This window comes from Massilia sp. BGA-UO-ETr-WB1 (assembly GCF_059567845.1).
The window spans coordinates 970365-1028035 of sequence record NZ_JCAQOT010000027.1 but is presented as its reverse complement, the minus strand read 5'-3'; the positions used below and the strand labels follow the sequence as shown (position 1 = coordinate 1028035).

46 protein-coding genes and 1 pseudogene (2 of these 47 cut by a window edge) are annotated in these 57671 nt (G+C 68.1%); 28 read left to right on the top strand and 19 right to left on the bottom strand.

Annotation, left to right across the window (positions count from 1 at the left end; genetic code table 11):
- The 3 genes in view from AC56DV_RS31330 to AC56DV_RS31320 are tightly spaced (at most 17 nt apart) and all read left to right on the top strand, a layout consistent with a single transcriptional unit that may run on beyond the window.
- Positions 1-321, top strand: partial view of a glycoside hydrolase family 28 protein gene (locus AC56DV_RS31330; RefSeq protein ID WP_496318104.1) — the final stretch only. The gene continues 1140 nt to the left of window position 1, outside the view; only the last 321 of its 1461 coding nucleotides appear in the window; its start codon lies beyond the left edge, outside the window; it ends in the stop codon at positions 319-321.
- A complete protein-coding gene (locus AC56DV_RS31325; RefSeq protein WP_496318103.1) occupies positions 321-1508 on the top strand; it encodes a glycoside hydrolase family 88/105 protein in 1188 nt (395 codons plus the stop codon). The genes AC56DV_RS31330 and AC56DV_RS31325 overlap by 1 nt, the downstream gene beginning before the upstream one ends.
- Before the next feature lie 17 nt (positions 1509-1525).
- Positions 1526-1819 carry an L-rhamnose mutarotase gene (locus AC56DV_RS31320; RefSeq protein ID WP_496318102.1) on the top strand — a complete coding sequence of 98 codons (294 nt, stop codon included), beginning with the start codon at positions 1526-1528 and terminating at the stop codon, positions 1817-1819.
- A 2-nt stretch (positions 1820-1821) separates the two neighbouring features.
- Here the strand turns inward: AC56DV_RS31320 and AC56DV_RS31315 are convergent, their stop codons facing one another.
- Entirely contained in the window at positions 1822-2724 is a 903-nt protein-coding gene (locus tag AC56DV_RS31315) for an alpha/beta hydrolase (RefSeq protein WP_496318101.1), read from the bottom strand.
- 67 nt (positions 2725-2791) lie between these two features.
- Here AC56DV_RS31315 and AC56DV_RS31310 point away from each other — a divergent pair, with 67 nt between their 5' ends.
- A complete protein-coding gene (locus AC56DV_RS31310) occupies positions 2792-3391 on the top strand; it encodes a 3-keto-disaccharide hydrolase (protein WP_496318100.1) in 600 nt (199 codons plus the stop codon).
- A gap of 5 nt (positions 3392-3396) precedes the next feature.
- Here the strand turns inward: AC56DV_RS31310 and AC56DV_RS31305 are convergent, their stop codons facing one another.
- Positions 3397-4728, bottom strand: coding sequence for a TolB-like translocation protein (locus AC56DV_RS31305; RefSeq protein ID WP_496318099.1), 1332 nt, complete (start codon positions 4726-4728; stop codon positions 3397-3399).
- 142 nt (positions 4729-4870) lie between these two features.
- Between AC56DV_RS31305 and AC56DV_RS31300 the strand changes: the two genes are divergently transcribed.
- From AC56DV_RS31300 to AC56DV_RS31290, 3 genes are read left to right on the top strand one after another with little or no spacing between them, the layout of a single operon-like run.
- The gene (locus tag AC56DV_RS31300; protein WP_496318098.1) at positions 4871-6580 is read left to right on the top strand and encodes a rhamnogalacturonan acetylesterase; all 1710 of its coding nucleotides are present in this window, start codon (positions 4871-4873) and stop codon (positions 6578-6580) included.
- Entirely contained in the window at positions 6577-7287 is a 711-nt protein-coding gene (locus tag AC56DV_RS31295; protein ID WP_496318097.1) for a DUF6250 domain-containing protein, read from the top strand. Before AC56DV_RS31300 ends, AC56DV_RS31295 begins: the two co-directional genes overlap by 4 nt.
- Before the next feature lie 4 nt (positions 7288-7291).
- Complete coding sequence (locus AC56DV_RS31290) at positions 7292-7777, top strand: nuclear transport factor 2 family protein (protein ID WP_496318096.1); 486 nt, start codon at positions 7292-7294, stop codon at positions 7775-7777.
- Positions 7778-7828: 51 nt separating this feature from the next.
- Here AC56DV_RS31290 and AC56DV_RS31285 read toward each other — a convergent pair whose 3' ends face one another.
- From AC56DV_RS31285 to AC56DV_RS31270, 4 genes are read right to left on the bottom strand one after another with little or no spacing between them, the layout of a single operon-like run.
- Positions 7829-10123: a TonB-dependent receptor domain-containing protein gene (locus AC56DV_RS31285; RefSeq protein WP_496318095.1), complete on the bottom strand. Its 2295-nt coding sequence runs from the start codon at positions 10121-10123 to the stop codon at positions 7829-7831.
- A 1-nt stretch (position 10124) separates the two neighbouring features.
- Entirely contained in the window at positions 10125-10826 is a 702-nt protein-coding gene (locus AC56DV_RS31280) for a GDSL-type esterase/lipase family protein (protein WP_496318094.1), read from the bottom strand.
- Positions 10827-10863: 37 nt separating this feature from the next.
- Positions 10864-13026 (bottom strand): GDSL-type esterase/lipase family protein, encoded by a 2163-nt coding sequence (locus AC56DV_RS31275; RefSeq protein WP_496318093.1) that lies wholly within the window; start codon positions 13024-13026, stop codon positions 10864-10866.
- A 15-nt stretch (positions 13027-13041) separates the two neighbouring features.
- Entirely contained in the window at positions 13042-15786 is a 2745-nt protein-coding gene (locus AC56DV_RS31270; protein ID WP_496318092.1) for an exo-rhamnogalacturonan lyase family protein, read from the bottom strand.
- Between the two features lie 250 nt (positions 15787-16036).
- On the opposite strand from AC56DV_RS31270, the gene AC56DV_RS31265 reads away from it, so the two are divergent.
- The gene (locus AC56DV_RS31265; protein WP_496318091.1) at positions 16037-17569 is read left to right on the top strand and encodes an alpha-L-fucosidase; all 1533 of its coding nucleotides are present in this window, start codon (positions 16037-16039) and stop codon (positions 17567-17569) included.
- Positions 17570-17586: 17 nt separating this feature from the next.
- On the opposite strand, the gene AC56DV_RS31260 is transcribed toward AC56DV_RS31265, so the two are convergent.
- From AC56DV_RS31260 to AC56DV_RS31250, 3 genes are read right to left on the bottom strand one after another with little or no spacing between them, the layout of a single operon-like run.
- On the bottom strand, positions 17587-18030 hold the full coding sequence (locus AC56DV_RS31260; protein ID WP_496318090.1) for a universal stress protein: 444 nt from the start codon (positions 18028-18030) through the stop codon (positions 17587-17589).
- Positions 18031-18077: 47 nt separating this feature from the next.
- Entirely contained in the window at positions 18078-20615 is a 2538-nt protein-coding gene (locus AC56DV_RS31255) for a cation-translocating P-type ATPase (protein WP_496318089.1), read from the bottom strand.
- Between the two features lie 3 nt (positions 20616-20618).
- Positions 20619-21110, bottom strand: coding sequence for a pyridoxamine 5'-phosphate oxidase family protein (locus AC56DV_RS31250; protein WP_496318088.1), 492 nt, complete (start codon positions 21108-21110; stop codon positions 20619-20621).
- 198 nt (positions 21111-21308) lie between these two features.
- Between AC56DV_RS31250 and fnr the strand changes: the two genes are divergently transcribed.
- A complete protein-coding gene (gene fnr, locus AC56DV_RS31245; RefSeq protein WP_496318087.1) occupies positions 21309-22070 on the top strand; it encodes a fumarate/nitrate reduction transcriptional regulator Fnr in 762 nt (253 codons plus the stop codon).
- 36 nt (positions 22071-22106) lie between these two features.
- On the opposite strand, the gene AC56DV_RS31240 is transcribed toward fnr, so the two are convergent.
- On the bottom strand, positions 22107-22943 hold the full coding sequence (locus AC56DV_RS31240; RefSeq protein ID WP_496318086.1) for a universal stress protein: 837 nt from the start codon (positions 22941-22943) through the stop codon (positions 22107-22109).
- Between the two features lie 32 nt (positions 22944-22975).
- Positions 22976-23359: a TraR/DksA family transcriptional regulator gene (locus tag AC56DV_RS31235; protein ID WP_496318085.1), complete on the bottom strand. Its 384-nt coding sequence runs from the start codon at positions 23357-23359 to the stop codon at positions 22976-22978.
- Positions 23360-23529: 170 nt separating this feature from the next.
- On the opposite strand from AC56DV_RS31235, the gene AC56DV_RS31230 reads away from it, so the two are divergent.
- The 5 genes from AC56DV_RS31230 to AC56DV_RS31210 all read left to right on the top strand — a co-directional run bounded on the left by AC56DV_RS31230 (position 23530) and on the right by AC56DV_RS31210 (position 29607).
- The gene (locus AC56DV_RS31230) at positions 23530-25011 is read left to right on the top strand and encodes a sensor histidine kinase (protein ID WP_496318084.1); all 1482 of its coding nucleotides are present in this window, start codon (positions 23530-23532) and stop codon (positions 25009-25011) included.
- The gene (locus tag AC56DV_RS31225; RefSeq protein WP_496318083.1) at positions 25008-25421 is read left to right on the top strand and encodes a response regulator; all 414 of its coding nucleotides are present in this window, start codon (positions 25008-25010) and stop codon (positions 25419-25421) included. Before AC56DV_RS31230 ends, AC56DV_RS31225 begins: the two co-directional genes overlap by 4 nt.
- Positions 25422-25424: 3 nt before the next feature.
- On the top strand, positions 25425-26924 hold the full coding sequence (locus tag AC56DV_RS31220; protein ID WP_496318082.1) for a hybrid sensor histidine kinase/response regulator: 1500 nt from the start codon (positions 25425-25427) through the stop codon (positions 26922-26924).
- Complete coding sequence (locus AC56DV_RS31215) at positions 26917-27555, top strand: response regulator (RefSeq protein WP_496318081.1); 639 nt, start codon at positions 26917-26919, stop codon at positions 27553-27555. The genes AC56DV_RS31220 and AC56DV_RS31215 overlap by 8 nt, the downstream gene beginning before the upstream one ends.
- 114 nt (positions 27556-27669) lie before the next feature.
- Complete coding sequence (locus AC56DV_RS31210) at positions 27670-29607, top strand: diguanylate cyclase domain-containing protein (RefSeq protein ID WP_496318080.1); 1938 nt, start codon at positions 27670-27672, stop codon at positions 29605-29607.
- A gap of 72 nt (positions 29608-29679) precedes the next feature.
- Here AC56DV_RS31210 and AC56DV_RS31205 read toward each other — a convergent pair whose 3' ends face one another.
- Positions 29680-30438 (bottom strand): helix-turn-helix domain-containing protein, encoded by a 759-nt coding sequence (locus AC56DV_RS31205; protein ID WP_496318079.1) that lies wholly within the window; start codon positions 30436-30438, stop codon positions 29680-29682.
- Positions 30439-30638: 200 nt separating this feature from the next.
- On the opposite strand from AC56DV_RS31205, the gene AC56DV_RS31200 reads away from it, so the two are divergent.
- Both AC56DV_RS31200 and AC56DV_RS31195 read left to right on the top strand, forming a co-directional pair.
- On the top strand, positions 30639-32732 hold the full coding sequence (locus AC56DV_RS31200) for a putative bifunctional diguanylate cyclase/phosphodiesterase (protein ID WP_496318078.1): 2094 nt from the start codon (positions 30639-30641) through the stop codon (positions 32730-32732).
- A gap of 69 nt (positions 32733-32801) precedes the next feature.
- Entirely contained in the window at positions 32802-35423 is a 2622-nt protein-coding gene (locus AC56DV_RS31195; protein ID WP_496318077.1) for an EAL domain-containing protein, read from the top strand.
- On the opposite strand, the gene AC56DV_RS31190 is transcribed toward AC56DV_RS31195, so the two are convergent.
- The 3 genes from AC56DV_RS31190 to AC56DV_RS31180 form a co-directional block, all read right to left on the bottom strand.
- On the bottom strand, positions 35348-36187 hold the full coding sequence (locus tag AC56DV_RS31190; RefSeq protein ID WP_496318076.1) for a response regulator: 840 nt from the start codon (positions 36185-36187) through the stop codon (positions 35348-35350). The genes AC56DV_RS31195 and AC56DV_RS31190 overlap by 76 nt on opposite strands.
- Positions 36180-37934, bottom strand: a complete 1755-nt coding sequence (locus AC56DV_RS31185; RefSeq protein ID WP_496318511.1) for a hybrid sensor histidine kinase/response regulator — start codon at positions 37932-37934, stop codon at positions 36180-36182. Before AC56DV_RS31185 ends, AC56DV_RS31190 begins: the two co-directional genes overlap by 8 nt.
- A 191-nt stretch (positions 37935-38125) precedes the next feature.
- Positions 38126-38851 carry a Crp/Fnr family transcriptional regulator gene (locus AC56DV_RS31180; RefSeq protein ID WP_496318075.1) on the bottom strand — a complete coding sequence of 242 codons (726 nt, stop codon included), beginning with the start codon at positions 38849-38851 and terminating at the stop codon, positions 38126-38128.
- 398 nt (positions 38852-39249) lie between these two features.
- Between AC56DV_RS31180 and AC56DV_RS31175 the strand changes: the two genes are divergently transcribed.
- From AC56DV_RS31175 to AC56DV_RS31140, 8 genes are all read left to right on the top strand, one after another.
- Positions 39250-39792, top strand: coding sequence for a TRAP transporter small permease subunit (locus AC56DV_RS31175; RefSeq protein WP_496318074.1), 543 nt, complete (start codon positions 39250-39252; stop codon positions 39790-39792).
- Complete coding sequence (locus tag AC56DV_RS31170; protein WP_496318073.1) at positions 39789-41564, top strand: TRAP transporter large permease; 1776 nt, start codon at positions 39789-39791, stop codon at positions 41562-41564. Before AC56DV_RS31175 ends, AC56DV_RS31170 begins: the two co-directional genes overlap by 4 nt.
- A gap of 10 nt (positions 41565-41574) precedes the next feature.
- Positions 41575-43242, top strand: a complete 1668-nt coding sequence (locus AC56DV_RS31165; RefSeq protein WP_496318072.1) for an FAD-dependent oxidoreductase — start codon at positions 41575-41577, stop codon at positions 43240-43242.
- 188 nt (positions 43243-43430) lie between these two features.
- On the top strand, positions 43431-44579 hold the full coding sequence (locus tag AC56DV_RS31160; protein WP_496318071.1) for a response regulator: 1149 nt from the start codon (positions 43431-43433) through the stop codon (positions 44577-44579).
- Between the two features lie 6 nt (positions 44580-44585).
- On the top strand, positions 44586-48290 hold the full coding sequence (locus AC56DV_RS31155) for a PAS domain-containing hybrid sensor histidine kinase/response regulator (RefSeq protein WP_496318070.1): 3705 nt from the start codon (positions 44586-44588) through the stop codon (positions 48288-48290).
- Positions 48291-48382: 92 nt separating this feature from the next.
- Entirely contained in the window at positions 48383-48937 is a 555-nt protein-coding gene (locus AC56DV_RS31150; RefSeq protein WP_496318069.1) for a hypothetical protein, read from the top strand.
- Entirely contained in the window at positions 48934-49458 is a 525-nt protein-coding gene (locus tag AC56DV_RS31145) for a DUF4123 domain-containing protein (RefSeq protein ID WP_496318068.1), read from the top strand. Before AC56DV_RS31150 ends, AC56DV_RS31145 begins: the two co-directional genes overlap by 4 nt.
- A 64-nt stretch (positions 49459-49522) precedes the next feature.
- Positions 49523-50269 carry a DNA-binding protein gene (locus AC56DV_RS31140; protein ID WP_496318067.1) on the top strand — a complete coding sequence of 249 codons (747 nt, stop codon included), beginning with the start codon at positions 49523-49525 and terminating at the stop codon, positions 50267-50269.
- A 47-nt stretch (positions 50270-50316) separates the two neighbouring features.
- On the opposite strand, the gene AC56DV_RS31135 is transcribed toward AC56DV_RS31140, so the two are convergent.
- Together AC56DV_RS31135 and AC56DV_RS31130 are read right to left on the bottom strand one after the other, a co-directional pair.
- A complete protein-coding gene (locus tag AC56DV_RS31135) occupies positions 50317-51027 on the bottom strand; it encodes a DUF6901 family protein (RefSeq protein ID WP_496318066.1) in 711 nt (236 codons plus the stop codon).
- Between the two features lie 63 nt (positions 51028-51090).
- Entirely contained in the window at positions 51091-54303 is a 3213-nt protein-coding gene (locus tag AC56DV_RS31130; protein WP_496318065.1) for a di-heme oxidoredictase family protein, read from the bottom strand.
- Positions 54304-54559: 256 nt separating this feature from the next.
- Here AC56DV_RS31130 and AC56DV_RS31125 point away from each other — a divergent pair, with 256 nt between their 5' ends.
- From AC56DV_RS31125 to cysC, 4 genes and pseudogenes are all read left to right on the top strand, one after another.
- Positions 54560-54895, top strand: coding sequence for an ArsR/SmtB family transcription factor (locus AC56DV_RS31125; protein ID WP_496318064.1), 336 nt, complete (start codon positions 54560-54562; stop codon positions 54893-54895).
- Positions 54852-55304: pseudogene (locus tag AC56DV_RS31120) on the top strand (SRPBCC domain-containing protein); the annotation flags it as partial. The gene AC56DV_RS31125 and the pseudogene AC56DV_RS31120, both read left to right, overlap by 44 nt.
- Positions 55305-55352: 48 nt before the next feature.
- The gene (locus AC56DV_RS31115) at positions 55353-56009 is read left to right on the top strand and encodes a glutathione S-transferase family protein (RefSeq protein ID WP_496318510.1); all 657 of its coding nucleotides are present in this window, start codon (positions 55353-55355) and stop codon (positions 56007-56009) included.
- Positions 56010-56018: 9 nt separating this feature from the next.
- On the top strand, positions 56019-56621 hold the full coding sequence (gene cysC / locus AC56DV_RS31110) for an adenylyl-sulfate kinase (RefSeq protein ID WP_496318063.1): 603 nt from the start codon (positions 56019-56021) through the stop codon (positions 56619-56621).
- A gap of 10 nt (positions 56622-56631) precedes the next feature.
- Here the strand turns inward: cysC and AC56DV_RS31105 are convergent, their stop codons facing one another.
- The gene (locus AC56DV_RS31105; RefSeq protein ID WP_496318062.1) at positions 56632-57465 is read right to left on the bottom strand and encodes an arginase family protein; all 834 of its coding nucleotides are present in this window, start codon (positions 57463-57465) and stop codon (positions 56632-56634) included.
- Positions 57462-57671, bottom strand: partial view of a sulfotransferase gene (locus tag AC56DV_RS31100; RefSeq protein ID WP_496318061.1) — the end only. Its footprint extends 1068 nt past the window's final position; only the last 210 of its 1278 coding nucleotides appear in the window; the start codon falls outside the window, past its right edge — the gene reads right to left on this strand; the stop codon is at positions 57462-57464. Before AC56DV_RS31100 ends, AC56DV_RS31105 begins: the two co-directional genes overlap by 4 nt.

The following is a 57671-nucleotide window of genomic DNA, read 5'->3' as shown; positions in this document are numbered from 1 at the left end:
CGCGCCTACTTCCACGACGTGAGCATCTGGAACATCAAGGCCACCGGCGCCACCACGGCGTTCGAGGTGAGCGGCTACAAGGAAGTGCCGCTGGAACGCTTCAGCCTGAAGAACATCGATATCCAGGCCAGGCAGGGTGGCCATATCTATGACGTGAAGGATTGGCAGTTCACCGACGTGAAACTGGCGCTGACCGCGCCGGTGGAGCTGGAAGACGCCGCCGCCGTGCGCGGCCTGCCTGCCGGCGCCACCGTGGTGCGCCAGGCGCGCAAAGTGGAAGACCCATCCAAGAAGAGCTTTGAAGAACAGGACAAGACCTGATGGCTAAGAAGACCGCACTTTTCATCTCCCTGGGGCTAGCATTTGGCATTGCATCCGCGCAGCAGAACTACCCGCTGCCCACGCCGGCCCAGCAGGCCATCGTGGACAAGGACACCAGCCGCAAGTTCGGCGACGCGCCCGCCGACGGCGGCCCCCTGGCCACCGACCTGTCGCCCGCGCTGCAGCCTTCCGCCATCGACAAGGCGCTGCGAAAGGTAGCCGACTGGCAGCTGGAGCGCACCATGCGCCACCTGGACAAGATCTGGACCTCGGCCGTGCTGTTCACCGGCTTCATGGCCGCCAGCGAAGCCACCGGCGACCCGAAATACCGCAACGCCATGCTGACCATGGCCAAGGGTTTCAACTGGGAGCTGCGCACGCCGTACCCGAACGCGGACGACATCAGCGTGGCGCAGACCTACCTTGAGCTGTACGCTCTGGACCCGTCGCCCGAAAAGCTGGCGGCAACCCGCACCCAGCTGGACATCCTGATCAGCCTGACAACGCTGAAGCCCGGCGACGACCGCCTGCCATGGTGGTGGTGCGACGCGCTCTTCATGGCGCCCCCGGTATGGCTGAAGATGTACAAGGTCACCGGCGAACGCAAATACCTGGATTACGTGCACGAGCAATGGCAGAAGACTTACGACCTGCTGTACGACAAGCAGGAGCACCTGTACGCGCGCGACGCGAGCTACATCGGCAAGACTGAGCCAAACGGCAAGAAGATCTTCTGGTCGCGCGGCGAAGGCTGGGTGCTGGGCGGGCTGGCGCGCAGCATCGACTACATTCCTGCGGACGATCCGAAACGGCCGTTCTACATCCAGCAGCTGCGTGAAATGTCGGCGGCGGTGGCGAAAATCCAGGGACCGGACGGCCTATGGCACGCCGGCCTGCTGGATCCTGCCACCTATCCGCTGCCCGAGATTTCGGGCTCGGCGCTGTTCGTGTATGGCATGGCCTATGGCGTAAACCAGGGCTACCTGGACGGCAAGACCTACCGCCCGGTGATCGAGCGCGCATGGGCCGGCATCCTGAAGAGCGTGTACGCGGACGGTCGCCTGGGCGGCATCCAGCAGACAGGTGCGGAACCGGCGTTCTACCGGCCCGCGTCCAGTTTTAACTACGGCGTGGGCGGCTTCCTGCTGGCTGCGGCCGAACTGAAGAAGATGGCGGCAAAAAAATGACGATACGCGCGTTCCGCATGAAACTGAAACCGGGCACGGTGGAGGAGTACCGCCGCCGGCATGACGAGTTGTGGCCCGACCTGGCCAGCGCACTGCGCGAGGCCGGCATTTACGACTATTCGATCTTCCTCGACGAGGAGACGCTGCACTTGTTCGCCGTGCTGAAGCTGCGGCCGGACAATAAGATCGCCGAGTTGCCGCAGAAGGAAGTGATGCGGCGCTGGTGGGATTACATGGCCGACCTGATGGAAGTGGAACCCGGCAACCGGCCGCGCGAATGGCCGCTGGAGCAGATGTTCCACTTCGCCTGACGTTATTTCTTCGCCAGCAGTCCGCGTGCGCGCAGCCATTCTTCGGCGCGGCGCGGCCACTCGGACGAGGTGCCCAGGCCGTCCTTCATGCCCATGCCATGCCCGCCGCGTTCAAACAGATACATCTCGGCCGGCACGCGGACCCGGGTCAGCGCCTGGTAGAACAGGATGCTGTTCTCAACCGGCACCGACTGGTCTTCCTGCGTGTGGATCAGCAGCGTGGGCGGCGTGGCGGCGGTGACCTGCTTTTCCAGCGACATCTGCGTCACCAGTTCGGCCGTGGGCGTTTTCCCGAGCAGCGCCTGGCGCGACCCCATGTGCGCCGCCGGCGGTTCCATGGTGATCACCGGGTACATCAGCATCAGGAAGTCCGGCCGTCCGCTGGTGCCATCGAGCGCGGCGCCAGTGCGGCCCGCGGGCAAGTCGAACAGCGTGCCTGCGCTGGCTGCGAGATGCCCGCCGGCCGAGCTGCCCATCACGCCGATGCGCGCCGGGTCGATGCCGAATTCCTTGGCGCGCGAGCGCACCAGGCGCACGGCGCGCAGCACGTCCTGCAGCGGCGCGGGGTGGCCGAATTCCTGCATGCGGTACTTGAGCACAAAGGTGGTCACACCCAGGCCGGACAGCCAGTTCGCGTACTGCGTGCCTTCGCGGTCGGCTGATAGCCGCACATAACCGCCGCCGGGGCAGATGATGACGGCGGTGCCGTTGGGGCGGTCCACCGCCGGGCCGACCAGCGTGAGCGTAGGCTCGCTGACGTTGGAGATGCGGCCTTCCTTGAGCTGCTCCGCGCCGATGCCTGCGCGGGCGCCGGGCACGCCTTCGGGCCAGAGGGGAATCACGGGATTGGCGCTGGCCAGCGCGGCGATACAGCTGATCATCGTGACGAGTATGAGTTTTTTCATGATGTTGGAAAGGATAACAGAGATGAGTAATCGTAAAACGAGGTTGCGGGCAATCTGCGGAGTGGCCATGCTGATAGCTGGCCAGGCTGCTGCGGCGGACCTTTTCAACGGCAAGGACTTCTCGGGCTGGGAGCTGCAAACCACGCCGGACACGCCGCTGGCAAGTGTCTTCACCATGCTGCCGGATGGCGTTGTGGCGTCCACCGGCCAGCCGTCGGGCTTCCTGGCCACCACGGCCAGCTACCGCAACTACCGTCTGCACGTCGAGTGGCGCTGGAGCGGCAAGCCGGGCAACGGCGGCGTACTGCTGCACATCAGCCCCGGCCCCATGGACCGCGTATGGCCGGTGAGCCTGCAGGTGCAGACCAAGAATGGCAGCACTGGCGACCTGTTGCCGATGGCCGGCTACGGTTTCGCCGAGCCGCCCACCAGTGCGGCCGGCGCCTCGCCCGTCATCAAGGCCCGCACGGCTGCGGACAGCGAACTGCCGGCGGGCCAGTGGAACAGCGCCGACATCGTCAGCCGCGACGGCACGGTGGAAGTAAGCGTCAACGGCGTGGCGCAGAACAAGGTGACCGGGGCCACGCCGGCTTTCGGCCGCATAGGCTTCCAGCTGGAAGGCGCGCCGTACGAGCTGCGCCGCGTAACGCTGACCCAGCTCGACTAAGCGGCTTACTTCCGCTTCAGCCATTCCTCCGGCACCGGCACGATGACGATGTTCATCGAGCGGCCGTCCTCGGACAGCATGGCCGACTGGATCTCGATCTTGGTGCCGTCCGCATTGAAAGTAGGGTGCGGATGGTCGGCGGCGGTGTCCTTGTGGCCGGTGGTCAGCATGATCATCTCGCGCGTCTTGCGGTCGATCAGGTAGACGCTGCGGCTGAAGTCATCGCCCACCGCCCAGCGGCCGTCCGACGAACCGTGCACGTGCCACAACCCGCTGCCCGACGGCGTTTGCCCGGCGATGGTCATTTCGCGGGTGCGCATGTTGACGATGGCCAGGCCGGTCGGCTTCTCGCGCGTGCCGGACGGGCCCCAAGCCGCATCCTGGCCCGGATTCGCGCCGCCCACGCCGGTGGCCGGCGCGGCCACGCCGCCCGCGCCATCTGGAATCTTGCGGTGGCCCATGATGGCCATCGCCACCTCGTCCTTGGAGATGACCGCCTCGTGCGTCACCCATTCATACGGCGCCTCCGGGTACAACGGCCGCAAGCCGCTGCCGTCTGCCTTGACGGTCCACGTGCGCTGCGGCGACTTGCCGCCGGTCTCCCAGCAGAACACGATCTCACCCGGGTTCCACAAATTGGCCTGGATATGGCCGATCTGGAACGGCACCGACACCACGTGCTTGATTTCGCCTGTCTTGACGTTCATGCGCGCGATGCCGTTCGGGCCGGCGCCCATGCCGCGGGGACCGAATGGCTGCTCGGGCTTCACGCCCGGCGCCAGGTACTTCGCGGATTCCTCCTTACCCACGCGGAAGTAGGCCCATTCTTCGTCCGCGTCCAGCGCCATGTCGCCGCCGGCCTCCATGCCCAGCGGCGTGGTGCCTGCAACGCGCTGGTAGGTGGCCGCAGGCTTGAGCGTGCCGGCAGCGCTGTCGGCGAACAGGCGCGCCAGGTCCACTTCCACGATCTGCAGGCGGCCCTTGGTGCTGTCCGGGCGCATGAAGTACAGCTTCATGCTCTTGCGCGCCAGGTTCAGCATGCCGGTGTAGCCGCCTTCGCTCACCTGGACGATGTCGCCTGTTTTCTCGTTCACCGCCAGCGCCTCGCCTTCCGCCAGGCGCGACCTGAACACCACCCACTGGCCGTCGGAGGTCCACTGCGGGTGGGTGGGATAAATTTTCGAGTCCCCATGCGGCTTGCTGGTCAGGAAGGTGAGCATGGTGCCGGTGACGGGATCTTTCACCACCTTGCGCTCGGACGGGAAGCGCTTGCCGATCTGCGCGTGCGCGGTGCCGCTGAAGGCGCATGCCATCAGGATCGCGGCGACGGCTGGCATGAGGAATCTGGTTTTCATTGGTAACTGATTTCAGGTTGCGGGAATTCGATTGTGTGCGCATTTTAGCGGCGCGATTGCTCATCTTCCTGATTCTTTGCAAGCCAGGCGCGGACTGTGAAATTCATCGCATAGAATTGTGACCATGAACAAAATCCTGAAGGCGCTGGGCCACGCCGCATCCACCCTGGTCTGCTGCATCGCAATATCGTCGTCGGCGTTGGCTCAGAGCGCCTTGCCGGCCGCCGTCAACACCGACCCGGCGCAAGCGCGCCCGCAGCTGCCGGAACCGGCCAACGCCGCATTGCCGTCCCTGATCCTGATAGGCGACTCCACGGTGCGCAATGGCCGCGACGACGGCCAGGGCAAGGGCGAGGAAGGCCAGTGGGGCTGGGGCAATCCGATCGCCGCCTATTTCGACCCCGCCAAGATCAACGTGGTGAACCGCGCCATCGGCGGCTTGAGCAGCCGCACCTACATCAGCGGCGGCCACTGGGAGCGCACGCTGCCCTTTATCAAAGCCGGCGACGTGGTCGTCATGCAGTTCGGGCACAACGATTCCAGCGCCATCAACGACACCAGCCGCGCGCGCGGCACCATCAAGGGCGTGGGAGAGGAAAGCCAGGAAATCGACAACCTGCTCACCGGGAAGCATGAAACGGTGCGCAGCTATGGCTGGTATCTGCGCCGCTACATCGCCGAGATCCGCGCAAAGGGCGCAACGCCCGTCATCTGCTCGCCGATTCCGCGCAAGATGTGGGACGCGGAGGGCAAGATCGGCCGTGGCAAGGGCGATTATGCCGGCTGGGCCGCCGAAGTGGCGCGCCAGGAACGCGTTGGCTTCATCGACCTGAATGAAATGGCGGCGCGCAAGTACGATGAACTGGGCCGGGACGCGGTGATGAAGCTGTTCCCGCTGGTGACGCCTGACGAGCGCGTACACACCAATTGGGCCGGCGCGGAACTCAACGCGCGGCTGGTGGTGGCCGGGTTGAAAGCGCTGCGGCTGCCGGTGGTGCAGTCGGCCTTCAGCGCCAAGGCGGCGGATATCGCCCCCGCCGAGGACGAGCGGCCGGTGGTGGACGGCGCCAAGGTGCGCGCCGATGTGCCGCGCGATCCGGCGCTGCCGAATGTCTTCATCGTCGGCGACTCGACCGTGCGCAGCGGCGGCTCGAACGGCATGTTCGGCTGGGGCGAACGCATCGCGCCGTACTTCGACACCAGCAAAGTCAATGTCGTCAACCATGCCATCGGCGGGCGCAGCAGCCGCACTTTTCTGACCGAAGGCCGCTGGGACAAGGTCATGGCGCAGATGAAGGCGGGAGACGTGGTGCTGATCCAGTTCGGCCATAACGACGGCGGCCGCATCGGCGATCCGGCCATGAAGGGCAGGGCGTCCGGCAAGGGCACCGGCCCGGAAACCGTGGAAGACACCAGGGCGGACGGCAGCAAGGAACAGGTACATACTTTTGGCTGGTATATGGCGAAGTATGTGGCCGACGCCAGGGCGAAGGGCGCGTCGGTGGTCCTGCTGTCGCCCGTGCCGCACAAGGACGTTTGGGAGCAGGGCCGCGACTTTGCCACCTTCGCGCAGTGGGACGCCGAGGTGGCTGCGGCGGGCGGCGCGCAGTTTGCGGACCTGACCATGGTGGTCAGCGACGGCTACCGGCAGATCGGCGCCGCGGCGGTCGCGGGCCTGTTCTCGGACGCCCGTACCCACACCAACGACGCGGGCGCGCAGTTCAACGCCCGCAGCGTGATCGCGGCGCTGAACGGCCTGCCGCGCAACCCGGCCGCGCCCTACCTGTCCGCGCAGGGCAGGGCCGTGCCGCCCGCCGGCAAGGCGCCGCAATGACCGTGCGCTCCGCCGCAGCCGCAATGCTGGCGACACTGGCCGCGCTGGCCGCGCCGGTTTCAGGCGCCGCGCAGGAATGCACCAACTGGGGCAAGCCCGGCGCGCTGCTGCATGCGGACGGTTTCGATCAAGGCCTGGCCCAATGGGTGCCCGAGTACCGCGCCGCCCCCGGTTCCACCATCGCCGCAGCGCAGGGCAAGCTGACCATCGATGTGGCGGGCGACGCCACCGTATGGTTCAAGCCCAGCCTGTCCGGCGACATCCAGATCAGTTACCGCCGCAAGATGCTGGTGGGTGGCGGCGCCAATGACCGCCTGTCCGACCTGAACCAGTTCTGGATGGCGAGCGATCCGCGCAACGCCAATCTGTTCACCCGCGACGGCACCTTTGCCCAGTACGACGCGTTGAGCTTGTACTACATGGGCATGGGCGGCAACAGCAACACCACCACCCGCTTCCGCAAGTACGACGGCAAGGGCCAGCGCGTGCTGCTCGGCGACTTGGCCGACAGCGAGCACCTGCTGCTGCCCAACCGCGAGTACCAGATCGACATTTCGGTCTACCGGGGTTGCACGCGCATCTTGGTCGACGGCGAAGCGTACTTCACCTACCGCGATCCAGAACCGCTGCGCTCGGGGCACTTCGGCTTCCGCACCACGCACTCGCGGCAGGAAATCACCGATTTCAAAGTCCACCGGCTAGAATAGCTCAATGAAATCCGCATTACTGCTGTCATTGCTCGCTGCATTGCCCCTGGCCGCGCTAGCCGCCCCGTGCCTGCCTGTTGCGGACCTGGTCGCCCGCGACTCGCAGTACGAAGAGGCGATGCGCATCGGCGATGCTGCGTTCCTGGAGAACCTGCTGGCCGACGATTTCGTCTGGGTGCACAACCTGGTCTCGTCCATTGACGACAAGGCGGCCATGGTGGCGCGGGCGAAGAATCCAGCCAGCATACCGAAAGCCCGCACCACCAGCGGCGTGCAGGCGCAAGTGCTCGGCGATACCGTGGTACTGCGCGGGCAGAGCACGGTGGATGCCTGGAACGCAGACGGCAAGACCTGGCGCAGCAATCGCTATCAGTTCATGCGCACTTACGTGAACACCGCCGCCGGCTGCAAGCTGCTGGCGGTGCAGACCATGAAGGTGTGGTCCAGCGAAACGGACAAGGCGGCATTGAAGCCGGCTGCCACGCAGTAAGGCGGCGCAGCCGCATCAGCGCGAGCAGGCGCCACAGGGCGGGCGGACGCCTCAGCGCTGGCCGCCGCTGCCGCGCTGCCCCTGACCTTGCCCCGGTCCCTGTCGCATACCTTGACCTTGACCGCCGCCCGGCCGCGCGCCGGTTCCCGGCGTGAACCCGCCCAGCCGATACGACAAGCCCAGGTAAGCGATCCGCCCGTCCGAGCGGCGTATGCTGGTTTCCTTCAGCGTGGCCGTGTCGGTGATGGTTTCGATCTGGTTCGAGTTGAACGCGTCCGTCAAGTTCAGCACCAGGCTCAGTTTCGGCGTAATCGCGTGGCGCAGGCTGAAATTGACCGTGGTGTTGGGCTGCCGCACGCCTTGGCCGAATAGCTGGCGGCCCTGCGTTTGCACCATGGCCTGCAGCTGGTCTTCCGGCGTGGCCTGGTAGTTCATCCGCAGGCGTCCACTCAGCGACGAGGCGGTGCGCGTGCTGGCGAACCCGTACAAATCCTCCGTCAATTGCTCCGTGTGCCCCAGGTTGCCGCTGGCGCTCATCGAGAGGCCGGGCGCGATCTTGCCTTGCACCGTGAATTCCAGCCCGCTGGCGTTGTTGCGGCCGCCGTTGACGGGCGTCGTCAGCAGCACGGTGTCGCTGATGAAGTAGCGGCGGATCAGGATCGAGTCGCGGTCCTTGCGGTGGTAGGCGCGCAGGTTGGTCTCCATGCCGGCAATGCGGCTCTCGTAGCCGATCTCGAAGGAGTCCGTCTTGGTCGGATTCAGCTGCGGATTGCCGGCCGAGACGTTCAACTCGTCGCGGTAAATGACGAAGGGATTGAGCTCATTGCCGTTCGGCCGGCGCAGACGGTGCGCATAGCTGAAGCGCAGATTGGTGTCGTCGGACCATTTGTAGGTGGCGTAAGCGCTGGGGATGTAGCTGATATAACTGTTCGACGCGTTTACATGCGTGGTCAGCTGCTCGATATCCAGCTCGGTATGCTCAACCCGCAGGCCGCCCAGCACGCCCCATTTCTCGTTCAGGCGCACCTGGTAGGAACCGTACAGCGCCAAATTCTTCTCGTCCATGCGGAAGCGGTTGCTGCGCTGGGTGTTCACGTAGGGCAGCTGCGAGACGGGATCGACGCTGGTGTACAGGGTGTCGAATTCGCTGCGGTTGTCCGCCACCTTGTAGCCCAGCTTGAGCATGGCGCGGTCTATGGGCAGCTCGTAGTCGCCGGTTAGGTCGACGATACGGTTGTTGCTGGTATTGTCCTGGAAGCTTTTCTGGTCCAGCGCGCCGCGCGGCGCAACGGCGTAGATGTTCTGGTAGGCGTTGTTGATGGTGTTGTCGGCCGAGGTGACGCGCAGGTCCATCTTCATGGTTTCGCCATCGGCCTTGCCCTTGTGCTCCCAGCGCGCGCCGAGGCCGTAGTTGCGGGCGTCGCCGCCGCGCTGGGTGCTGCGGGTGTAGTCGCTGTCGATAATGCCTTCAGCGGCCCCAGCGTAGCGCAGGTAGCGGTCCTGCGAACGCTGTGCGTTGTCGCGGCCCTGGTAGGACAGGCTGGCGGCCAGGGTGTCCTTGGCGCCAATGTTGTAGGTGAGCGAGGCATTGGCGCCGACGTTGTCGTTCAGGCCGGAGGAGCTGGCGAACTGGGTGCTGTGCACCATCGCGCCGGTGACAGGATCGATGCGGTCGCGCACCGTGCCGCCGCTGCTGGCGCGGCCGTCGTGGCGGATATTCAGGCCGCCCTGGATGCCGAACGCGCCCGAGTTGTAGGTGCCGGAGAGGGCCGAGTTGTAGCGGCCCTCGCTGCCCGCGTTGGCGTTAATGACGCCGAAGCCGCCGGGCCGGCGCGTGCGGCGCATCACCAGGTTGATGATAGGGCCGCCGCCGGCGTCGTTGCCGAACTGCGCGCCGGGGTTGTTGATGACTTCCACCGACTCGATGTCTTCGGCCGGGATTGCGTTCAGCGAGGCGCCCCGGCTATCGCCCTGCAGCACGGCGGACGGTTTGCCGTCGATCAGGATCTGCACGTTGGGGCTGCCGCGCAACGTGACCGAGCCATCCGGGTCGACCGCCACCGAAGGCACGCTGTTCAGCGCGTCCGCCGCCGAGCCATTGCTGGCGCCGACGTCGGATTTCACGTCGTAGACCTGGCGGTCGATGCGGTTGGTGGGACGCTCGGCGGATACCACTACGCTGGCCACGTCCGGGCTATCGGCGCTGCCGGGCGTGGCGGGTGGCTCCGGCGGTTTGGCCGGCGCCGCCTTTTTGATTGTGACGGTTGGCGGCGGCGCCGTCTGGGCGTGTGCGAGCTGGGCGGACGCGATTGCCAGGCAAGCCGCCACGGCGCGCGTTTTGGCCATGCTATTTCTGTATCGTTGCAAGCAGGGCCTCCAGTTCATCGGCCCACATGTTGTAGCCGGCGGTCGTGAGGTGCAGCTTGTCGCCGCTCAGGCCTTTCCAGTTGTCGCCTTCGGGCGTGAAACGCGCGGCCAGGTTCAGATACCAGATGGACTTCCCGTCGGCCATCGGCGCGATCAGCTTGTTCACCTCCGCCATGCGCTGATCCGCGCGCGCATTCGGCAGGATGCTGACCACAACCACCTTCACGCCGGCGAACTTCTTCTGCGTGGCAGCCACCACGGCCTTGATGCCGCTGGCGATGTCTTCCGGCTCGTTGTTGACGTTGTTGGTGCCGATCATGATGACCGCGACCTTCGGCTTCAGGAAGGACAGATCGAAGTTGTCCAGGCGCCACAGGACGTGCTGGGTCCTGTCCGCGCCCAGGCCGAAGTCGAAGGCGCGGCTGTCAAACCGCGTGTTCCAGACCGGCGCTCCCGCGCCCCAGCGGAATTGCTCGGTGATCGAGTCGCCGATGAAGATGATGTCGGCCTGGCGGCCTTTGCGCAGGGCGAGGTAGTCGGCGAAGTAGGTCTGGTAAGGCACGCGCGCCAGGTAGTTCTGGTCGCTGGCGGTGGTGGTGGCCGGATCCAGCGCGGCGGCGGGCAGCGACAGGCCCAGGTTCAGGGTGGCGGCCGTGGCCAGCGCGAGCAGCAGTCGTTTCATGGTTGTCTCCAGAGTGGGTATCTTATTCGTGTGCGCGTTATTGCGCGCGCAGCTGTTCGACCAGTGCAGCGGGGACGGCAATGGCTGTGCCATGCCGCATGCGCACCGGCGTGCCCTCGTCCGGGAAGCTCATTTTGGCCGTCACGTCTTCCCATGTAACCAGGTCGCGCGAGCGCATGGCGCCGTAGTGCTTGGTGCGGTAGGCGTCATAGTAAAGGATCACGTCCGCGCCGGCCTGGATGGCGGTCGGGCCTTCCACCCACATGCCTTGCGGCGTAATGGGAGCACTGAGCTTGCCGAACGGGCCGTTCAGCGAGGGCGCGTCGGCCACCTGCAGGTATTTGCGCGGCGGCTTCACGGTTTCGTCCTTGATCAGCAGGTGGTTCTTGCCGTTGGCGCGCACGAAAGTCGCGTCGATCACGCTGAAGCCCGGGTCGTAGAACAGCCGGGTCGGCGTGAAGGTCTTGAAGTCCCTGGTGGTGGTGGAGTACAGGCGGTGGTTGTACTTCTCCTCGGACGAGCCGGCCGTTTCCGTGAACTTGCCCGGCACGGTGGACGCCCAGAAGATCAGGAACTCGCCGCGCTGCTCGTCGTAGACGATTTCCGGCGCCCACGCATTGAGCACGCCTTTTTCGTGCGCCATCACCGGCAGCTCCTGCTGTTCGGACCAGTTGACCAGGTCTTTCGATGAGGCGTAGCCGATGTTGTTCTCTTTCCAGCCGGAGGTCCAGACCATGTGGTAGGTGCCGTCCGGGCCGCGCACGATGCACGGGTCGCGCATCAGCTTCGATATGCCAACCTTGGGCGTCAGGTAGCTGCGGCCGCCGCCCAGCTTGTCCCAGCGGTAGCCGTCCGCGCTGGCGGCCAGGTGCAGGCCGTCTTCGCCGTTCTTGGTGAAGTAGGCGAAGATGTAGGCATTGGCTTCCGCGCCGGCATTGGCCTCGTCGCCCAGCGGGCGCTCATTGCTGAATTTCGGGCTGGGCGGCACCGCGAATTTGGCCACCGGGTCCGGTTTGGACGGATCGAAGCTGCCGTATCCGTCGGCGATAAAGGACGCGGCGGGCACGCCGGCCTGGCGCATGCCGGTCAGCACCGCCTGCGCCAGCTCGTAGGCGCCGTAGTTGTTGTGGTGCGTGTTGTCGGTGCGGCCGGGCTGCGGCTCCGCGAAGGCGGCCTTGGACGCCTCGGTGCCGAGCGCCTCGTACAGCGGCTTGCTCATGGCATTGAGGTCGATGAAGGCCACGCCCAGCTCCTGCGCCGACTGGCGGGCGGCGGTGGCGTAGTCGATCAGCGATGGAACCACTTTGCCGTTGGCGTCGAAGGCGCGGCGCTCCATCGACGAAATGATGACCGGCACGCCGCCGCGCGCGCGCACGCCGTCCACGTGCTGTTTGATCTCGTCCTTGTAGGTGGTGAACGGGCCGCTTTTGCCGTCCTTGATCTGCTTCTGGTCGTTGTGCCCGAACTGCATCATGACCGTGTCTCCCGGGCGCATGGCGCTCAGCACCTTGTCCAGGCGCCGGCGGGCCAGCGAATCGCGGTAGGTTTCGCCGGATTGGGCGTGGTTGGCGACGGCCACGCCCGGTTTCAGGAAACGCGGCAGCATCTGGCCCCAGCTGGCGTACGGCTCGCCGGGCTGGTCGGAAACGGTGGAGTCGCCCAACAGGAAAATGGTGGGCGTTTGCACCGGAGCGATGTCGATGGCGCGCACGGCGGGGTTGGCGCCGTTGAACTCCAGCGTCAGGCGGCGGTCCCAGTTCCAGGCTTCCTGCACGGTTTCGCGCGGCGCCTTGAGCTTGACGGCGCCCGCCGCCAGGCCAGCGGCGGCCGGAATGTGCGGCGTGCGGATGTTGACGGTGAAGGTGCGCACTTCCGTCTTGCCGGGTGCGGTGCGCACGTTCTCCAGCATCAGGCGGCGCAGTTCGGTTTTGATGGTGGTGCTGGCTTCCTGCGCGCCGCCCAGCGTGACGGTGACGTTGTAATTGCCTTCGGGGAGATCGACCGAGAAGAAGGACGGCTGGCCGGCCACGGCGCCGGGCTCGAAGCCGTAGCCCTTGCCGGCGCTATATTCGGTTGCGGGAGCGACGGCGGTGTAACCGGCCGCCGGCTGGGCGCTGAAGTCGAACTTGCGCACGCCGCCCGTTTGCGCGGTGGCGGGAAAGCTGGCAGCCAGCAGCAAGGTGATAAGGGAAAGCTTCATAGTCTGTCGGAGTGGTTATTTTGCAGGGATATGGTCGCCGATCAGCGCCAGGTTCTGGATCGCGGCCAGGCCCCATTGTGCGGTGTCGTTGGTGCTGATCCAGTCGACTTCCTGCACCGGATTGAGCACGGCCGGGCCGCGCAGCTGGACCGGACGCACCAGCGGCGCCGGGCGTTCGTTGAACTCGCGCCAGGCGCGGCGCGCCAGTTCGGCGTTTCCGGTGCGCCAGGCCGCATAGGCGGTGAGCCGCGAGTGTCCCACGCGCAGCGCGTTGGTGCCGCCGTGCGGCATGCCCAGCGCCTTGATTTGCTCTTCGCGGCTGGCGTTGTACAGCGTGCAATACTGCACCCAGGCGCGCTCGAAAGCTTTGTCACCGGTGACCGCAATCAGTTCCGCGAACACCTCCACGGCGCCGAACACCGCATTGAGGTGGCTGGCCTGCACCTTGTCGCCACTCATATTGGCCATATGGCCGTCCTTCGGCTGGTAGCCGGCGCGTTCGGCGCTGAAGAAGCCGTGCGGCATGGCGGCGATGTCGCGCATGCCGGTCAGCAGCTTGTTCCTGTACACCGGCTTGCCGCCGCGTTCCCATTCGGTGAGCCAGTTGCCGGCCAGCGAACCCCAGTCCGTGCCGAAGCTGGCGCGGGCCGGGTAGAGCGACTTGTCCAGCGGCGCGGCGCGCTTGCGCACCGGGTCCACGTCGGCCAGCTTGGCGTCCGCATCCAGCAGCTCCTGCATGATGTCGCCGATGCGCTCGTCGGCGGTGAGGTAGTAATAGAAGCGGCGGTACACGGCCGCGCTGATGCGCACCTGTTTGGCGCTGCAGCCCCAATGCTGCACGTTGTGGCGCGTGCCGAGGCCCGCGAAGCGGCCCAGGTGGTAAATGTCCACTTCGCTGGTGTGGCGCACCATGGCTTCGGCCAGGCGGAAGATGTCGGCGCGGCCGCTGCGCAGGAAGGAGTACCACAGCCACAGGTCGGGCGACAGCTCCGAATTGTCCCAGGCGTAGCCGCCCACGTCGTAACGCCATACGTGGCGGTCGGCGTCGTAGGTGTGCATCACGTCGCCGTAGTTCCAGAAACCGTACCAGTGGTGCTGCTCAACCTGGCCACGGTAGTAGTCGAAGCGGCGGTCCAGCTCATCCTCGATGTGGGCCTTGGCGGGATGCGAGCGGTCGGGAAGGCTCCACATGCCGCCGAACACCTTGCAGGCCAGGTAGTGCGCCGGCTGCGCCACCAGCTGCGGCGGTGACTGCACGGCCTGCGCAATGTGCGTCATGGCTTCGCGCGACGGCGTGGCTGCCAGCGCCCACAGCGTGATTTCGCTGCTGCGGGCCACGCCGTGCGGGCTGCCGTAGCCTTTTTCGTAGTCCTCGTAGGTGATTTCGAGGCCATCGAGTTCGTCGGCGTGGGTTTCCATGCCCATGCCGTCGTGGTAGAAGCGCATGTCCATCGCCTGCGCGTCGGGGGACCACATCCACAGCGTCACCTCGGCGTCGTCGGTGTGGGCGTTGCGGACGTCGAGCTGGGTGGGATGGCGCTGCCAGAAGTCGCGCAGGCCGAAGGCCACGCCGCCTGAAGCGCCGCCGATGTAGCCCACACCCGGCGCGCGGCGGCCCCACGCGGCATCGATCCAGCCGTGGCCCGGCTTGGTGCGCTTGCGGATCTGGAAGCCGTCGGCCGACAGCTGGGACAGCGTGTAGTCGCCCCAGGCGGGTATCAGGTGCATCAGCTTGCGCACGTTGGGCGCCATGTTTTCCAGCGGAGGGCAGGCAAGGCCGGCCACCTGGGCCGATCGGAAGGCGGCGCCGGGATCGCGCCGCAGGCCGGTGAGACCGCGCACGGCTTCGGCCCACAGGCCTTTTTCCTCGCCGGCGAACCGCACGTGGCGGTCATGCGGCTGGTCGCGCATCGGCACGTTGAAGCGCATGCCGATGCCGCGGATGAATTCCTTCTGCTCGTCGCCGTCGAACACGAAAGTGTGCATGATGCGGACGGACTCGGCCCCTGCGTAGAAGTACAGCCGCACCGAGAACGGCAGCCAGGCGCGCTGGCCGCTGCGGTGCATGCCGTCGATCTTGACCACGGCGCGCACCGGGCCGCGCTGTTCGACCGTTACCGTTCTGATGTCGCTTTCAAAGGCCGTGTGGCGGGTTGCTCCCGCGCTGCCGTCGGGCTGGTCGTCGCTCAGGGCGACCAGTTTGCCGGCGCGGGCGATGTCGCGGCCGGCGCGCGTGATGGAGCGGATCAGGTGGGCGCCGCGCTTGGGAATCTGGCAGGAGATGACACCGGTATCGACCGAGATCTCGTTCGTGCCTTCCTGCAGGCGGACGGCAGCGCCAGAGCCGGGTGCGGCCGCCGGTTTTCCTTTGACCGGGGACAGTAGCAGGGCGTCGGACAAGCCGGCGCCGGCGGGCAGGGCGTGCGCGCTCCATTTCAGCGAACCGTCCGGCCAGTAGGCCAGTGGCCAGCTTTGCATCGGGATGCCGGCCGCTCCGGGGGCGGAGAGGATGAATGCCTGGCCTTTGGCGATCTTCCCCTGCGGCCAGGGTAGGCCGAGCGTAACCCCTTGCGACAGCGCGGGCACACCTTCAAGCCAGCGCAGCCCGGCGCCATTTTCGGGCGCGGCGGCATGCGAGCGGGCGGGCGATGCCGAAGGCGAGGGCTCGGCAGCGCCGGCGGATGCGCCCCCGGCGGCGAGCAGCGGGGTGGCGCCCAGGACGGAAGCTTGAAGGAAGGTGCGGCGGCTAAAGGTAGTCAAGTTGGTCTCTCGTTGCGTGCATTGGGGCTAGTCCTGGGCGCCGACGCGGCTGCGATTCCTGCGATGCTGTAGGTGTGCATACCGGTCCTGGCCGAGCGGTCGCCCGCGAGGCTTTCGAGTATCGATAGTCGCCCCACCAGTGTCAACGGCTGACGCGATCTAATCATGTTTATGACTGATACAAAGCGATACGTGCGCGAAACGTGAGAGCGCGCTACGCTATCCTGAAGTTAAAATAATGGAGACCGCGATGTCACGCACGCGACTGATACTGTCACTTCTGGTACCGGCCCTGGCCGTGGCCGCTCCGTTGCCCAAGCCGGACCGGGGCGGCGTTCCCGAATCCAGGCTGTACGACTATGGCGTGATGGGGCCGCCCGCCACGCCCGCCATCGTGGCGGCGGCCGATGCGGCGGTGGCCGCGCCGCTGCCTCCCGGGCCGTTCGCGGCGGACTGGGACTCCATCCGCAAGCACTACCGCACCCCGGCCTGGTTTGAGGACGCCAAGTTCGGCATCTTCCTGCATTGGGGCGTGTACGCGGTGCCGGCGCACCGCAACGAGTGGTACGAAAAGCACATGTACGGCGCCGAACTGGCATGGCACACGGCCCATTTCGGCGCGCCGGACCGCTTCGGCTACAAGGATTTCATCCCCATGTTCCGGCAGGAGAGGTTCGACGCGGCCCAGTGGGCGGCCCTGTTCCGCCGTTCCGGCGCGCGATTCGTGATGCCCTCGGCCCAGCACCACGACAATTTCGCGCTGTGGGACAGCAAGGTTACGCCATTCAACGCCAGGCGCATGGGGCCGAAGCGCGACCTGATCGGCGAACTGGCCGCCGCCGTGCGCAAGGAGGGGATGAAGTTCGGCGTCTCCAACCACGGCGTGGAGAATTTCACCTTCATCAATCCGCCGCAGGCGCTGGAGGACAAGCTGAAAGCGGCGAAAGCGGACCTGTACGATCCGAAATGGGCCGCGTTCTACAACGTGGCCGACCGCAGCCCGGCCGCCATGACGCGCTTCCTGAGCGACTGGGTGGAGCGCAACCTGGAGCTGATCGACCAGTACCAGCCCGACCTGCTGTGGTTCGACAACGGCGTGAACCTGCGCGTGCTGGACCCGCTCAAGCTGCGCGTGGCGGCCCATTATTACAACCGCGCCCAGGCCTGGAACAAGGAGGTCTCGATCAGCAGCAAATTCGTGGCCTACGCGCCCAGCAACGACGATACGCAGCAGGTCGGCTCCATCATCGACTTCGAGAAAATCGGCTTGCGCTCGCCGCCGGACATCCGCCCGGGGCCGTGGATGGTGGACGACGCCATCGGCAGCACCTGGGGCTACACCAGCGGCATGAAGGTGGCCGGCGGCGGCGCCATCGTCGGGCGCCTGGTCGATACGGTCAGCAAGGGTGGTTTCTACCTGCTCAACCTGTCGCCCAGGGCCGACGGCGCCATCCCCGAGGAGCAGCAGCGCACCTTGCAGGAGGTGGGCGCATGGCTGAACAACAACGGCGAGGCGATCTACGGCACCCGGCCGTGGAAGCAGCACGGCGAAGACAGCTGGCGTTTCACCAGCAAGGGCGAGACGGTGTACGCCGTCGGCCTGCCGCGCGACGGCTCGGTGGTGCTGCGCGTGCTGGGCCCGGGCGCGGGCAAAGTGCAGCGCGTGGAACAGCTGGGCCGCGACGGCGTGCTGCCGTTCCGGCAGGCGCAGGAAGGCCTGACGGTGGAAGGCATCTCCATCGCAGCAGGCGGCTTGCCTGCTGCGCTCAAAGTCACGTTCTGATCCGGCGCCATGGCGGCCTATTCCGGACGGTACACCAGCACCGGCACGGGGCTGTGCAGCAACACCTTGTGCGTCTCGCTGCCCAGCAGCATGCCTTTCAGCCCGAGCGCGCCATGGGTTGCCATGGCGATCAGGTCGCAGCCGCTGCTTTTCGCGGCATCCAGGATCTTGCGGTGCGGCCGGTCCCCGCGCAGCAGCAGGGTTTCGCACGGCACCTGCTGCGCGCGCGCCGATTCGGTGATGGCCGCCAGCAGGGCGGTGCCGTGGGCCGTGCTGTCTTTCAGGAAATCCTCCTTGGTTTCGTCCAGCACCCGCGGCCGATAGCTGAACACATGAAAGTCCGGCAAGACGTGCAATGCCGTGATGCGGGCGCCGTTCTCCGCAGCCAGCGCCAGGGCTGAGCGCACCGCGAAATCCGATGCGGGCGAGCCGTCGGTGGGCACGAGTATGTGTTTGAACATGATGGCCTCCTTGAATGTGTGATGCACTTTCAGTATAGACAGTTTGGTCAGGCGGCGCGCAGGGTGGCCGGGCCGGGCTGCGAGACGAGGCGCAAGGCCAGATAGGCCAGCGCGCCGCTGCCGGCGGCCGCCGCCAGGGCCGCCGCCGGCAGCGGCGCCATCTGGAAGGCGGTCGCCAGCGGAGGCCAGTAGATGGCCGCCAGCAGCAGGCCCAGCGCCAGCGCGGCGATGGCCGTGGCGGCTGGATTGCGGGCCGGCCGGGCACCGGCGGCGTTCGCGCCGGGCTGGCGGTTGGCCTGCAGCAGCGCCAGGTTGGACAGTACCAGCGCGGCAAAGCCGAAGCTGCGCGCCTGCTGTTCGGGCAGCAGCGCCGCCGCCGCGCCGTAGGCCAGGGCCAGCATGGCCAGCACCACGCCGCCCTGGAGCACGGCGCGCGCCATCGTCTGCCGGTCGATGAAGGCGGCGTCCGCCGGGCGCGGCGGGCGACGCATCAGGTCGCGCTCGGCCGGCTCCTGCTCGAACGCCAGCGAGCAGGCCGGATCGATGATCAGTTCCAGGAACACGATGTGCATGGGATATAGCAGCAGCGGCCAGTCCAGCAGCGCCGGCAGCAGCGCCATGCCGGCGATGGGGGCGTGGATCGCCAGCACATACAGCACCGCCTTGCGCATATTGCTGTAGATGCGGCGCCCGCCGCGGATGGCGGCGACGATGGAGGCGAAGTGGTCGTCCAGCAGCGTCAGCTCGGCCGCCTCGCGCGCCACGTCGGTGCCGCGCAAGCCCATGGCGATGCCGACATTGGCCGCATGCAGGGCCGGCGCGTCGTTGACGCCGTCGCCGGTCATGGCCACCACCGCGCCGCCGCGCTGCAGGGCTTGCACGATGCGCAGCTTCTGCTCGGGCCGGGCGCGGGCGCAGACGGTGGCCTGGCGCAACGCCGACGCCAGTTGCGCCTCGTCCATGGCGGCCATCTGCGGCCCGGTCAGGACCGTGCCGTCGGCGATGCCGGCCTGGCGCGCAATGGCGCTGGCCGTGGACGGGTGGTCGCCGGTGATCATCAGCACGCGCACGCCGGCCGCATGGCAGTCCGCCACCGCCGCCGGGATCCCTTCGCGCAGCGGGTCGGCCAGCGCCGCCAGGCCGCACAGCTCGAAACGGAACCCGGCCGGGTCGTCCGGCCACGTGTCGCCGGCGTGGCCGCAGGTGGCCACGGCCAGCACGCGCAGCCCCTGGCCGGTCATCTGGCCCAGCGCCGCCAGCGCGGCCGCGCGCTGGTCCTCGCTCAGCGCGCACAGCGGCAGCAGATACTCGGGCGCGCCCTTGGCCGCCACCAGCTGGCTGCCGTCCGCTTCCCGCCATATCTGCACCAGCGCGGGGCGTTCCGCCGCCAGTCCGTATTCGCGCACCAGGCGGGCGCCGGCGCCGGGCGCGGGCTGGCCGACGCGCTCGGCGAGGCGGAAGAATGCCTGCTCCATCGGGTCGGCCGATTGCGGCCGGCTGGCGCGCATGGCCATCCCCAGCACGGCGGCGTGCGGCGGCGGCAGGGCGCGGTCGTCCGGCGCCAGCAGGCGCTTGCCGGCCCAGATGCGGCCGACCGCCATGCGGTTTTCGGTCAGCGTGCCGGTCTTGTCGACGCACAGCACGGAGGCGGCGCCCAGGGTTTCAATGGCGCCCAGGTTGCGCGCCAGCACCTTGCGGCGCGCCAGGCGGTGCGCGCCCAGCGCTGGGAAGACCGTCAGTATCACGGGAATCTCCTCCGGCAGCATCGACATCGCCAGCGCCAGGCCGGCCAGCAGCGCGCTGATCCAGGCGCCGTCGCGGCTGCCCAGCAGCAGCACCAGAGCCGCGCTGAGCGCCAAGCCCGCGAAGGCCAGGCGGCGCGCCAGCAGCGCGCTCTGGCGGCGCAGCAGGGACGGCGGCGGCGCCAGCGTGCCCAGCGCCGCGCCCAGCCGGCCGATTTCGCTGGCCGCGCCGGTGGCGGCCACCTCGGCCACGCCGTGCCCTTGCACCACCAGCGTGCCCGAGTAGACCCAGGGCAGGCCGCTGCCGCCGGGCGGGGCGGGCGGGGCGCCGCTGTCCGCGCCGGCGGCGGCGCACTTGTCGACCGGTACCGATTCCCCGGTCAGCATGGACTCGTCGGTGCGCAGGCCGTTCGCGCTCAGCAGCAAGGCATCGGCCGGCACCCGGTCGCCCTCCGCCAGCACGATCACGTCGCCCGGCACCAGCTGCGCGCTGGGCAGCACCAGCGGCACGCCGTCGCGCAGCACCGTCGCGGTGGGAGCGCCCAGCTGGCGCAGCGCCTGCAGCGCGCGTTCGGTGCGGCCCTGCTGGAACAGCGTCAGCCCCATGGTCAGCACCACGGTGGCGGCCAGCACCAGCCCCTCGTGCAGCTCGCCCAGCAGAAGGTACAGCGCCGCCGCCGTCGCCAGCATCAGGAACATGGGTTCGCGGGCGGCCCCGGCCAGCAGATAGGGCCAGCCGCGTCGTCCGCCGTCGGGCACACTGTTCGGTCCGTACTGCGCCAGCCTGCGGGCCGCCTCCGCGCTGTCAAGGCCGGGGCGCTCCGGGCCGTCCGCCAGATTCATCGCTCAGTCCGCCGCGCAAGCCTCGGGCGGCACCGCGTACAGCTCGGTGTGGCCGAATCCCAGGCGGTAGTCCAGCAGCGAGATGACCTGCGGCGCGATGCGCAGCACCAGCACGCTGCCCCAGTCGGGCGCGTTGCCTGCCGCCTGCATGCGCTTAATTTCGGGAAACTTGTGCGCCATCAGCGCGGCCACCCGCGCCAGCGCGTCGGCGCCGTTGACGATGGTGGCGGTGGCGGCCGCCGAGATGCCGCGGATGCCGCTCCAGGCGGCGTAGGGCAGGTTGATGGTCAGCGACACCTTGGGGCACTCAGCGATGTTGCGCGCCTTCTGGCTGTCCAGCCCGATGCCGGCGTACAGCACCAGCCCCTGGTTCACATAACTGACCGTGGTCGCCTGCGGATAGCCGTCCGGGCGCAGCGTGGCCAGCGTCAGGTCGGCGCCGGCCGACAGGATGGCCAGTATCCGGTCGCGCGCGGCGGTATGCAAATTGTCCATGTCGTCCTCCATTGGGTATGAGGGACTGTAGCGCCTTGCGGCCGCCCGCTTCTTTGATCCAGGTCAAATCCGCCCGCCTTTGGGCCTTGTCGGGGATCCCCTACGGCATCCAGCCGGGATACCCGATAGCGCGCCCGGCATGCCTGCCCGATACTGTGTACAGCCATCTCGCCCCCCTTATAAGTATAGGAGCAGACCATGAATGCCACCATTCCCATCGCATCCGCCACCCGCGCGCCGGTCCAGCCGCGCTGCGGGCTGTGCAGCTTCAACCGCTTCTGCCTGCCGCAGGGCTTGGGCGAGGACGCCATGCGCCGCCTGGACCAGATCATCGCCCGCCGGCGCCGGGTGCAGCGCGACGAGCAGCTGTTCAGCATGGGCCAGGGCTTCGGCAGCCTGTACGCGGTGCGCCTGGGGCATTTCAAGACGGCCCAGGTCAACCAGCGCGGCGAGCAGCAGATCACCGGCTTCCACATGGCCGGCGACCTGCTGGGCATGGAAGCCATCGGGGCCGGCCAGCACAGCTGCAGCGCGGTGGCGCTGGAGGACAGCGAAGTGTGCGAGATCCCGTTCGGCCGGCTGCAGGAACTGGTGGCCCAGATGCCCGAGCTGATGCAGCAGTTCCACCGCACCATGGCGCGCGAGATCCAGCGCGAGCAGGCGGTGGCCTTGTTCCTTGGTAATATGCGCGCCGAGCAACGCCTGGCCTTGCTGCTGACCTCGCTGGGCGCGCGCTACGCGGCGCGCGGCTTCTCGCCCTCCAGCTTCCAGCTGCGCATGTCGCGCGAGGACATCGGCGGCTATCTCGGCCTGACCATCGAAAGCATCAGCCGCCTGCTGGCGCGCTTCCGCAAGGCCGGCTGGATCAGCCTGCACAACCGCGACCTGCGCATTCTCGACCTGGCCGGCCTGCAAGACCTGGCCGCCGGCCGCATGGAACCGGACCGCGAGGCGGCCTGAGCCGCCCCACACGGCATGCGCGGTCCCGCCGCGCGCTCAGTGCGCCATCAGCACCGGCAGCGTCATCTGGCGCAGGATGGTGGCGGTCACTCCTCCCAGCAGCATTTCCCGCAGGCGGGCGTGGCCGTAGCCGCCCATCACCAACAGGTCGGCGCCGGTGTCGGCCGCCAGCGACAGCAGCGCATTGCCTGCGTCCAGCGCCGTGGGCAGGGCGCTCACCTCCACCCGCACCCCGTGCCGGCTCAGGTACAGCGCCAGGTCGGCGCCCGGCTGTTCGCCGTGCACGCCCCAGCGCGCCTGCGGATTGAACACCACCACCGTCACGCGCGCGGCCTGCTTCAGCAGCGGCAGCGCGGCCGTGACGGCGCGCGTGGCCTCCATGCTGCCGTCCCACGCCACCAGCACTTCGCTGCCGGTGTGCTCCCACTGGCCGGCGTAGGGCAGCAGCAGCACCGGCCGCACCGCGTTCAGCAGCACATACTCGGGCAGGTCGTTCCAGCCGCCCGGCACCGTCTCGTCCGGATCAGTCTGGCTCAGCACCACCAGGTCGGCGTAGCGCGCCTGCAGCGCCATGCCGCCGTCGAAGTCGTCCTGCACCAGGCGGCGTTCGCAGGAGGCGGCGCCGGTCTGGGCGGCCAGCGCGTCGAACTGGGCCAGGGCGCGCTCGGCGTTCTCGCGCATCAGCTCGACCTGCTCGGCGATCATCGGCCCGCCCATGGCGATGCTGGCCGGCATCAGGAAGCGGGACACGCCCGTCATGGCGCCGCCCACCAGGTGGGCGTCGAAGGTGCGCGCCAGGGTGGCGGCGAAGCGGATGCGCTGCGGCGCGTGGCGCGACAGGTCCGCGTGGACCAGGATGGTGCGGTAGCTCATGGAATGCTCCTTGCTTGTGGGAAAATTGTTGCTCACGCGGGCGGCACCTGGTAGCGCCGCTCGCTGTCCTGCTGGCAATCGAGGCAGAGCGCCGCAGCCGGCCGCGCCTGCAGCCGCGCCGGGGCGATCGGCAGGCCGCAGGCGCGGCACAGCCCGTAGCTGCCGTCCGCCAGCCGCGCCAGCGCCTGCTCGACCGCCTCCAGCTGGCGGCAGTCCTGGTGCAGCAGCGCCAGTCCGCTCTCGCCCAGCGCGTCGGCCTGGGCCGGATCGGCCTGCGCATAGTCGTTCTCCAGCGCCCTGGCCGCCTCGGCGCCGTCGGCGTGCAGCCGGGTGCGCACGGCGCCGGCCAGCGCGCTGCGCTGTTCCAGCAGCACGCGCCGCAGTGCCGCTATCGTCTTGTCATCCAGGTGCCGCATCGCTCTCTCCGTCATTCAGCTGGCTACCACTGTATGGGAATCGGCACGCGCGCGTCAGGGGGCGGTTTGATCCAGGTCAAATCGCGCCGCAATTTCGGCGCCGGCCGCAGGGCTTTACCGGCCGCGGCATCAATCGTATGATGATGACAACTCCACAACCGGGAACTTGCGTGCAAACTTCTCCCATCGCCGAGCAGAGCCTGGCCTGGCTGCTGGCCTCGGCCGCGGATCCGGTCGTCATCGTCGACCGCGCCGGCGCCATTGTGCTGGCCAATCCTGCGCTGGAGGCGCTGTTCGGCTACACCCAGCAGCAGCTGCGCGGCCAGCCGGTGGAGATGCTGATCCCGGAACGCTTCCGGCGCGGCCACGAAGCGCTGCGCGAGGGCTACAGCGAACAGCCCCGCCCGCGCGTGATGGGCGCCGGCGCGGCGCTGTTCGGGCGCCACCGGGAAGGCCGCGAGTTCCCGCTCGAGGTCAGCCTGTCGCCGCTGCGCAGCCCCGACGGCCACAGCATGGTGATGGCCACGGTGCACGACATCAGCGCGCGCAAGGCGGCCGAACGGGCGCTGGAGGAGAGCGAGGCGCGCATGCGCGCAGTGTTCGAGACGGCGGTGGACGCCATCATCACCATCGACCAGCATGGCGCGCTGGAGCGCTTGAACCCGGCCGCCGAGCGCATGTTCGGCTACCGCGAGCAGGAGGTGGCCGGCCGCAACATTTCCATGCTGATGCCCGAACCGCACCGCAGCGCGCACGACGGCTACCTGGCGCACTACCTGGCCACCGGCGAAAAGCGCATCATCGGCAAGGGCCGCGAAGTGCAGGGCATGCGGCGCGACGGCAGCGTGTTCCCGATGGACCTGTCGGTGGCCGAAATGACCCTGGGCGGCAAGCGCATGTTCACCGGCCTGGTGCGCGACATCACCGAGCGCAAGCTGGCCGAGCAGAAAACCCAGCAGCTGCTGCAGGAATTGAGCAGCGCCAACGAGGAACTGACCAACTTCGCCTACGTGGTGTCGCACGACCTGAAGGCGCCGCTGCGCGGCATCGGTTCGCTGGCCGACTGGCTGGCCACCGACTACGCCGGGCAGTTCAACGACGAGGGCAAGGAGCACATGCGGCTGCTGATCAACCGCGTGCACCGCATGGGCGCGCTGATCGACGGCATCCTGCAATATTCGCGCGTGGGGCGGGTGCGCGAGGCGGTGTGCGCGGTGGACCTGAACCGGGTGCTGGCCGAGGTGCTGGACCTGCTGGCGCCGCCGCCCGGCATCGCCGTCAGCGTGGCGCCCGGCCTGCCCACCGTGGCCGGCGAGCCGACCCGGCTGCAGCAAGTGTTCCACAACCTGATTTCCAACGCCATCAAGCATATGGACCGCCCGGACGGGCGGATCAGCGTCGGCTGCGCCGACGACGGCAGCCACTGGCGCTTCGCCGTGGCCGACAACGGCCCCGGCATCGAGGCGCGCCATCTCGAGCGCATCTTCCAGCTGTTCCAGACGCTGGCCCCGCGCGACCGGGTCGAGAGCACCGGCGTCGGCCTGGCGCTGGTGAAGAAAATCGTCGAAATGTACCGCGGCCGCGTGTGGGTCGAGTCCGCGCCGGGCGCCGGCGCCACCTTCTATTTCACCTGGCCCAAGGAGTGCCGATGAAGCATGCAAGCAAACCCATCCTCCTGATCGAGGACGATAGCGTCGACGTGATGACCGTCAAGCGCGCGCTGAAGGAAATCGGGGTCGGCAACCCGGTGGTGGCGCTGGAGCACGGCGAAACGGCGCTCGACTACCTGCGCGCGCCCGGCAGCGAGCGTCCCTGCATCATCCTGCTGGACCTGAACATGCCCATCATGAGCGGCATCGAGTTCCTGCGCGAAGCCAAGCAAGACGCGGCGCTGCGGCCGATCCCGGTGGTGGTGCTGACCACCTCGGCCGAGCAGCAGGACAAGCTGAGCAGCTTCGAGCTGGGCGTGGCCGGCTACATGGCCAAGCCGGTCGACTACCGCGCCTTCGTCGAGGTGGTGCGCGAGATCGACCGCTACTGGACCGTCAGCGAGATGCCCTGAGCCATGGAGATGCAGCCCCAGCCGGCCGCACCGGTGCGCATCCTGATCGTCGAGGACGACCTGGTCGACCGCATGGCGTGCCGGCGCGCCTTCCGCGCCGCCGGCGCCTACCGCCTGCTGGAGGCCGAGACCGGCCAGCAGGGCCTGGCCATGGCGCTGGCCGGCGAGGCCGACTGCGTGCTGCTGGACTACAACCTGCCGGACCTGACCGGCCTGGAATTCCTGGCCGGCCTGGCCGCCAGCCGCCCCGGCGGCGACGCGCCGCCGGTGATGATGCTGACCGGCGCCGACAGCGCCACCGTGGCGGCCGAAGCCATGCGGCGCGGCGCGCGCGACTACCTGGTCAAGGACGGCGAGGGGCGCTACCTGGAGCTGTTGCCGGCCGGCATAGAGCGCATGCTGCGCGAACAGCGCCTGCGCGCGGAGAAGCAGCAGGCCGAGGCGCGCTTCCGCACGCTGGTCGAGCAGATCCACGCGGTCAGCTACGTGGCCGCCACCGGCCCGCAGGCCGGCCTCGAGTACGTCAGCCCGCAGATCCGCATCCTGGGCTACACGCCCGAGGAGTGGCTGGCCGACCCCGGCCTGCTGCGCCAGCGCATGCACCCGGAGGACCGCGAGCGGGCCTGGGGGGCGGTGTGCGCCAGCCGCGCCGGCGCCTGCGCGCTGCGGGTGGAGTACCGCCTGCTGCCGCGCGGCGGCGGCGAACTGTGGGTGCGCGACCAGGCCGATCCGGTGCCGGGCCCCGGCGGCACGGGTCCCGGCGCGGCGGTGCTGCAGGGCATCCTGATCGACATCAGCGCCGGCAAGGCGGCCGAACAGGCGCTGCGCCAGTCGCAGCAGGAACTGCGCCGGCTGGGCGCCCACCAGGAGCGCATCAAGGAAGAGGAACGCAAGCGCATCGCGCAGGAAATCCACGACGAGCTGGGCGGGCTGCTGACCGGCATCCGCGCCTACATCCTGGTGGCCCAGGAACGCGCGGCGGCGGCCGGGCGCGCGCCGGAACCGCTGCTGGCCGATACGGCGCAGCTGGTGCAAAGCGCCATCGAAACGGTGCGCCGGGTGATCACCGACCTGCGCCCGAGCGTGCTGGACCAGCTCGGGGTGTGGGCCGCGCTGGAATGGTACACCGGCCAGGTGGCGCTGCGCGCCGGGCTGCGCTGCGCCTGCCAGATCGACGCGCAGGCCGCCGCGCTGGAACTGGACGCCGAGCGCAGCACCATGCTGTTCCGCATCGTGCAGGAGGCGCTCACCAATGTGGTGCGGCACGCCGCGGCCAGCGAAGCGCGGGTGGCGGTGGCGCGCGAGCCGGGCGGCCTGCGGCTGACGGTGACCGACAACGGCAAGGGCATCGCCGCCGAGGGTTTGCTGCCGCGCGAGTCGTGGGGCATCCTCGGCATGCACGAGCGCAGCCGCAGCTTCGGCGGCGAGCTCGACATCAGCGGCGGCGCCGGCGGCACCGTGCTGACGCTGCATTTGCCGCTGCCGGAGGACGGCCATGGCTGACGCGATCCGGGTGCTGCTGGTGGACGACCACGCCATCGCCCGCAACGGCGTGCGGTTGATGCTGGGCACGGCGACCGGCATCGAGGTGGCGGGCGAGGCCGGCAACGCGGCCGAGGCCATGCAGCGCGTGGCGGAACGGGAATTCGACGTGGCGCTGGTGGACATCACCATGCCCGGCAAGAACGGGCTGGAACTGCTGAAGGCGCTGCGCGCCGAGCGGCCGCGCATGGCGGTGCTGATGCTGAGCACCTATTCGGAGGAGATTTACGCGGTGCGGGCGTTGAAACTGGGCGCGGCCGGCTACCTGACCAAGGATGCGCCCACCGCCACGCTGGTGGAGGCGGTGCGCAAGGCGGCCGCCGGCGGCAGGCACGTCAGCCCGGCAGTGGTGGAAAAGCTGGCCATGCTGGTGGGCGGCGGCGGGGGCGGTGGCGGCCACGAGGCGCTGTCGGACCGCGAGCTGGAGGTGTTCAAGCTGATCGCCGCCGGCGAGCCGCTGGTGCGCATCGGCGAGCTGCTGCACCTGAGTCCGAACACGGTCACCACCTACCGCACCCGCATCCTGGACAAGATGGGCATGGCCAGCAACGCCGAGCTGACCCGCTACGCCCTGGAGCACGGCATGCTGTGACGCGGCGGGGGCGCCGCTTTGATCCAGGTCAAGTTTTTCTGCAACTTCGTGCGCCTTCCTTGTCCCGGCGGCTTGCCTGGCACCGATAATGGTGGCAGCAAAGGCGGAGGGCATATGGGAGACGGCGAAACTTCACTGCGGGGCGCGCGCCACGGCCGACTGGCGTCCTTGTTCACCATCGTGCTGCTGCCGGCGCTGGCGATCGGCTGCATCTTTGCCGCCACGCTCTACCTGGAGCGCGAACGCCAGCTCGAGACCGGCGCGCTGCAGACTGCGCGTGCCCTGTCGCAGGTGTTTGACGGCGTGCTGGCGAACCGCCAGGCCCGGCTCGAAGTGCTGGCGCTGTCCCCGCAACTGGCGGCGGGCGAGCTGGCCGCGTTCCAGCGCCAGGCCCAAGCCGCCATGGGTGCCGGCGCCACGGACAGCGCCGTGGCGCTGATCCGCGTGGACGGCCAGCAACTGATGAACACGCTGGTACCCTGGGGTACGGCGCTGCCCAGGAGCGGCGCGCTGGACCTGGTGGCCCGCGTCGTCGCCACCGCCAGGCCGGCCGTGTCCAATATGTTCATCGGCGCGGCCAGGCGGCGCCAGGTCATTGCGCTGGCCATTCCAGTCAGATTGCCGGGGCAGGACGCGGCAGGCGTGCTGCTGTACGGCCAGCCGGTGGCGGGGCTGCAGGATTTCCTGGCCCGGCAGCGCCTGCCTGGCGGATACGGCGCCGTGCTGCTGGACGGCGCCGGCACGGCCATCGCCCACAGCGGCGCGGCGCCGCAAGCGGTCGGCGCCCGGGGCGAGCCGGCGATCCTGGCGGCGCTGGCGAACAAGGGCGAAGGCACGCTGCGCGCCGGCGACCACTTGCTGGCCTATAGCCGCTCGGCCCACTCCGGCTGGACCGTGGCGCTGCGCATCGAGCGCAGCGTGGTGCTGCAGGGCATGCGGCGCGGCCTGGCCGGCGTCGCGGCCGCCGTGCTGGCGGCGCTGGGCTGCGGCGCGGCCATGGCCTGGCGCTTCAACCGCAGCACCTTGCGTTCACTGGGCGGCCTGCGCGCGGCGGCGGCGCGCGCCGCCGCCGGCCATCTGAACGCCCGGGCGCCGCTCGACGGGCCGCTGGAGATCGCCACGCTGGCGCAGCAGTTCAACCATATGCTGGCGGCCCGCGAAGCGGCCGAACGGCGGCTGCACCTGTCGGCCAGCGTGTTCAGCGCGGCGGCCGAGGGCATCATGCTGGCCGATGCAGAGCTGCGCATCATCGACGTCAATCCGGCCTTCCTGGCCATGAGCGGCTATGCCCGCCACGAGCTGCTCGGCCAGCCCACCAGCGTGCTGCAGTCCGGCCGCCACGGCCCCGCCTTCTACGACGCGATGTGGCAGGCGATCGACGCCCAAGGCCACTGGCAGGGCCAGATCTGGGACCGGCGCCGGGACGGCACGCTGTTCGCCGCCTACCTGACTATCACGCGCGTGCTCGGCCGCACGGGCGACGTCAGCCACTACATCGCGCTGTTCACCGACATCACCGACCAGCGCCTGCAGCAGGAGGAAATCGAGCGGGCGGCCCACATCGACCCGCTGACCGGGCTGCCCAACCGGCGCCTGCTGGCCGACCGCCTGCAGCAGGCGCTGGCGCGCGCGCGGCGCCAGGGCGGCATGTTGGCGGTGTGCGCGATCGACCTGGACGGCTTCAAGGCCGTCAACGACACGCGCGGCCACGAAGCCGGCGACGCGGTGCTGGTGGAAGTGGCGCAGCGCCTGCAGCGCGTGGTGCGCGCCAACGACACCGTGGCGCGCCTGGGCGGCGACGAGTTCGTGCTGCTGCTGGCGGACCTGGAAAGCGCCGAGCTGGCCGAGGAGATCGTGCTGCGCGCTTTGCAGGCGGTGCGCCAGCCGGTGCCGCTGGAGCAGGGCAGCGCCCACGTCTCGGCCAGCATCGGGCTGGCGCTGTATCCGGAGCACGGGTGCGATGCGGACGCGCTGCTGCGCGCCAGCGATGGCGCGATGTACATCGCCAAGCGGCACGGGCGCAACCAGTTCAGCCGCGCGCTGGCGGCGTGAGGCGGCGCCCGGCATGGCGCGCCCCGGCCGGCCCAGCCTGCCTTGGGCCGGGCCGGACTGCGCCGGAATGGCTCAGGCGGCCCGCATGGCCGGCAGCGCCTGGGTGGACGGCGGCGCCGCGATGGCGCGCAGGCCGCCCGTGTCGCGCAGCTCGATGGCGCGGTTGCTCACCGCGAGCAGGCCGTTCTGCTTGAACATGGACAGCAGCCGGCTCACGCTTTCCACCGTCAGCGCCAGGTAGGCGGCCAGGTCTTCGCGCGACATGCACAGCTGGAAGGCCGTGGCCGAGCCGCCGCGCTCGCCGTAGCGGCCGCCCAGGTCGAGCAGCAGGCGCGCCAGCCGCTGCGGCGCGCGCGCGTTGCCGAGAAATAGCATCTGGTCCTGGCGCTGCGCCAGGCTGGCGCTCAGCACATGGGCCAGCCGCCGCGCCAGCGCGGGTTGCCGCGCCACCAAGGATTCCAGCGCCGGGTAGGGAATCGCGCAAACCACGCTGTCCGACAAGGCCACCGCGTCGCTGGCGTAGCGGCCGGTGCCGATGGCGTCCAGCCCCAGCAGGTCGCCGGGCATGGCAAAGCCCAGCACCTGCAGGCCGCCGTCGGGCGCCGCGCGCTGCAGCTTGAACTGGCCGCTCTGCACCGCATGCAGCTGGCCGAACGGCGCACCGCCGGTCTCCACGCGCTCGTGGCGCGCCACCGGTATCCGCTGCGCCACCGTACGCTCGAACTCGTCGAGCGCGCCGCCCGCCAGGCCCGACGGCAGGCAGAGGGCGCGCCAGCGGCAGTTGTCGCACTTGGCGCCGGCGGCGGAGGGAAGGGCGGTCGGATGATTCATTGTGGCAAGAAACCTTTCATGCATGAATCCGCAGGATAGCAAGCGTCCCGTTTGCTGCCTTTGATCCATATCAAAGATTTCACTGTGCTGCGTGGCGGAAGCATGCCAGAGAGCGCGGAAATTTTGATTTGGGTCAATTTTTTTATTGCCCAACATCAGTATTCTTGCGTTAATTTCCCCGAAGTAATTAGCGAGGCCCCATGAACGACAGTTATTCCACCGCCTCTAGCCTGGCGGCCAGCGCAGTACTGGACGCGTTGCCGGACGAGATCGCCGTGCTCGGGCCGGACGGCAGCATACTCGCGGTCAACCGCGCCTGGCGCCGCTTCGCCGCCGAGCACGGCGCGCGCGGCGCCGAGCCGGCCGGCGCCGTCGGCGCCAACTACCTGGCCGCGTGCCGCCAGGGCGGCGAGGCCATGCAGGCGCGCGACGGCATCGCGGCGGTGCTGGCCGGCAACACGGCGCGTTTCCAGATGGAGTATGCACTGCCCACCGAGGATGGCGAACGCTGGTTCGGCATGTCGGTCACGCCGCTGGACGCGGACTGGCGCGGCGCCGTCGTGGCGCATACCGACATCACCGAACGGCGCCGGGCCGAGTCCGGCCTGCGCATCGCCGCCATCGCCTTCGATTCCCCGGAAGGCATGATGGTGACCGACGCCGACGGCGTCATCCTGCAGGTGAACGCCTCCTTCACCCGCATCACCGGCTACAGCAGCGCCGAAGCGGTGGGACGGACACCGGGCATGCTCAGCTCGGGCCGGCACGACGCGGCCTACTACCGCGCCATGTGGGCCGCCATCGGCGCCAACGGCCGCTGGCAGGGCGAGATCTGGAACCGCCGCAAGAACGGCGAGGTGTATCCGGAACTGCTCAACATCGCCGCCGTGCGCGACGGCGGCGGCGCGGTCACGCATTACGTGGCTTCGCTGAACGACATCACGCTGAGCAAGGCGGCCAGCGACCAGATCAAGAACCTGGCCTTCTACGATCCGCTCACCCATTTGCCGAACCGCAGGATGCTGCTGGAACGGCTGGCGCAGGCGCTGCCGGCCGCCGGCACCAGCGGCCACCACGGCGCATTGATGATCATCGACCTGGACGACTTCAAGACGCTCAATGAAACGCTGGGCCACAGCACCGGCGACCTGCTGCTGCAGCAAGTTGCCACCCGCCTGCACGCCTGCCTGCGCCAGGGCGACACCGTGGCGCGCCTGGGCGGCGACGAGTTCGTGGTGCTGGTGGAGGGTCTGGGTGAACAGGCGCCCGAGGCGGCCGCCCAGAGCCGGGCCTTGGCCGGCAAGATCCTGGCGGCGCTGAACCGCCCCTACATGCTGGGTACGCACCAGTGCCGCAGCACGCCCAGCATCGGCATCACGCTGTTCCACGCGGGCATGCATTCGCAGGCCGACGAAGTGCTGGCGCAGGCCGACATCGCCATGTACCAGGCCAAGCAGGCGGGCCGCAACGGCATGCGCTTTTTCGACCAGAGCATGCAGGACAGCATCAGCGAGCGCGCCCGGCTGGAGAACGAGCTGCGCCACGCCATCGACACCCAGCAGTTCGAGCTGTACTACCAGGTGCAGGTGGACTGTTTGCAGCGCCCGGTCGGCGCCGAGGCGCTGATACGGTGGATGCAGCCGGACGGCAGCGCGGTCTCCCCGGCGCGCTTCATACCGCTGGCCGAGGAAACCGGCTTGATATTGCAGTTGGGCCAGTGGGTGCTGGAAAGCGCTTGCGCCCAGCTGCGCGCCTGGCGTGCCGAGCCGGCCATGCGCGCGCTGCCCCTGGCAATCAACGTCAGTGCGCGCCAGTTTCACCAGAGCGGCTTCCGCGAGCAGGTTTGCTCCGCGGTGCAACGCTACGGCATCGACCCCGGCCTGCTGAAACTGGAGCTGACCGAGGGCATCCTGCTGGACAACATGGACGAGACCGTCGCCAGCATGCAGGCGCTGCGCCAGCTCGGCGTGCGCTTCTCGCTGGACGATTTCGGCACCGGCTACTCCTCGCTGCAATACCTGAAACGCCTGCCGCTGGACCAGCTGAAGATCGACCAGTCTTTCGTGCGCGACCTGGTCAACGACGCCAACGACCAGGCCATCGTGCTGACCATCATCGCCATGGCGCGCAGCCTGAAGCTGGACGTGATCGCCGAGGGCGTGGAGAGCGATGCGCAGTGCGCCTTGCTGGGCCAGCTGGGCTGCCAGTCCTACCAGGGCTATTTATTCGGCAAGCCGCTGCCGGCGGCGGCGCTGGCGCAACTGCTCCAGAGTGGCTTTCCTGATGCAATTTGATCCACATCAAGGTTATCAGGCTCGGGGCGGCATTACAGTGGATGATCGAACAACAGGAATAGTCAGCAGATGAATCAAGCGATGTCCGAACAGACCGGCCTGCAGGCCGAGGGCATGATGCCGGGTATGGAGGAAGTGCGCCAGCGGCTGGCCTTCCTGGAGTTTGGCCCCGAGGACACAGCCCTGCTGTTGCAGGTGCACGAACGGCTGCAGCAGCGCGTCGGCCCCGTCGTCGACGCCTTTTACCGGCACCTGCAAGGCGTCCCTGCGCTGGCCGGGCTGCTGGCGGAGGGCGGCCGCTTCGATCGGCTGCGGCGGGCGCAGGCGGACTATTTCGCCAGCCTGTCGGGCGCCCCCATCGACGACGGCTACGTGCGCGACAGGGTCCGGGTGGGGCTCGTGCACCGCCGCGTAGGCCTGGCGCCGCAATGGTATATCGGCGCCTACCGCAAGTATCTGGCCGCCATCGGCGGGGTACTGCGCGAGGTGCTGGCCGGGCAGCCCGAGCTCGCGTGGCAGACCTACGAGGCGCTGCTGAAAGTGGTGTGTTTCGACCTCGGCCTGGCGCTCGACACCTACATCCGCTCCGGCGAGCATGAGTTGCTAAGGCTAAAGACCTACTCCGAGCAGGTGATCGACGCCATGCCGGCCGGGGTGATGGCGGTCTGCGCCAACGGCACCGTGCGCACCCTTAACCGGGCCTGGCGCGCCTTGCTGTCGCTGGACGGCGGCGACGCGGCGGGGCAGCCGTACGCGGCGTTCGCGCCGCAGCCGCAGCTCAGGAGCTGCATCGCCGCCGGCCTGGCCAATCCGGACTACCGCCACGAGCTGGTGATCTCCGCCGGGCCGGACGACCAGCCGCTGCGGCACCTGCGCTGCAATCTTACGCGCGTGCCGCTGGACGGCCAGCGCATGCTGCTGCTGGTGCTGGAGGACGTCACCGCGCCGTTGCAGGCGCGCGCCCAGCTGCGCGCCAGCGAAGCGCGCTTCCGGGCCGCGTTCGGGCAGGCGGCCGTGGGACTGGCCCAGCTCGCGCAGGACGGGCGCTGGCTGCGCGCCAACTTCAAGCTGCAGGCGCTGCTGGGCTATTCGGAGACCGAACTGGCCGGCATGACGCTGTGCGACGTGCTGCCGCCCGAGGAGCGCGCGGCCGAGACGGCGGCGCTGCAAGCCCTGCTGGCCGGCGACTGCGACAGCCACTGCCGCGAACTGCGTTACCGCCACAAGGCGGGCCAGCTGGTGTGGGTGCAGGCCACCTATTCGCGCATGTACACCGAGCAGGACGGCGTCACGCTGATGGGCGTGATCGAGGACGTGGCGCAGCGCAAGCGCTACGAGCAGGAGCTCACGCAGCTGGCCAACCACGACGCGCTGACCGGCCTGGCCAACCGGACGCTGCTGCTGGACCGCCTGACGCAGGCGGTGACCTATGCGCGCCGCGCCAGCCGTTGGGTGGCGGTGCTGTTCCTCGACCTGGACCGCTTCAAGAACATCAACGACAGCCTGGGCCATGACGCCGGCGACCAGGTGCTGGCCGAAGTGGCGGCGCGGCTGTCGGCCTGCGTGCGCAGCGGCGACACCGTGGCGCGCCTGGGCGGCGACGAATTCGTTGTGCTGCTGGCCGACGTGGCGCGCGGCGAGGAGGTGGCCGCGGTGGCGCAGAAGCTGGCCGACGCGCTGGCGCAGCCGATGTCCGTGTTCGGGCACGAGATCACGCCGGTGGCCAGCTTCGGCATCAGCCTCTATCCCAGGGACGGCGCCGACAGCCAGGCCCTGCTCAAGAACGCGGACGCGGCCATGTACAGCGCGAAAAAGCTGGGCGGCGCCCAGTTCCAGTTCTACGCGGCCGACATGAACCTGCGCACGCTGGACCGCATCAAGATGGAGGCGGCGCTGCGCCACGCGGTCGAGCGCGACGAGTTCGAGCTGCATTACCAGCCGCAGCTGAACCTGGCCAGCGGCGCCGTCGACGGGGTCGAGGCGCTGGTGCGCTGGCGCCGTCCCGGGCACGGCCTGGTGGCGCCGGCCGAGTTCATCCCGGTGGCCGAGGAAACCGGCCTTATCGTCCCGTTGGGCGAATGGGTGCTGCGCGCCGCCTGCGCCCAGCAGGCAGCCTGGCGCGACGCGGGACTGGGCGACTTGCGCATGGCGGTCAACCTGTCGGCGCGCCAGTTCAAGCAGCACGACCTGGTGCACAGCGTGGTGCGGGCCCTGCACGACAGCGGCTGCGCGCCGGCGCGGCTGGAGCTGGAGATCACGGAAAGCGTGCTGATGGAGCATCCCGACGCGGCCACCCTGATCATGGAGCAGCTCAGCGAGATGGGGGTGAAGCTGTCGATCGACGACTTCGGCAGCGGCTATTCGAGCCTGGCCTACCTGAAGCGCTTTCCCATCCATTCGTTGAAGATAGACCGCGCCTTCGTGCACGACATCACCACCGAGGCGGGCGACGCGGCCATCGCCAGCGCCATCATCGCCCTGGCGCACAGCATGAAGCTGGGCGTGATCGCGGAAGGCGTGGAAACCGAACAGCAGCTGGCCTTCCTGCGCCGCGAGCGCTGCGGCCACGTGCAAGGCTACTACTTCAGCCGGCCGCTGCCGGCCGCCGAGCTGGCTCAGTTGCTGGCCGGCGCCAGCCGCTGCGGCAAGGCGGACAGCAGGTGGGTGATGTCGCGCCCCACGCCGCGGTAGCCGCTGAAGCGGCCGCCGGCGTCGAACATCGGCTCGCCGCTCACTTCAACGTACTGCATGGCGCCGTGCGCCGTGCAGCGGCTGCAGATCAGGTCGAGGAAGGGCTTGCGCTCGGCGATGTTGGCCTCCAGCGCGGCGCGTTCGGCGGCGTCCCAGTCGCCCATCGGCTGGCCCGGCGCCTGTTCCAGCCCCAGCATGCCGGCCGCGCCGCCCGAACTGCAGGCCAGCGCGCCGTCGGCGTCCTGTTCCCAGTACCAGTCCGACGACAGTTCGGTGAAGCGCTGGAAGCGGGCCTCGCTGGCGCGCAGTTCCGCGGTGCGCTCCAGCACGGTGAACTCGAGCTGCTGGTTGTAGCGGTTCAGGCGCTGGTGCAGCAGGCGCAGTTCCAGCATGTTGCGGATGCGCGTTTCCAGTTCCACCAGTTCGTAGGGCTTGCTGACGAAGTCGCGCGCGCCGGCCTGCAGCGCGCGCAGCTTGTGGTCCGGCTGGGCGGTGACGACCAGCACCGGCACGTAGCTGTCCGGCTCGATGTCCTGCAGCCCGGCCATGACGCCGAAACCGTCCAGGCCCGGCATCTGCAGGTCGAGCAGGATCAGGTCGTAGGAATGCTCGAGGTGCAAGGCGCGCACCGTGAAGGGATCGGTGCAGGAGGTGACGTTCCTATAGCCGGCGTTGTCCAGTATCTGCTCCAGCAGCATGACGTTGGCCTCCTGGTCGTCGACGATCAGGATGCGGGCGTTGAGTATGGCGGATGCTTCAATCATGATGTTCTACCTTAGTGTTCAACTGCGTGTTCAACTTGTTGTCCAGCTTGTTGTCCTGGCTGTGCTGCAGCGCGATATCCAGCGTTTCCATGAACTCGACAACATTGATCGGCTTGGTCAGATAGCGGAAGAAGCCGGCTTGCAGGCCGCGCTCGATGTCGCGCGGGACCGCGTTGGCCGATAGCGCCACCACCGGGATGCTCGCGGTGGCCGTTTCGGTCTGCAGGATCTTCAGGCAGCCGAAGCCGCTGATGCCGGGCAGGTTGATGTCCATCAGGATCACGTCCGGCAAACAGGTACGCGCCAGCTGCAGGCCCAGGCTGCCGTCGATGGCGGTCAGCAGCGTGAGGTCGCCGCGCCGCGCCACCAGTTGTTCGACCAGGATGAGGTTGGCGGGGTTGTCCTCCACGTACAGCAGCGTGCGCGGGCAGGCCGACACCAAAGCCGGCGCGTCGGCCGGCAGCGGCACATAGCTTTCCACGTCCAGCATGGGCTCGCTGCTGGCTTGCAGCTCGATCCAGAACGAGGTGCCCACGCCCGGTTCGCTGTCCACGCCAATGCGCCCGTTCATCAGCTCGATGAGCTGGCGCGTCACCACCAGGCCGATGCCGGTGCCTTCCTCGCCGTTCTCGTCCTGCCCCAGCCGGTTGAAGGGCTGGAACAGCTGGCCCAGCTGGGCCGGCGTCAGGCCGTGCCCGGTGTCGTCCACGCTCACGCGCACCACGCCGGCCACGCTGGCGCAGCGCACCGTGACGCTGCCGCCATGGCGGTTGTACTTGATGGCGTTCGACAGCAGGTTGATCATCACTTGCTTGACGCGGGTGCGGTCGGCGTGCACGAACAGCGCCCGGTCCTGGTCAGGGAAGTACATGGTGATGCCGCGCTTCTCGGCCAGCGGCGCCACCATGGCGTGGCAGTCGCGCAGCACGTCGACCAGGCCCATCGACTCGCGCGACATGGTGACGCGGCCGGACTCGATCATGGCCAGGTCGAGGATCTCGTTGATCAGGCGCAGCAGATACCAGCCCGCCTTCATGATCTGGTCGAGCGAGCGCTGCTGGCGCAAAGGCGGCGGCGGCTTTTCCGACGCCATCAGCTGCGCGAAACCCAGCACGGCGTTGAGCGGCGTGCGCAGCTCGTGGCTCATGCTCGACAGGAACTCGGACTTGGCGCGGTTGGCCTTGTCGGCCGTGGCGCGCGCCTGCTCGAGCTCGACATTGCTTTCCTGCAGCGCCTGCTGCTGGTCGCGCAGGCGCCGGTCGAGCACGGACTGGACCGCCTCGGCCTGCTTGCGGGCCGTGTTGTCGGTACCCATCAGCAAGTAGCCGATGACGTGCTCGCGCCCGTCGCGCAGCGGGCTCACCGAGACGATGGCGGGCAGGCGGCTGCCGTCCTTGCGGATGTAGGTCAGCTCGTAAATGTCCTCGATGCCGCGCGAGGCCTTGAACACCAGTGCCTCGAAGCCGGGCGTGATGACGGTGCCCAGCTCCTCGCTCAGCGAGGCTGCGCGCGCCACCAGTTCGTCGGCGTCGGAGATGCCGGCCGGGGTGATGCGGTTGACCACGTCCGCCGCCCGGTAGCCCAGCATGCGCTCGGCGCCCACATTGAACAGCTGGATCACGCCGTTGGTATCGGTGGCGATGCTGGAAAAGTTGGCGCTGTTGAAGATGGCGTGCTGCAGCGCGTCCGCCTTGAGCAGCTGCTGCTGGCCGTGCAGCACCGCGCTGCGGTTACGCATCATCCACATGATGCGCAGGTAGATGCCGGCCAGGAACAGGGCGGCGGCGAGCGCGATGTTGCCCGCCAGGCCGAGGCTGGCGGCCGGGTCGAGCCGGCCGTTGCGCGCCATGGCGAAGGTGGCCAGCAGCAGCACCAGCGTGATGCCGAAGCCGGCCAGCAGCAGGCGCTCGGTCGGGGTTTTCTGTTTGGGAACCATGTTCATTCCCGGTTCTGGCGCACGTCGGACAGCAGGCGCGCGAACTCGTTCTTGACCACGTTGTAGCACTCGCACACGTCGGCCTCGAGGCCGGCCCGGTCGAGCACGGTGATGTGGCCGCGCCGGTAGCTGATATAGCCGAAGCCTTGCAGGCGGCCGGCCGCCTCGGTGACGCCTTCGCGGCGCACGCCCAGCATGCCGGCGATCAGCTCCTGGGTCATGGTCAGCTCCTTGTCGCCCAGGCGGTCCAGCGTCAGCAGCAGCCAGCGGCACAGCTGCTGGTGCAGGGTGTGGTGCCGGTTGCACACGGCCGTTTGCGACATTTGCGTCAGCAGCGCCTGGGTATAGCGCAGCAGCAGGCGCATGGTCGGGCCGGCGCGGTTGAATTCGGCCTGCAGGATGTCGGAGCGCAGCCGGTAGCCGTGGCCGCCGGTCTGCACCACGGCGCGGCTGGGGGTGGAGTCGCCACCCATGAACAGGGCGATGCCCAGCACGCCCTCGTTGCCGACGCCGGCGATTTCCGACGAACCGCCGTTCTCCAGCAGGTAATGCAGCGAGATGATGGCGGTGGTGGGGAAATACACGTGCGCGAGCTTGCCGCCGGATTCGTACAGCACCTCGCCCAGCCGCATGGCGACCAGTTCCAGGTGGGGCGCCAGGCGCGCAAAATCCGCCTCGGGCAAAGCGGACAGCAAATGGTTTTGTATGGGGTCGTTAAGACCGGACATGTCAGGATTCCTGATTCCAGTCGTTAACTAGGTGGGTAGCAGAGGCGGCCGAACGATTGCCGTGTCGACACAGTAACACAGCGCAAGCAATACCGCTGGTTTCTCTGCGGCGCCGCCCGGCGCCGCCGCCGGGACGTCGAAATCGGGCGGCAGGCGTGCCATCTTGCAACACTTTTGCGCCGCCTTCCAGCGCCCTGGCGCCGGCGGTTTTGCCGGCGCCCTGCGGCCGGGCGGCGCGCGGGCCGCCGCCTGCCCACTTTTCCATAGGCAAACCATGCCCCGGGGCGGTTACCAGCGGGTGAATATTGATGTACTATCCTTGCAACAATCCTTTTATTTTCACAACGACCGGATGGGGCAATCACCTTGCACCAAAACGGCACAGGAGACATTAGTACATGCAAGGATTACTCCGCCTCTCGCACTGGCTCGACAAGATCGGCTACCGCTGCGGGCAACTGGCCAACTTGATGATATTGGCCTCATGCGTGATCAGCGCCAGCAACGCCATGATCCGCTACGGCTTCGACTGGAGCAACAACTGGCTGCTGGAACTGCAGTGGTACCTGTTCGGCGCCGCCGTCATGCTGGGCGCCAGCTACACGTTCCAGCGCAACGAGCACGTGCGCGTGGACCTGGTCTACGGCCACGTGTCCGAGCGCAAGCAACTGTGGATCGACGTGTTCGGCATCATCTTCTTCCTGTTCCCTGCCTGCGTGCTGTTCGCCTGGCTGTCCTGGTATTCGCTGTTCATGCCCTCGTGGGAAGTGCTGGAGCAATCGAGCAACTCCGGCGGCCTGCCGCGCTACCCCATCAAGATTATCGTCCCCCTCGGCTTCGCGCTGCTCACGCTGCAAGGCGTGGCCGAACTGATTAAACGCATTGCCGCACTGGCCGGCAAAGCTCACCTGGACAGCAAGTACGAAAGGCCAGTGCAATGATTCCGCTCGAAATAATGCCGCCGCTGATGTTCGGCGGCCTGGTGCTGTTTATGCTGGTCGGCTTCCCGGTGGCGTTCTCGCTGCTGGCCGTGGGCCTGTTCTTCGGCCTGATCGCCATGTGGCAGGGCTTCTTCGGCGTGTCCTTCATGCAGGCCGTGCCGCAGCGTATCTTCGGCAGCGTGCTGGCCAACGATTTGCTGCTGGCGATACCGTTCTTTACCTTCATGGGCGCGGTGCTGGAGAAGTGCCGCCTGGCCGAGGACATGCTGGACTCCATGGGCCAGCTGTTCGGCAAGATGCGCGGCGGCCTGGGCTACTCGGTCATCATCGTCGGCTTCATCCTGGGCGCCATCACCGGCACGGTGGCGGCACAGGTGATCGCCATGGCCATGATTTCGCTGCCGGTGATGATGCGCTACGGCTACCACATGCGCTACGCCACCGGCGTGCTGGCCGCCTCCGGCACCATCACGCAGCTGGTGCCGCCGTCGCTGGTGCTGGTGGTGCTGGCCGACCAACTGAAAACCCAGACCGCCAGCGCCGACGTGGGCAGCATGTACCTGGGCGCCTGGGGCCCGTCGCTGGTGCAGATTGGCCTGTTCGCGCTGTACACCTTCGTGCTGTCGCGCGTGCGTCCCGAGTGGCTGCCGGCCGCCCCGCGCGACGAAAAGACGCTGGAAGGCTGGGCCTTGTGGCGCCAGTGCCTGCGCGGCATCATCCCGGCCGCCGTGCTGATCTTCATGGTGCTGGGCACCATGATGCTGGGCATCGCCACGCCGACCGAATCGGGCGCCATGGGCGCGCTGGGCGCGGTGATCCTGGCCGTGATCCGGCATCCGGAATTCAACCTGCGCGACAGGATGGTGTTCCGCGTCGGCATGGCCGCCATGGTGCTGGCCGGCGTGATCGGCGCCTTCTACTATGAAAAACTGACCGGCCTGGCGCAACCCGCCAAGCCCTTCGTGCAGGCCGCGCTGGCGGTGCTGTACATCACCGTGATCTGGATGATCGTGCGCGCCAGCCGCATCAAGCCGCTGCGCGACCTGATCAAGCTGAGCTACCAGTCCACCATGCGCCTGACCGCGATGGTGGTGTTCATCCTGATCGGCTCCACCTGCTTCTCGGTGGTGTTCCAGGGCGTGGACGGCGGCGTGTGGGTCGAGCACCTGTTCACCGGCATCCCCGGCGGCTGGATCGGCTTCCTGCTGGTGGTCAACCTGTTCGTGTTCTTCCTGGCCTTCTTCCTCGACTTCTTCGAGATCGCCTTCATCGTGGTGCCGATGCTGGCGCCGGTGGCGCAGAAGATCCTTGCGCCCGAGCTGGAGCCGATGATGGGCAGCCCGGAAGCCGCCGCCTCGGCCGCGCTGGTGTGGTTCGGCGTGATGCTGTGCGTGAACATGCAGACCTCCTTCATGCACCCGCCGTTCGGCTTCGCGCTGTTCTACCTGCGCGGCGTGGCGCCCAAGGAAGTCAAGAGCTCCGACATCTACTGGGGCGCCTTGCCGTGGGTGGCGCTGCAGATGGTGATGGTGCTGCTGGTGGCGGCGTTCCCGCAAACCGTGACCATGTTCCTGGATAAAGGCACGCCCGGCACCACCGGATCGGGCGACCTGATTATCGAACGGCCCGCCGGGGACACCGGGCAGGGCGCGGAACCGGACTTCCAGATTCCGCAGTTCGACGACAGCACCCCGGCCGAACCGCCCGCAACCGAACCGGCCCCGCCCCCGCCCCCGGCCCCCGAGCCCAAGCCGGAGCCGGACAAGAAATAGGGAGAGCATCATGACCGCCTCGCCATCCGAACAGCCGCCGCTTCCGACCCCGGAGCTGGAACGGCGCCGCCACCAGATCTTCCCGGTGCTGAGCGAGGCGGATATCCGCCACGTGAGCCGCTTCGGCGAGGAGCGCGTGTACCGGGGCGGCGAGGTGCTGTTCGAGGCCGGCAAGCCCACCCCGGGCATCATGTTCGTACTGGCGGGCAGCATCGCGGTGTACCGCCACAACGGCTTCGACACCTGCGCCCGGATCGCCACCCTGCATCCGGGCCAGTTCACCGGCGAGGTGGGCGAGCTGTCCTGCCGGCCGGCCATGGCCAACGGCATCGCCGCCGGCGAAGTGCGGGTGCTGCTGCTGCCCGCCGAGGCGCTGCGCGCGCTGCTGGTCGCCAGCACCGACCTGAGCGAACGCATCATACGGGCGCTGATACTGCGCACCGTGTCCCTGATCGAACAGAATTCCGGCGGCCCGGTCATCATCGCCCCGCGCGGCCATGGCCGGGTGCATGCGCTGGAGAGTTTTTTAACCGCCAACGCCCATCCCTACACGGTGCTGGACCCGCTCACCGACCCGCGCGCCATCGCGCTGGCGGCGCAGCACCAGCCGGCGCCGGAGGAATGGCCGCTGGTGGTGTGCCCCGGCGTGGGGCTGAAGAAGAACCCCTCGATCGTGGAACTGGGCCGCTGCATCGGCATGCTGCGCCCGCTGAGTGAGGACAAGCTGTGGGACGTGATCGTGGTCGGCGCCGGGCCGGCCGGACTGGCGACGGCGGTGTACGCGGCGTCGGAAGGCTTGTCGGTGCTGGCGCTCGAAACGCGCGCCTACGGTGGCCAGGCCGGCGCCAGCGCGCGCATCGAAAACTACCTCGGCTTCCCGACCGGGATTTCGGGCGGCGCGCTGACCGGCCGCGCCTACGTGCAGGCGGAGAAGTTCGGGGTGGAGATCGCCATCCCCGCGCCGGCGGGCCGCCTGGATTGCGCCGGCTATCCCTTGCAGGTTGAAATGTGCGGCAGCCTGGCGCTGCTCAAGGCGCGCGCCGTGGTGCTGTCGTGCGGCGCCCGCTACCGGCGCCCGTCGCTGGCCAACCTGAAGCAGTTCGAGGGCAAGGGCGTGTACTACTGGGCCTCGCCGGTGGAGGCACAGCTGTGCAAGGCGGAAGAGGTGGTGCTGGTCGGCGGCGGCAATTCGGCCGGCCAGGCGGCGGTGTTCCTGGCGGGCCATGCCGCCAAGGTGCACGTCCTGATCCGCAAGGGCAGCCTGGCGTCCACCATGTCCAGCTACCTGATCGAGCGCATCTCGGCCACGCCCAACATCGAACTGCACACGCATTCGGAAATCGTGGCGCTGGAAGGCGACGACGACGGCTTGAAGCAGGTGCGGATACGCAATTCGCGCAGCGGCGAGGAAATCGATTGCGACACCTGCCGGGTGTTCCTGTTCATCGGCGCGGACCCCAACACCGGCTGGCTGGGCGGCTGCGGCGTGGAAGTCGACGGCCACGGCTTCATCCGCACCGGCTTCAATGCCGCGCTGCCTTTGCAGACCAGCGTTCCCGGCGTGTTCGCCATCGGCGACGTGCGCGCCGGCTCCACCAAGCGGGTGGCCGCGGCGGTGGGGGAGGGCGCGGCGGTGGTGGCGCAGATCCACCAGTTCCTGGCCGCCGCGCAGACTTGAGCCGCCGCGCGGCCAGTCGCTAGTGACGACACCAGCTTGTCGCCGATTAGACGCAGGCGGGCGCCGGTTGTGACAGCCTGCCCCGCATATCCTTCGCTAAGCTGATACATAGCCGGGCGCCGATGTGGCAAGCGCTCTGGTATGCTTTGTGGAAAGCTGACGAGTTAATCAACAGTGAGGGCCGGACCATGTCACACCCACTCGACTTCATGCAAAAGCCGTCGGTCCTGATCGTGGACGACACGCTGGACAATCTGACCCTCATGTCCGGGCTGCTCAAGAATCTGTACAGGGTCAGGATCGCCAACAGCGGCGAGAAGGCGCTCAAGCTGGTGCAGGGCGCCGCGCCGCCGGACCTGATCCTGCTCGACATCATGATGCCTGAGATGTCCGGACACGAGGTGTGCCGGATACTGAAGCAGGACGCCGCGACAGCCCGCATTCCCATTATCTTTCTTACCGCGCTCACCAGCACCGAGGAAGAAAAAAAGGGACTGGAGCTGGGCGCCGCCGATTTCATCACCAAGCCGGTGAATCCGCCCATCCTGCTGGCACGAGTGGCTACGCAACTGCAAGTGAAGATGGCGGCCGATTTTCTGCACGACCAGAACGAATTCCTCGAAACGGAAGTGCAGCGGCGCGGCCGCGAGCTGGCCGCCATCCAGGACGTGACCATCCTGGCCATGGCCTCGCTGGCCGAAACGCGGGACAACGAGACCGGCAACCACATCCGCCGCACCCAGCACTACATCCGCGCACTGGCGAACGCGCTGCGCGGCCATCCGCGCTTCGCCGCCTTCCTCACCGAGCACACCATCGGCTTGCTGTTCAAGTCGGCGCCGCTGCACGATATCGGCAAGGTAGGCGTGCCGGACCGCATCCTGCTCAAAGCCGGGCGGCTGGAGCCGCACGAGTTCGAGATCATGAAGACCCATTGCCGGCTGGGCCGCGATGCCATCGCCCGCTCCGAGCAGCAGCTGGGCACCGAGGTCTCCTTCCTCAGGTTCGCCAAGGAGATCGCCTACAGCCACCAGGAAAAGTGGGATGGCAGCGGCTACCCGGAGGGTTTGAGAGGCGATGCTATTCCGGTATCCGCCCGCCTGATGGCGGTGGCCGACGTGTATGACGCCTTGATCAGCCGGCGCGTGTACAAGGCGCCCATGCTGCACGAGCAGGCGGTCGCCATCGTCCGCGAGGGGCGCGGCAGGCACTTCGATCCCGACATCGTGGACGCCTTCCTGGCCGTGGCCGGCCAGTTCCAGGAGATCGCGCTCAGCTTTGCCGACAACGACAGCGAGGCGGCTGGCGCGGAACCCTTGAAGCACGTTCCGGGTTGAGCCGGCGTGGCGACCGCAAGCAAACCGCACGCCACCGATCATCCCTGGGTGGCCTGGACGCTGGCCGGCGCCGTGGCCTGCGCGGTGGCGGGCCTGACGCTATGGGGCGACCACGAACTGCGCTCGCACCAGCGGCTCAAGCTGCTGCAGACCGAAGTCCAGCGCAGCAGCCTGGAGATGATGTCGGTCACGCTGAACGGCGACCTGATGGGCGCGGTATCGCTGCTCGGCCTGATCGACCCCACCGTCAAGGCCGACGCGGGCCAGGGCGGCAACGCCGCCTTGCCGGTGCTGACCCAGGTGGCGCAAGCCTACGGCGCAGACGGCGTGTTCGTGGTGGGCCCGGACGCGAAGGTGGCGTCGTCGTGGGACAATTCGGGCAAGCCGTCCACCGGCGTGCAGGTGGGCTTCCGCCCCTATTACAAGATGGCCATGCAGGGCAAGGCGAATGTGTACGCGGCGGTCAGCATGGCGCGCGGCGACCGCTCGCTGTACTTCGCCGCGCCGGTATTCGCCGGGCAGCAAAAGGCGGCGTCCGGCATAGGCGCAGTCGTGGCGCGCACCGGACCGGAGCGGGTGGACGGGCTGCTGGCGCGCAAATTCGACGCCGGCCTGCTGCTCTCGCCGCAGGGCGTCGTGTTCGCGTCCAGCCGGCCAGACTGGGTGGGGCGGATGGCAGGCCCGGCCACGCCCGGCCGGCTGGCGGCGATCCGCGAGCTGAAGCAGTTCGGCGCCAGGTTCGACCGGGAAGCGCCCGCGCAGCTGCCGCTGGATCCGTCCACAGGCCTCAAGACACTGGACGGCAAGCGCTACGCGCTGGCCCTGGCCGGTGTGGACTGGAACGATCCCTCCGGCGACTGGACGCTGGTGGCGCTGGAAGACCTGTCGCGCAGCGCGCCCTGGGGGGACGGCGCCGTGCCGGCCGCGCTGGCGGGCCTGATGGCGCTGGCCTTGACCCGCATGGGCTTGCAGCTCGCGCGCAGCCGCCGCGCCCAGCAAGCGGCGGAGAGGGCAGGCCGCGCCAGCCAGCAGAACATCGAGCGGCTGCTCAGCGAGCAGGAAACCATCTTCCGCAACGCGCCCAACGGCATCCTGTACACGGCCGACGGCGTGATCATCCGCGCCAACCAGCGCGTGGCCGACCTGCTTGGCTACAGCCTGGAAGAGCTGGTGGGCCAGCCGGGCAGCTGCATCTACGCCTCGCCCGAGCAGTACCGCGAGTTCGGGAACATGGCCGGCCCCGTGCTGCTGGCGGGCAAAGTCTTCAGCACCGAATGGACATATGTCCGCAAGGACGGCGCGCCCCTCATGGCCTCGGTCTCGGCGCAATCGATCAGCGTGGCCGGCCACCAGCGCGCGGCGATCTGGATCATCGAAGATATTTCGGCGCGCAAGGCGGCCGAGGACGAGTTGCGGCAGGCGCGCGAACACGCCATGGAGGCCACCAGGTCCAAGAGCGAATTCCTGGCCAATATGAGCCACGAGATCCGCACGCCGATGAACGCGATTATCGGCATGAGCTACCTGGCGCTGCAAACCGAGCTGGACAAGAAGCAGCGCAACTATATCGAGAAGGTGCACCGCTCCGGCGAGAACCTGTTGGGCATCATCAACGACATCCTGGACTTTTCCAAGATCGAGGCCGGCAAGCTGAACATGGAATCGATCGACTTCCACCTGGAAGACGTGATGGACAACCTGGCCAGCATGCTGGGGCTGAAGGCCGAGGACAAGGGGCTGGAGCTGCTGTTCAGCACGGCGCCCGACGTGCCGACCGCGCTGCGCGGCGACCCGCTGCGCCTGGGCCAGGTGCTGACCAACCTGGGCAACAATGCCGTCAAGTTCACCGAGCGGGGCGAGATCGTGGTGGGCGTGGAAACCACCGGCGAGGAGCCGGAGGACGTCGAACTGCATTTCTGGATACGCGACAGCGGCATCGGCATGAGCGCCGAGCAGTGCAGCAAGATGTTCCAGAGCTTCAGCCAGGCCGACGCCTCCATCACCCGCAAGTACGGCGGCACCGGGCTGGGCCTGGTCATCTCCAAAAACCTGGTGGAGATGATGGGGGGACGGATCTGGGCGGAAAGCGAGCCGGGCAAGGGCTCCACCTTCCATTTCCACGCCCGCTTCGGGCTGCAGGAGGCGCCGGAGCCGCGCCACATGTTCCACGCCGACGAATTGCGCGGGGTAAGGGTGCTGGTGGTGGACGACAACGCGGCGGCGCGGGACATTCTGTCGGCCATGGCCGGTTCCTTCGGGCTGGAGGTGCACCTTGCCGACAGCGGCGGGCAAGCCCTGGCCATGGTGCGCCAGGCCGAGAAGTACCAGCGGCCTTACGACCTGGTGCTGATGGACTGGAAAATGCCGGGCATGGACGGGGTGGAAACCATACAGCACATGCGCGCCGACAATTCGGTGCAGGCGCCCACCGTGATCATGGTGACCGCGTACGGCCGCGAAGAAGCGCTGGGCTCGGCGGCCCAGCACGGCGTGGCGCTGCCCACGCTGCTCACCAAGCCGGTGACCGCGTCGACCCTGCTGGAAGCCATCGGCGAATCGCTGGGCAAGGGACTGGCGGTGTCACGGCGCGCGGAAATCCGGGCCGACTTGCATGTCGAAACCATGGCCAGGCTAGCCGGCGCCAGGGTGCTGCTGGTGGAGGACAATGAGATCAACCAGGAACTGGCCGTGGCGCTGCTGGAAAGGGCCGGCGTGGAAGCGGTAGTCGCGGGCAATGGCCAGGAGGCGCTGGATGTGCTGGCTGCGCTGCCGGAGGAGGGCGGCGGTTTCGACGGCGTGCTGATGGATTGCCAGATGCCGGTGATGGATGGCTTCACGGCCACCCGCGAGATACGCCGCATCGCACGCCACAAGGACTTGCCCATCATCGCCATGACCGCGAACGCCATGGCGGGCGACCGCGAGAAGGTGCTGGCGGCCGGTATGAACGACCACATCGGCAAGCCGATCGAAGTGGGCCAGATGTATGCCACCATGGCGAAGTGGATCGAACCCAAGGCCGGCGCGCGGCCAATGGCGGCGCCAGCGTCGTTCGCGCCGCCGGCGCCGCCGGTGCAGCTGGCAGGCGGCCTGCCCGAACTGCCGGGCATAGACACCAAGGCGGGCATGGCAGGCACCATGAACGACCAGAAGCTTTATCTGCGCCTGCTGGCGCAATTCAGGGACAAACAAGGCACTTTCGCCGACGTGTTTGCGCTGGCATGCGAGGACATCGACCCCATGGCCGCCACGCGCACCGCCCACACGCTCAAGGGCACCGCCGGCAGCATCGGCGCGCACGGCGTGCAAGCCGCCGCCGCCGCGCTGGAACTGGCCTGCCAGACCAGCGCAGGAGATGCGCTGATCAAGGCCTTGCTCGCCGAGACGCTCGCGCAACTGGCGCCGGTGATTGCGGGACTGCGCGCGCTGGAGGGGCTGGAGGCGCTGGACCTGCCGGGCGGACCGGGCCGGCAGCAGGCGCCGGACAGCGCCGCCGGCGCCGGCGCGCACGCCATCGATCTGCAGCCGGGCATCGAGCGCCTGGCGCGGCTGCTAATGGATGGCGACATGGACGCGGCCGCCCTCATCGACGAGCTGGAGCCGCTGGCTGCGGGCGGGCCGATGGCGCCGCTGCTGAAGCGGGTGGCCGAACTGGTGGCGGACTGCGATTTCGACGCGGCGCTGGCGGTCCTGTCGCAGGAACACGCGTAAGGCAGTAAACGGGCTGAGTGGAGAGAATTGGATAGAATTGACTAGCATGAAAGGTGAAAGAATAGACATCATCTTCACCTTGCGCGCTCCCCATGAACGTCTGCCTCTCGGACCACCCGGACCGGCTTGAACTCAGCATCTTCCGCGCACGCGGCGCTTACGGCGCCGTGGCGCACGGCAGCGCGCAGGAGGTGTACCGCTACATCAAGGCGCGCACCAGCCGCATCGGTGCGACCGGCGAATTGCGCGAGCTGCTGGCGAAGCAGGGCGCGCGCAACCTGCAATCGGACGAAGACGTGCTGCGCGAGGTGGCGTCGCAGGTGATGCTGGGGCGCTTGTTCCTGCTGCTGGGCGAGCAGCGGCCGGCCGTCAGCCCGGGAGTCGGCGATCCCGACGCGCCGCCGGCGCCGGCCGAACGCCCCAAGCGGCCCGCCGTGTCCCCGCCGCCGCCGTTGCCGCCGCCGCGCAAGGCCGCGGCAACCGAGGCCCCGCCTCCCGAGCCCGAAGTAACGGCAGCCCTGGCGCAGGACGTGCAGGCGGAGGCGCTGGAGCAGGCGGCCAAGGACGGCACGCCGTTCTGCGAGGTGTGCGAGAAGGCCAAGGCGGCAAGGGAAGCTGCGGCGGCGGACGCCGGGGCGGCCGCATGAGGGCCGTAGCGGATCCTGCGCCCGAGCTCGACGCGGCAATTGCCCAGCTTTGGCCGCGCGGCGACAGTCTCAGCGCGCCGCAAGTGCACATGTTGGCCGACGGCGCGCGCGACGCGGCCATTGCACCGATGATACGGTTCGGCAAACTCGACTTCGACTGCCTGTTCGCGGAACCGCTGACGCCGCGCCTGCGGGCGGCGGCGCCTTACCTGGTGCACCTGGCGGCGGCGTCGGCCCAGTCGCGCGAGATGCTGCGCCGCTGCGGCAACGAACATTGGGGCATCCTGATTTCCGCGCCGCCGCACATCACCACCCGGCAGTTGCGGCTGCATTTCAAAAAGCTGCTCTGGGTGCACGACGAGCAGGGCCGCAAGCTGAACTTCCGCTTTTACGATCCGCGCGTGCTGAGCGTGTACCTGCCGACCTGCACCCAGGAGGAGCGCGACATTTTCTTCGGCCCGGCGGAGGCGCTGTACTGCCTTAAGGGACAGCAACTGCGCCGCTACACACGCCGCGCTTGATGCGCCCTTCGCCGTACTGTAATATGTAATTACGTATTACGTAATACATTACAGGAGATGGCGCATGGCACGGACGGGACTCGAGAAAGCCGATGTACAACGGGCGCGCGACAGCCTTGTCGCACAGTCGCAGTATCCTTCCGTCGACGCGGTCCGCATTGCGCTCGGCAATACCGGCTCGAAATCCACGATACACAAGTATCTGAAGGAGCTGGAACAAGAGCAGGGCGGGGCGCCACGGCAAAATACCATCAGCGATGCCTTGCAGGACCTGGTTGCGCGCCTGGCCGCGCGGCTGCACGAGGAGGCCGATGGTCGCATCGCCGCCAAGGCGCTCGAATACGAGGAAGCCCGCGCACGCCTGGAAACCGAACTGGCGCAGGCGCGCACCGAAGCGGCCGCCCTCGCGCAAGTGCGCGCGCAGCTGCAAAGCGAAACCCTGGCGCGCCACAAGGCCGAACAGCAAGTGGACCACCTGACGGAGCGGCGCGAACATGTGCAGGCGGAGCTGCGCAAGGCGCAGCAGGCCTTGGCGCTGAAGCAGGAGGAGCTGGCGCACGCGAAGCAGGATGCGGCCAAAGCGGCGGCGGAACTGGCGCATGCGCGGGTAGCGGCATACGATGCCCAGCGCTTGGCGCGCGAACAGGAGGCCAGGCTGGGGCAGATGCGGGAGATGGAGCTGGAGCTGGCGCGGGCGCGCGCGACGGCCGAAGGCCAGGCGGGCCTGGTGGCCGAGCTGCGCAGTATGCTGCAAGACCAGCGGGATAGCCTCAAGCACGCCGCGCCCAAAGGCGGCCGGAAGGGCGCCTAGCCCGGCGTTATGCAGGCGCCGGGCGCAAGGCGTCGCTGCAGGGACGGCTAAAGGGACGGCTCAAGTGGAGGCTCAAGGGGTGAGTCAGCCACGGCCGTCGGCCTGAACTTGTCCTTGATTTCATCCAGTTGCTCGTCGATGGAGAAGGGCAGCACCTTGGCCAGCAGGTCCAGCAGCAGGAAAGCGTTGATGGCGCCGTCCGCGGTGATGGCGTGTTTCAGCCGCTTGGCCATGCCGGCGTTGACGGTCTGCAGCGCCAGGTAGCTGGCCTTCAGGCCGTCCAGTTCCCAGTCCGCTATGCCGCCTTCGCGCTCGATGAAGTACTGGGCCAGCAAATAGGTGGACGTGGCGCGGTAGATGGTTTCCTCCTCGGAGGCGAACGGCAGGTGGAAATGCGCCATGGGACGCAGGAAGTCCACGCGCGGACAGGCGCTGCTGGCGGACAGCAGGCCCATCAAGGCGCCCACGCCGCGCTGCACCGTCGTATCCTTGCTCACCGTGCGCTCGGGCGTCTCCACCCGGACTTCGACCTGGTCGTACGAGCGCAGCGCGCCGACCATGGCGACCAGCGGCACGAAGCGCACTGCCATCGGGCAGTGCGGCGTGCCGCCCGGCTGCAGCGGGCAGTTGGCGCATTGCTGGAATTCCAGCGCGGTCCAGGCGGGCAAACCGGCAGGGTCCGTGCCCGGATCCGTATCGACCGCGCATGAGGCGGTGTGGCCGTCGGCAAAGCGGAAGTGGTAGAGCACATTCTGCATGGCTGTTCCTGGAGGCGCTGGCTAGCCCCCAGTGTATCTCCCCACCGCCGCTTTCTCAACACATCACAGCGACTTCAGGAATGCCAGCAAGGCTTCGCGGTCCGTCTTGCTCAGCCCTTCAAAGCGCTGGCGGGCGGCGTTGGCCTCGCCGCCGTGCCACATGACGGCCTCCGTCAGGGTGCGCGCGCGGCCGTCGTGCAGGTAGCCGGCCTTGCCGCCGCTGCCCATCACCTTGTCCGTGTAGCCGATGCCCCACAGCGGCGCCGTGCGCCACATATTGCCCTTGGCCTGGCCTTCCACCACCTTGTCCGCCAAGCCTTCGCCCATGTCGTGCAGCAGCAGGTCGGTGTACGGGCGGATGGTTTGGTTGCGCAGTTCGGCGAACAGGTGGCCGCTGCCGGTCTTCATTTCCACCGTATGGCAGGCGGCGCAGCGCATGGTCTGGAACAGCTTCGAGCCGGTGTTGATCTGCTGTGCGTCCACGCGGTGCTCGTCCATCGGCGCCACGCCTTTCGGGAAGCCGCTCGGGATGCTGCGCTGCGCCGGCACGGCCACCAGCGCCAGGTAGCGCGAAATGGACTGCAGGTCCGCTTCCGTGATGCCTTTCTGCGGGCTGGCCGTGGCGCAGCCTGCAGGATCGGTGCTGCAGGAACGGTTGGGGTAGACCGGCGAAGTGACGGCCATGTCCTGCAGCAGCGCGGCGGCGGTCTGGTGGCGCAGCGAGGCCTTGGAGGCTTTCCAGCCGAAGCGGCCCAGCCGCACGGCGCCGCTTTCCGGGTCGAACACCCAGTTCGGCACGCCCTTGACGCCGTCGGCATCCGGCGTGGTGCCGGCGCGCGACAGGATGTCCACCTCGGGCACGGCTTCCAGCAGGCCCGCGCCTATCATCGGCTGGGCGGCGCGCAGCGAGTACATCTCAGGCACCGTGCCCTCGAAGGCCAGCGCCGGCTTGCGCAGCTCCACCGCCGTGCCGTCCGCCAGCTTGGCGGTGCGGGTTTCGAAGCCCGCCACGCGCACGCCGGTGCCCCAGTTCTGCGGCGCGCCGCTGGCCGAGATGGCGTTCATCTGCACCGCGGCGCCGTACAGCGGATGCGGCACTTGCTGGCCGGCCGCGTTGGTGGCTGCGACCCGCACCGACATGGTGTCGAGCAGCTGGTTGGCGGCGAACGGCGCCGGGCTGCGGCCGTTGTTCACGTGGCAGCCGATGCAGGCCGACTGGTTGAAGCGCTGGCCTTGCAGGCCCACCGCCGCCGTGTAGCGGTCGTTGCCAGGCTCGTTGTGGTCGCCAGTGGTGAAGTTGGTGTGCACCAGGCGGCGGCCTTCAACAAAGCGCTGCACGTTCTGCATGCCGATGTTGTTGTGCGGCTGCTGGAACATGAACAGGCCGTTGTCGGAGTAGTTGTAGGACACCGAACCGTCGCCGCCGGACAGCGTTTCGGCCGGCAGCGGCACCGAATTCAGGCGCGGCTGCACGCCGTACCAGGGGCGCAGGCCCTGGCCCACTACGTAGATCCATTCGGCCGAGTAATAGCGCACGCCGCCGTTGTCGCCCTTGGACTGCATCGATTCGGTGGTGCTGAACATGGACGGCGACACCTCGATCACGTCGCCCACCACCAGCGGACGGGCAGGGATGTTCTGGCCGTTCGGGAAGCCGTTGGCGTCGAGCGCGGTCATGCCAGGGTAGTTCTTCACCTGGATGGTGCAGCCGCCGTTGATGCCGTCGGGGTTGCTGAGGCGGTTGTTGGCCGGGTAGGCGATGGGCTTGCAGATGTCGATGTTGTCGTTGATCAGCTGGCCGGGCGCCATCCAGCCGTACCCGGTGACGCCGGGCCGGTCGATGGCGCGGAAGAAGGCCACGCCGCCCTTCAGGAAGTCCACCGTGGTGTACTGGTTCACGGTAAGCGTGGGCTTGGTGACGCCGGCCACGCGGCTGTTGTCGATCACCTCCACGCCCCAGGTGCGGTTCTTGAAGTACTGCGGCACGAAGGTCAGGTAGTTGCCCGGGCCTTTGTCCACCGCCAGGCCGGTGACCGGGTCCACGGTTTCGTTCGGGCCGTAGCCGATTTCATTCCATTCCTCGCCGCGCTCGCGGCCGTGGCGGGCCAGGCCGCGCGCGCCGAAGCGGGTCACCAGGGTGCCGTCGGCCAGCGTGAACTGCAGCGTTTCGATCGGTTCGGCGGCGGCAGGCAAGGGCGCCCAGCCGGCGCCGCTGGCCGGGAACTTCAAGGCCGAGGTGGCGGAGGTGGACAGCGAATTGTCGCTGCCCGGTGTTTTGAACTCCACTTCGAACAGCGAGTAGCCGTAGTTGGTGGCGCGCGCGATGCCTTGCAGGCGCACGTAGCGGGCGTGGATGCCGAGGTTGAAGAATTCCTCGGTGCCGCCCTGGCCGTTGCCCACGTAGCGCGCTTGCGACCAGGTTTGGCCATCGTCGGACACCTGCAGCGCGTACTGCTTGCCGTAGGCGTTCTCCCATTGCAGCTTCATGTAGCCGATGCGGGATTTGGCGCCGAAGTCGAACTGGATCCAGGCGCCGTTGTCGGCCTTGCTGGCCCAGCGCGTCGCCGGTTTGCCGTCGATCGCCTGGGCGGCCGACAAACCGCCGTTTTCCGGCTCGGAGGAAGTCGCCGCAACCGGTTTGAGGACCACGCCGGGTAAAGTGGTGTCGATCGGGCCAGGGTCTGGCTGCGGCTGCGGGTCCGGCTCGGGCTGCGCCACGGTGCCGCCGGAGAAGGCCTGGATCTCGAAGATGGAATAGCCGTAGTTGGTGGAGCGCTTCACGCCCTGCATGCGCAGGTAGCGGCCCTGGCCGGTGAGGCCGGTCCAGTCTTCGGAGCCGCCGGCGCTGCTGTCCACGGCCTTGATAGTGGTCCAGCTGGCGCCGTCTTCCGAGGTTTGCAGCAGGTACTGCGTGGCGTGCGCGTTTTCCCATTCGATGCGGACGCGGTTGATGGGGACGGAGGCGCCGAAGTCCAGCGTCAGGGACTGGTCGTCCGAGAAGCCGCTGCCCCAGCGCGTGCTGGCGTTGCGGTCGATGGCCGCAGCGCCGCCCAGGTCGCCGCGTTCGGCCGAACTGGCGGTGGCGCCAACCGGCGTCAGTTCCACCTCCGGCGCCGCGCTGGCCATGCCCCGGAAGGAGCCGCCGCCTTGCTTGCTTGCGCTGGTAATGGCCGCTTCGCCGGTCCCGCCGCTCCCGCCGCTGCCGCCGCATGCGGCCAGCAGTAAAGTTAGGGCGAGAGGTAGCCCCTGGATTGTTGGATTTCTTCGATACGGCATGTGGTGCATGCTACCTCCCCATGAAACAGTTTCAAGTTAATAATGACAACCATCATATTTACTTGCCAAGTAAAAGCCGCTTTTTGAGGGCGGCTTCTGATGTGAACGTAATGGTTACCGAGAACTTCCTGTACGGCAACTTTTGGTAACATATCTTGTGTCATCGGCCATGTCAAGCGATTCACATTGTGTGAAGCTTATTGACCACGCGGTTCCCGCATGCTAACTTAACCAAATGGTTAAATACGAAAGCCAATTGGATGCGGTCTTCACGGCCCTGGCCCACCCGGCCCGGCGGGCCATGCTGGCGCGCCTGTGCCAGGGGACGGCGACGGTGGGCGAACTTGCCGAGCCGTTCGACATGTCGCTGCCCGCCGTCACCAAGCACCTCAAGGTACTGGAGCGGGCCGAGCTGATCAGCCGCAGCAAAAGTGCGCAGTGGCGCCTGTGCCGCCTGGAAGCGGCGCCCTTGGATTCGGCATCCGGCTGGATAGAGGAGCAGCGCAAGGTGTGGGAGTCGCGGCTGGACCGCCTGGAAGGCTACCTGCATGTCCTGCAAAACGAGAAAGGAAGAGACAATGGCAACGAGTGAGCGCGAACTGGTGCTGCAACGGGAAATGGCTTTTCCCCGCGAATTGATCTGGAAAGCCATGACCGTGCCCGAGCACGTGAACATGTGGTGGGGACCGGATGGCTTCCGCAACGAGAATGTGACCATGGATTTCCGCGTTGGCGGCGCCTGGACCTTCGACATGGTGGGACCGGACGGCACCCGTTATCCGAATCACGCCGTGTTCAAGGAAATTACGCCGCCATCCCGGCTGGTGTATGACCAGGGCGACGGCTCGCGGGTCTGGTTCGAGGCCAGCATCGTCCTTGAGGAGACTGCGGCCGGCACCCTGATCACCCTGCGCCAGCTCTACGACAGCCAGCAGTCGCGCGACGAGGTGGTGGAGAAGTACGGCGCCATCGAGGGCGGCAAGCAGCACCTGGCCAAGCTGGAAAACTACCTGGCGGAACACGGCGACGCGCTCGGCGCGGCCGGCGCGCTGTTGGCGCTGTACGGCCATCCATTTTCCTCCTACACCCAGAAGGTCCTGGTCGCGCTGTACGAGAACGGCACGCCGTTCGAATTCCGCTGCCTCGGGCCGGATACGCCGCAGCACGCGGCGGAGTGGCAGCGCCGCTGGCCGCTGCACAAATTCCCGCTGCTGGTGGACGGCGGGCGCGACGTGGCCGAGAGCAGCATCATCATCGAGTACCTGCAGATGGCGCACCCCGGGCCGGTGCGGCTGCTGCCAACGGACGCGGCGGCGGCGCTGGACGCGCGCTTCATGGACCGCTTTTTCGACCTGCACGTGATGACCCCCATCCAGCACGCGGTGGGCGGCGCGCTGACCGGTGTCCCGGCCAAGAGGGAAGAGGCGCTGGCCTACGCCACCGCCAAACTGGAACGCGCCTACGCCTGGCTTGAGCAGCATCTCGCCGGCAAGACATGGGCCTGCGGCGCGGAATTCACGCTGGCCGATTGCGCCGCCGCGCCGTCGCTGTTCTATGCCGACTGGACGCACCGGATTGCCGCCAGCTATCCGATACTGCAGGCTTACCGCGCGCGCCTGCTGGCCCGCCCGTCCTTCGCGCGGGCAGTGGAAGAGGCGCGACAGTTCCGGCCTTTGTTCCCACTCGGCGCGCCGGATCGCGACTAGAATAGGGGAATGCTTACACACCATCTCCAGTCGCAGACTGCCGCGGTCAGCCGCCGGCAACGGGAAGAGCGCAACGGGCACCGGGGCGCCGTGGTCTGGTTCACCGGCCTGTCCGGCGCGGGTAAAACCACGCTGGCGCACGCGGTGCAGGAGCACTTGTTCCTGCAGGGCTGCCAGGTCTACGTGCTCGATGGCGACAACCTGCGCCAGGGCCTGTGCTCGGACCTGGGATTTTCCGCGCAGGACCGCAGCGAGAATATCCGCCGCGCGGGAGAAACGGCGGGCTTGCTGGCCGATGCCGGCATCATCGTGCTGGCCGCATTCATTTCGCCATTCAACGCCGACCGCGACCGCGTGCGCGCACGCCTGCCGGCCGGCGATTTCATCGAAGTCCATTGCGATTGCCCGCTGACCGTGTGCGAGCAGCGCGACGTCAAGGGCCTGTACCGCCGTGCGCGCGCCGGCGAAGTGGCGCAGTTCACGGCCATCTCCTCGCCTTACGAGGCGCCCGTCAATGCGGAACTGGTGCTGGACACCGCGCGGCTCGATATTCCGGAGTGCGTGGAACGGGTGCTGGCGAGCTTGCGCGAGCGCTCGGTGGTTGCGCCCTGAGCATGCCGCGCTAGTCCGGCAGCAGCACCCGCAGCAGATCCAGGCAGGCGCGCGCCGCCTTGCCGTCCGTGTCCTGCTCCCCATGCCAGGACGAGACCGACACCGCCACCACCCGGTATGCGCGCAGGCGCTCGAACAGCGCCGCCATCTGCTCCAGTCCCGGGCCATTGGGCACATGGTATTTCAGCGCCGGCATGCGCTGCGACTCGTCCAGCACATCGGTATCGAAATGCACGTACAGGGTTTCTTGCGGCGACAGGTGCGACAGCACGTCGTCCCATTCGCTGTGCACGATGGCGGACGCGCGCAAGGCTTCGTCCTCGCCGGGATCCAGGTCGCGGGCGTCGGACAGCACGATGCGCTCTTCCGGGTAGGGCCGCGCGCCCACCTGTGCGCGCATGGCGGCGATGCTGTCGCGCTGCTCCTTGCGCCGGTCTGGACGGCCCACCAGCATGGCCAGCGGCATGCCGCCCAGGTATTGCGTCTGCGTGGTGGCCCAGGTGTGGAAGTCGCCGTGGGCGTCCAGCCACAGGATGCGCTGCGGCTCGCGGCCGGCCTGCTGCAAGCCAGCCAGCATGCCCATGGACGACACGCAGTCGCCCGAAATGCTGACCGGGATGTCGCCGTCGGCCACCGCCAGGCGCACCTGCCCGGCCAGCAGCGCGTAAATGGCGCCCATGCTGCGCAGCTGCTCGTTCTTGTCCGCGATGCTGACGGGGACCGGCTCCGGCGCGGTGATCACGTTCCATGGCTTGTCGTCCAGCGCCGCCACGTTGCGCAGGCCGTCGCGCCATTGGCCCATCAGGTAAGGCACCAGCAGCCGCCGTATCGGGGCGCCGCTCATAGCCAGGCCTCCGGCTCCGGGCTGTAGCCCAGCTCGCGCATGGTGCTCGCCACTTCCGGCAGCGCGGCCAGGGGCTCCAGCAGCACGCGGCGCTTGCGCCAGCGGCCGGGGGCGGGCGTCTCGGTGGCCATGATGACCGGCAGTTCGCGCCCCGGCTGCAATGGCGACGATGACGGCATGGGCTGCAAGTCCAGCCAGCCGCACAC

Coding starts and splice junctions, on each gene's coding strand:
- AC56DV_RS31105 (WP_496318062.1), bottom strand. CDS start 57,465: ATGAGCGGCGCCCCGATACGGCGGCTGCTGGTGCCTTACCTGATGGGC.
- AC56DV_RS31260 (WP_496318090.1), bottom strand. CDS start 18,030: ATGTTCAAACACATACTCGTGCCCACCGACGGCTCGCCCGCATCGGAT.
- AC56DV_RS31295 (WP_496318097.1), top strand. CDS start 6,577: ATGACCGTGCGCTCCGCCGCAGCCGCAATGCTGGCGACACTGGCCGCG.
- AC56DV_RS31290 (WP_496318096.1), top strand. CDS start 7,292: ATGAAATCCGCATTACTGCTGTCATTGCTCGCTGCATTGCCCCTGGCC.
- AC56DV_RS31195 (WP_496318077.1), top strand. CDS start 32,802: ATGAATCAAGCGATGTCCGAACAGACCGGCCTGCAGGCCGAGGGCATG.
- AC56DV_RS31205 (WP_496318079.1), bottom strand. CDS start 30,438: ATGAATCATCCGACCGCCCTTCCCTCCGCCGCCGGCGCCAAGTGCGAC.
- AC56DV_RS31225 (WP_496318083.1), top strand. CDS start 25,008: ATGAAGCATGCAAGCAAACCCATCCTCCTGATCGAGGACGATAGCGTC.
- AC56DV_RS31185 (WP_496318511.1), bottom strand. CDS start 37,934: ATGTGGATGATGCGTAACCGCAGCGCGGTGCTGCACGGCCAGCAGCAG.
- AC56DV_RS31280 (WP_496318094.1), bottom strand. CDS start 10,826: ATGAAACGACTGCTGCTCGCGCTGGCCACGGCCGCCACCCTGAACCTG.
- AC56DV_RS31190 (WP_496318076.1), bottom strand. CDS start 36,187: ATGATTGAAGCATCCGCCATACTCAACGCCCGCATCCTGATCGTCGAC.
- AC56DV_RS31325 (WP_496318103.1), top strand. CDS start 321: ATGGCTAAGAAGACCGCACTTTTCATCTCCCTGGGGCTAGCATTTGGC.
- AC56DV_RS31130 (WP_496318065.1), bottom strand. CDS start 54,303: ATGCCGTATCGAAGAAATCCAACAATCCAGGGGCTACCTCTCGCCCTA.
- fnr (WP_496318087.1), top strand. CDS start 21,309: ATGAATGCCACCATTCCCATCGCATCCGCCACCCGCGCGCCGGTCCAG.
- cysC (WP_496318063.1), top strand. CDS start 56,019: ATGCTTACACACCATCTCCAGTCGCAGACTGCCGCGGTCAGCCGCCGG.
- AC56DV_RS31210 (WP_496318080.1), top strand. CDS start 27,670: ATGGGAGACGGCGAAACTTCACTGCGGGGCGCGCGCCACGGCCGACTG.
- AC56DV_RS31300 (WP_496318098.1), top strand. CDS start 4,871: ATGAACAAAATCCTGAAGGCGCTGGGCCACGCCGCATCCACCCTGGTC.
- AC56DV_RS31275 (WP_496318093.1), bottom strand. CDS start 13,026: ATGAAGCTTTCCCTTATCACCTTGCTGCTGGCTGCCAGCTTTCCCGCC.
- AC56DV_RS31160 (WP_496318071.1), top strand. CDS start 43,431: ATGTCACACCCACTCGACTTCATGCAAAAGCCGTCGGTCCTGATCGTG.
- AC56DV_RS31165 (WP_496318072.1), top strand. CDS start 41,575: ATGACCGCCTCGCCATCCGAACAGCCGCCGCTTCCGACCCCGGAGCTG.
- AC56DV_RS31145 (WP_496318068.1), top strand. CDS start 48,934: ATGAGGGCCGTAGCGGATCCTGCGCCCGAGCTCGACGCGGCAATTGCC.
- AC56DV_RS31175 (WP_496318074.1), top strand. CDS start 39,250: ATGCAAGGATTACTCCGCCTCTCGCACTGGCTCGACAAGATCGGCTAC.
- AC56DV_RS31320 (WP_496318102.1), top strand. CDS start 1,526: ATGAAACTGAAACCGGGCACGGTGGAGGAGTACCGCCGCCGGCATGAC.
- AC56DV_RS31220 (WP_496318082.1), top strand. CDS start 25,425: ATGGAGATGCAGCCCCAGCCGGCCGCACCGGTGCGCATCCTGATCGTC.
- AC56DV_RS31150 (WP_496318069.1), top strand. CDS start 48,383: ATGAACGTCTGCCTCTCGGACCACCCGGACCGGCTTGAACTCAGCATC.
- AC56DV_RS31180 (WP_496318075.1), bottom strand. CDS start 38,851: ATGTCCGGTCTTAACGACCCCATACAAAACCATTTGCTGTCCGCTTTG.
- AC56DV_RS31170 (WP_496318073.1), top strand. CDS start 39,789: ATGATTCCGCTCGAAATAATGCCGCCGCTGATGTTCGGCGGCCTGGTG.
- AC56DV_RS31265 (WP_496318091.1), top strand. CDS start 16,037: ATGTCACGCACGCGACTGATACTGTCACTTCTGGTACCGGCCCTGGCC.
- AC56DV_RS31315 (WP_496318101.1), bottom strand. CDS start 2,724: ATGAAAAAACTCATACTCGTCACGATGATCAGCTGTATCGCCGCGCTG.
- AC56DV_RS31305 (WP_496318099.1), bottom strand. CDS start 4,728: ATGCCAGCCGTCGCCGCGATCCTGATGGCATGCGCCTTCAGCGGCACC.
- AC56DV_RS31235 (WP_496318085.1), bottom strand. CDS start 23,359: ATGCGGCACCTGGATGACAAGACGATAGCGGCACTGCGGCGCGTGCTG.
- AC56DV_RS31285 (WP_496318095.1), bottom strand. CDS start 10,123: ATGGCCAAAACGCGCGCCGTGGCGGCTTGCCTGGCAATCGCGTCCGCC.
- AC56DV_RS31135 (WP_496318066.1), bottom strand. CDS start 51,027: ATGCAGAATGTGCTCTACCACTTCCGCTTTGCCGACGGCCACACCGCC.
- AC56DV_RS31310 (WP_496318100.1), top strand. CDS start 2,792: ATGCTGATAGCTGGCCAGGCTGCTGCGGCGGACCTTTTCAACGGCAAG.
- AC56DV_RS31215 (WP_496318081.1), top strand. CDS start 26,917: ATGGCTGACGCGATCCGGGTGCTGCTGGTGGACGACCACGCCATCGCC.
- AC56DV_RS31140 (WP_496318067.1), top strand. CDS start 49,523: ATGGCACGGACGGGACTCGAGAAAGCCGATGTACAACGGGCGCGCGAC.
- AC56DV_RS31240 (WP_496318086.1), bottom strand. CDS start 22,943: ATGAGCTACCGCACCATCCTGGTCCACGCGGACCTGTCGCGCCACGCG.
- AC56DV_RS31200 (WP_496318078.1), top strand. CDS start 30,639: ATGAACGACAGTTATTCCACCGCCTCTAGCCTGGCGGCCAGCGCAGTA.
- AC56DV_RS31250 (WP_496318088.1), bottom strand. CDS start 21,110: ATGGACAATTTGCATACCGCCGCGCGCGACCGGATACTGGCCATCCTG.
- AC56DV_RS31255 (WP_496318089.1), bottom strand. CDS start 20,615: ATGAATCTGGCGGACGGCCCGGAGCGCCCCGGCCTTGACAGCGCGGAG.